Source organism: Trichormus variabilis 0441, assembly GCF_009856605.1.
GTDB lineage: Bacteria > Cyanobacteriota > Cyanobacteriia > Cyanobacteriales > Nostocaceae > Trichormus > Trichormus variabilis.
The window spans coordinates 3,568,772-3,626,442 of the sequence record NZ_CP047242.1; the positions used below are offsets into that span (position 1 = coordinate 3,568,772).

Below are 57,671 nucleotides of genomic sequence, written 5' to 3' on the forward strand. Positions count from 1 at the left end.
AATTTTCCCGTGAAGATGCCGTTGCTATTATTCGTTACTTGACCCAAACATCTCAATACGAAGTCAAGGATGATTTAATTAATGAACTAGTGCAGGATTTAGCAGGAGAAACCGAAGAAGTCCACCCAATTGAATTACAAATAGTAGGCGCGCAGCTACAAGCAGAAAATATCACGAATCTCGAAAAATACAAACTTTGTGGAGGTACGAAAAAACTTATAGAACGCTGGCTAGAGGAAGTTATTCGAGATTGTGGTCAAGAACATGAAGATTTTAGCTGGAAACTATTATATGAATTAACTGACGAAAAAGGCACACGTCCCCTCAAAACTAAATCTGATTTAATGCTGGCTTTAGAAAAATATCTTGATAATCAGTCAGATTTTGATTCACGCTGGGAGTTGATTTTAGAGATTTTGGTTGGTTCAGGTTTAATATTGTGCTGGCGAGAAGAGTTAGGCGAACGCTACCAGTTAGTCCATGATTATTTAGTTGAACCAATTCGCCAAAGAAATGATTATGGCATCATTGCCGAATTAGAAAAAATCAAATCGGAAAAAACTCAAGCAGAGGTAGCCCGAAAATTATCTCAAGAGCAGCTAAATTCAGTTTTGCGGCGTAGATTGCGAGAAGCACGAGCAGCAGGGGTACTGCTGGCAGTTATGGGCGGCACGATCGCTTCTTTGTGGTGGCAAGCCGATATGCAGAAAAGAACCGCAGAGCTACAAACCATCCGTGCTGAAACCAGCGAGACCAATTTGCAAATTAGTGCGATCGCCGCATCTAGCGAAGCTCTATTTTCCTCCAACCAAGAATTTGATGCTTTATTAGAAAGTTTGAGAGCCTGGCAAAAACTTAAACAAGCCAAGGAGGTGCGACCAGAAACCCGAATGCGCGTGGTTACAGCCTTACAACAGGCAGTTTATGGAGTTACGGAGTTAAATCGCTTAGAGGGGCATAGTGATATTGTTTGGGGTGTAGCTTTTAGTCCTGATGGTCAATTATTAGCTTCCGGTAGCACAGACAGAACAATCAAACTTTGGCGACCTGACGGGACACTACTCCAAACCCTTGAAGGTCATACTAGCGCGGTTACCAGTGTCAGTTTTAGTCCTGATGGTCAGACTATAGCTTCAACTAGTCTCGACCAAACAGTACGAATTTGGCGGAAAAACCCAACAACTGGTGAATTCGCCCCAGAGCCGGCCCAAAGCCTCAGAAAACACAAAGATTGGGTTTATAGCGCCAATTTTAGCCCTGATGGAGAATTGTTAGCTACTGCCAGCAGGGATAGAACTATTAAAATTTGGGATCGGGATGGTAACTTAATCAAAACTCTTAAGGGTCATCAAGGCTCTGTCAACTGGGTCAGTTTCAGTCCAGACAGTCAATTTATTGCTTCAGCTAGTGAGGATAAGACCGTCAAAATTTGGCGCAGAGACGGTAGCTTGGTGAAAACTTTATCTGCACATCAGGAAGGTGTAACTGTCGTCACTTTTAGCCCTGATGGTAAGCTACTAGCTTCAGCCGACCGAGACAATGTTATTCAACTATGGCAATGGGATAGTAGTAATCACAATAACCCAGAAGTTGATATCTATAAAACCTTAAAGCAACATACCAGCACGGTATGGAGTCTCAGTTTCAGTTCTGACAGTAAACAGTTAGCCTCAGCCAGTGATGACAATACTATCAACCTCTGGAGTCATACAGGCAACTTAATTAAGACTTTTAAGGGACACAGTGACGCTGTTGTCAGTGTAGCTTTCAGTCCAGATACTAAAATTCTGGCCTCTGGAAGTTATGACAAGAGCGTGAAATTGTGGAGTTTAGAAGCGCCTAGACTACCGATTCTGCGGGGACATGAGGATCGAGTTTTGAGTGTTGCTTGGAGTCCTGATGGTCAGGTATTGGCTTCTAGTAGTCGCGATCGCACTGTAAAACTATGGCGAAGACAGTTGAATAAGGGCAGACTTGATGCTCATCTTTACAAAACCTTAGTGGGTCACACCCAGATGGTTCATAGCGTCAGTATTGACCCCAAAGGTGAAATTTTAGCTTCTGCTAGTGAAGACAAAACCGTTAAACTTTGGCGACTGGATGGAACTCTCCTGAAAACTCTCTCTGGTCATAGTGATAGCGTAGTCAGTGTTAGTTTCAGCCCTGATGGTCATTTATTAGCATCAGCTAGTAGAGATCACACAATTAAACTGTGGAATCGTGATGGAAGTTTGCTCAAAACTTTAGTGGGGCATGAAGCGCGAGTCAATAGCGTCAGTTTTAGCCCTGATGGAGAGGTTTTAGCTTCTGCTAGTGACGATAAAACAATCAAGCTTTGGCGGCCAGATGGGAGTTTAATCAAAACCTTTGACCCTCACGATAGCTGGGTATTAGGTGTCAGTTTTAGCCCGACTGAAAAATTATTGGCTTCTGCTGGTTGGGACAACACAGTCAGACTATGGCGACAAGATGGGACTTTGTTACAAACCTTATTAAGAGGATTTAGCGATAGCGTTAATGCTGTGAGTTTTAGTCCCACTGGTGAAATACTTGCTGCTGCTAATTGGGATAGTACAGTCAAATTGTGGAGCCGTGAGGGCAAATTGATTAAAACCCTCAACGGACACGAAGCTCCTGTGTTGAGCGTCAGTTTTAGCCCCGACGGACAAACGTTAGCTTCAGCTAGCGATGACAACACAATTATTTTATGGAACTTACACCTTGATGACCTGCTGACTCGTGGTTGTGGCTGGGTCAATAATTATCTGAAGCACAACAACAATGTGGATGAGCGCGATCGCTTGCTTTGTGATGATGTCAGCGATCGTATCTAAGAACTAATACGTAATTAAATCGACTATCCATACCAAAATCGACGAAACGCTCAGTTTGTAGTGATTTTGAATTTTGTGGCGCTTGCATTAGCTGTAGGGTATCTAAATTCCACCTTGCAGTATCAGCTCCAAGAGCGATCGTCACTTAACAAATCATCACTACTTACCTGTTGCTTGTTTTCTTCCGTTTCTACTTCTAGTAAGTTGCTTAAAAAAGCTTGTAATCTCATACGTTCAATATAAGGCCAACCCCCTTCAGATTCAATGTCTTTCAACATAGCGTAGAGATGCTGGCGATTATTGGGTAAACTCTCTTGGAATGTTCCATCACGAATCTCTCTGTGTAATTGTTCTAACTGGCGCAACAATTTTAGAAGAGCTGTAGTATTTCCTTGACAACTTTTAGCCGCATCTTGAACTACATCCGTAATATTTTGTAACTTATCTGAAAATTGGCTTGATTCCGTAATGCTGTTGTTGCTCATGCAACCCTCTCTGTTTAAATTAAGTCTACCCAAATTTACCGAATATAGTCGTCTTTCATCTCCTAAGACCAACTTACAAATATATTCGTATAATTTTTTCTCAGTAACTCATCCCCATCACCCTTTATCCCCAGAAGGACATACCTTCCCAATCTCCATAACTTTGATACTAAAGTGGCGCAGTAACGGTTCACACAGACTCATAAGAAGCCTTATGGGATCAACGCCAGTTACTCAAGACTAGAAGTGCTTTGATTTTGAGTTAAAAAAAATCGTATGATCTGGCTGATTTCCCTAATAAAGCAAGCGGCTGTATTTAGTGGTAACACATACATAATACAGAACGACTTGGGCAACCCTGCCAATCCCTGTGGTGTTGGCACAGCGCGAAGCCAAATCCAACTTTCGCGTTATTTGAGGTAAGTAGTGATGCCAATTTGCCGCAAAATGTACTTATCACTATGCCCAAACCATTTATATATCGATTTTTGACATTGAGGTTGATCATGAGGTATCGCGCTTTAATTGTTGCATTCTTGGCTGTGTGCTTGGGGCTACTAACTGCTTGTAGTGACGCTCCAGCTTCTAGTACCAGAGATATACTGACTTACGAACAAATTCGAGGCACTGGCCTGGCTAACAAATGTCCCCAACTTACAGAAACAAGCCGTGGCTCAATTCCCTTGGATTCCAGCAAGTCCTACGTCATCAAAGAACTTTGCTTGGAACCAACCAATTTCTTTGTTAAAGAAGAACCTGCTAATAAACGCCAAGCAGCAGAATTTGTAGCTGGCAAATTGTTAACCAGATACACTTCCACTATTGACCAGGTGTCAGGTGATCTTAAGTTCAACGATGATAGCAGCTTGACCTTTGTGGAAAAAGATGGTCTTGACTTCCAAGCCATTACGGTACAATTACCTGGTGGTGAGCGAGTACCCTTCCTGTTCACCATTAAAAATTTAGTTGCTCAAACACAACCTGGTTTAAGCAGTCTAAATACTTCCACAGACTTTGAAGGTACATTCAAAGTACCTTCTTATCGTGGTGCTGCATTCTTAGATCCTAAAGGTCGAGGTGTTGTTAGTGGCTATGATAATGCCGTAGCTCTTCCAGCCCAAGCCGATGATGAAGACCTTACCCGTACTAACGTTAAGCGTGCGGAAATTCTCAACGGCAAAATTTCTCTACAAATAGCTAAAGTTGATAGCTCTAGTGGTGAAATTGCTGGTACTTTTGAGAGCGAACAGCCCTCGGATACTGATTTAGGCGCTGATGAACCCAAGGAAGTGAAGATTCGGGGTATATTTTACGCTCGTGTTGAGTAAACCCAAACGTGCCTAAATTTTCTTGATTACCAAAGCTGTCTGCCACTGAAAACATTCTTGGCCTATGATCAAATTCCCTATTGAACGTTAACCCATACCCACTAATCTTGCTGAGGTGCGTGGTCTAACTACTCGCTTAAATAACGCAATTTTCGGGTTGATAGAATCCCGTGAGGGCAGGGAGTGGGGAAAAATGTAGTTCAATCAGTGGTAAAAAGCTGTTAATACCTTCAGAAGAAATGATACAAAGGGGCTTCTAGCCCTTTTTTTATTAGGTTGGTCAACATTGCTCAACTCCAAACTTCTATTCACGCAAGAAGTCTAATGTTATGTCAATTCAGTTCTATCATTTGGCAAGTTTGCACGATAGTGAGTTTTTTATAAAAAAATAATAAACTCTCTTAATTTTATTTCAGTATTAATTACTTTTTTAAGTGTTGCACTGATTAAACTCAAATGTTATACAAAAATCCTTATAAGTAGCTCAATTGACGATTTTTTAATTCCTTATTCTAAAGCTTATATAAAGTTTTAACCAAGTAATAGTAAATACACTGAGAATTTCAGTCTTCGTGTTACTCAAAATATATGAAAATTTCAGCCTGAATACTTATTAAGAAAGTTAAGTAAAATTTCGGTTTCAATTTTAACTCAAAATTCTATATTTTGTCTGTATGTAGCTCTGATAAAGCTCCAGAAAATACAAAGAGAAATAAAGACACGATGCAATTCTCGTTAATTTAAATTCTGTTTGATTTTCGGTCTCTTGACATTTTGATAACACCAACTGTGAATTAATCAAAATTTTCACAGAGCAAATAATTTAATATTTGCGTTGATAGCGCTTAATCGCAGCCTTATTTAAAAGCGATTACTCAAATAATTATTTACTTAATAAATGCGGTGCTATGCCTACAACAGCTACCAACGAATTGAAATACGAAATTTGGCAGTTGTTACGAGAATATCAGCAATCTCGGTCAGAAACTGTTCGTAATCAACTAGTAAAACTGAATCTTGGATTAGTGAGGAAAGAAGCTCACTACTGGATGAATCAATGCCGTGAAAACTATGATGATTTAGTTCAGGTTGGTTGTTTGGGTTTAATCAGAGCGATTGAAAGATTTGAAATTGCCAAAGGCCACGCTTTTAGCTCCTTTGCTATTCCTTATATTCGTGGCGAAATTCAGCACTACCTCCGTGATAAAGGTGTAACAGTAAGAATTCCTCGTCGCTACTTGGCTATACAACAGCGAGCGATTGGGGTTTCGCGTTCTTTGCGGGAACAATACAACCGCCAACCAACTGACTCAGAATTAGCAACAGCACTGGATATTTCTCCAGATGAGTGGCAGGAAATCAAATTAGCATGGGTAAATCGCGCTCCTTTGAGTTTAGATGTACCAGTTCAAGATGGTGAAGAAGGAGCAACTAGCCTGGGAGAATTGGTTCCTGATCATCATTACCGCAGTTTTCAGTTGGCGCAAGAAGACCAAATTCGCTTACAACAAGCATTGTTCCAGTTAGAGCAACGCACTCGTGAAGTTTTAGAGTGTGTGTTTTTACAAGACTTGACGCAGAAACAGGTGGCAGAACACTTAGGAATTAGTGTCGTCACAGTTTCCAGGAGAGTCAAAAAAGGGTTGGACTTGTTAAAGCATCTTATGTGTGTGGCAGACGATTAAAGTTCCATTAAGTCATCAGCATTTATTCGGAATTATTAGTGTCAAAAACAACTCTTTAAATCCCAAAAAATTAGGTTATAAAGGAAACGACAACAATGCCTGAAATACAAACAGGCATTTTGCCTTTTATCAATAACAGTTTCCTATAGCGTTTGAGAACGGCTAATGGGCAGAAAATCTAAAATTTTACTTGCAAGTATTGTAACCGTGGCGATCGCCGGATGTGCCTCGGAAGACACACCACCAATTGCTAATCCTAGTCCCCCCCCAACTGCTGCGCCTGTAGCGAAAGCGCCAGTTAAGGCTGAATCCTTTAATAATCCGGTTGTGTCTCCTAATGCCTCTGTAAAGGTTGCCTCTGGGTCTCCTAATCTAATTCAATTGACCAATGGTACTGAACGGGCAAATTTAGTTTCTAAAGGACGGATTGACCCCTTTGCTCAAATTATCGGACAGCCAATTGCCGAAATGCCAGCAAATACACCTGCTAAAATAGTTCCCTCTTTACCACCTCTACCCCCTGGTACTACGCCAAAAAGGGTAAATGTGAAAAACAATGCAAATTCAACTACAAACAAGAAAACACTGATAGCAAAATCACGCCCTAATTTAATGCCGGTTCTGCCTAAAGTTTTACCTCAAGTCGTCCCCAATCCGACTTTAGTTTCAGTATTACCACCACCGGCACAACCTGATTTAGCTAAAGCAGTTGTGGTTACTGGTGTAGTGATAGTGGGTAGAGAACCCCAAGCCATAATTAAAATACCTAACGAAATCGCCAGTCGTTACGTGCAAGCAGGACAAAGACTAGCAAATGGTCTGTTGGTGAAACGAATTGAAATGAATGCAGGTTCCAATCCGATCGTAATTCTGGAACAATATGGTATTGAAGTTGCCAGAATGGTGGGTGAAGCGCCTGTTGGAACTACACCAGGAAGCACAAACCCTACTGGTAGTCCGGTTTCAGTTGTAACACCTACTACTAATCTTCCTGCTGTTGGAGCCTCATAAAGATGGAGACTAAAGAGAAAGTCGAATTTGCTGGTTTACCGTTGGCTGTCTATCGAGAGATAGCAGTTCATCTACGTCAAGTTGAAGGGGTAGAAGTCAGTTTAATTCCCCAATCATCTCAACAGTTTGATTATTATCAAAGTCAAATTGATGGCTTGTGTATCTCTTGGAAAGCAAACGCTAATGCTGAGAGTCGGCAACGGGTACAGCAAATTTTGACATACTATAAAAATCGTTATAGTCTATGTTGACTTGGCTTTATGAGTCATAGTGACAACTCTGGATTTTTCATCTTAGATGTTTGACTAAGGTTTTGTTAGCCTTTGATGATCTTTGTGGAAGATGATCTGCATATTCTGTTTCCCCCGGTAGTCCTCTGTTTGAGTTGCTGTTGGGGGCTTTAGTTATGCGCTTCAATCAGTCTGTTTAATTTTCTGGGATTTACATTTCTTTAAAAGTAGCCTCGCATTGCTCAGTTATAATAAACACATAACTGTGCATAGATTTTGCTCAAGTTACCATGTATGAAAATTGCCGTACCTCAGTAACCTGGAAATTATTTTTTCCATAGAAGTTAATGTCAGTAGACGTAACTAGCCTATACTTTTTACGGTTTAATATACTTATATAAATTAAATTAATAAAAACTGTATTTTTCAAGTATCTATGCGGCTCTGATATGTTATCTGATAGGCTGCCCTGCTTGTGACAATTACACCAATTCCCCCTGGACAACCGCTTAGTTCTACACAAAAAATCGGTTTAAATCTGGTGTCCGTTTTCGGTAATGGACGAGATGTTGTCTTGGCGATTGATATGACGGAAAGCGTGGGTTTGAATGATGAAGGTCGTATTCGCCTACGGCAAATAGTGGAAGATAGCCTCAAGCCTGGAGATTCTGTATACGTTGTTCCTTTTGCTAGGGATGTAGTCTTAGGTGAAGGGATATCTGGTGTCAATCAGTTGGGAACACCCATAAATTTTAGTAGTAAAAGTAAAGCGGATATAGACAAAGTATTAAATAAAATACCTTTTGTCTCTGATCCCAATCGCTATGGTACAGATATTCAAAAAGCAGAATTAATTATTTATCAAGGCATTGCTCAAGTTAATCAGGATCGTCTGCAAAAGCAGCAACCAATTAAACCACAGTCAGTAGTTTGGATTAGTGATGCGCCTTTGTTTACCCAACCAGGTATTACTTCACAAGTATGGGTGGAGACTCCTGCTGACAGTCCTTTTCGGAGCGCAAAATCGCCAGAAAGTCAACAGCGACAGGCTTGGATAAAAGCTTTACCATTACAGGCGCGATCGCGGTCAATTATTACTCAGGACAATAAAGAATATAAACTCACTGTTGTCGATATTCCTCCCACTGTACAGGAATTTTGCACACCAGCACCAGGGGGAGAGGAAACTTGTCTAGTTAATCCTTATTTAACTAGACAATTATGGCTACCTGGATTAATTGCACTGTTAATATTCTTTAGTTTATTGGTAACGGCTAGGAAGTTTTATCGATTACAGAAAAAATGGGAATTAATAGTAGATTTTGAAGCTACAGCCAAACCAGAAGACCAAAAATGCCGATTACCTAATAACAAACGTATTGCTATTGGTGAATATGACTCGACTTGTGTAGATTCTATTGATTGTCCAGGTGTAGAAGTTAGAGCATATTTAGAGCGTAAAGGTGAAAAGCTTTATTTAGTACCAACTAACTCAGCACCAATTTATTATCAAGGTCGAGAAATTACATCACGGACTTTAATATCTAGTTCCCGGTTTCGTTTAAATTGCCCAGACTTCCGCCAAGGTGAATACGAAATAAATATTAAACTTAATAAATAGGATTAGGGGTTGCATTAAATGAATCAAGTAAGTGCAAATGAACTGCAATATCGTGGGATTAACCGCACAATTTGTATTGGCTTAGGTGGTACTGGACGAGATGTTTTGATGCGAATTAGACGGTTAATTGTTGACCGTTATGGAGATTTAAGCAATCTGCCAATTGTAAGTTTTGTTCATCTAGATACTGATAAAGCTGCAACACAAGTGACTGGCATTCGTACAGGAAGTACTTATCATGGTGTTGATCTCAGCTTTCGAGAAGCCGAAAAAGTTAGCGCCACTATGTCCGCCAAGGAAGTAACGATGTTTGTGGAAGGACTAGAAAGGCGCTCAGAATATACTCGTTACGGCCCCTACGACCATATTGCTAGATGGTTTCCTCCCCAACTGTTGCGAAATATTAAAGCTGTGGAGGAAGGTGCAAAAGGAATTAGACCTGTAGGGAGACTAGCTTTTTTTCATAATTATCAAAAGATAAAAATAGCGATTGAAACCGCAGAAAGACTTAGTAGGGGACATGATGCTTTATTGCTGAGAAAGGGGTTAAGAGTTGAACCAGGATTGAATATTTTTGTGATTGGTTCTCTGTGTGGTGGTACAGGGAGCGGTATGTTTTTGGATGTTGCTTATAGTCTTAGACATCTTTATGGTGAACAAGGCGCTCAGATTGTCAGCTATTTAGTGATTAGTCCAGAATTATATGGTAATACCCCTAATATGAGTGCTAATACTTATGCTGCTTTGAAAGAGTTAAATTACTACAGTACTCCAGGGACAAAATTTGCAGCCTGTTATGATATTGAAAATCTAGAATTTCTACAAGAAAAGCGTCCGCCTTTTGACTACACTTATTTAGTTTCTCATCAGACAGGAGGCGAATATCAAATTCTTGATCAAGGTAAGTTATGTAATGTGATCGCTCACAAGATAGCTCTAGATTTTTCCGGTGAGTTAGCACCTGTAATTAAAGGACATAGAGATAATTTTCTCCAACATATAATTCAGTGGGATAAACATCCACGTCCTAATGGTCAGAGGTATTTAACATTTGGGTTAGCGGCGATTTATTTTCCCCGTGACACTATCGTGGAAATTGCCTTAATAAGGGTTAGTTTAGCATTAGTAAAGTTTTGGTTAAATGGCAAAGGTCAAAGTCCAGATCCTCAGAAACTACTGGATCAATTTCTGATTCAATCTCGTTGGCATAATGACTTAGCCAAAAAAGACGGCTTAACTACGAAAATAGCAGAATCAGTAGAGGATACAAATAAAAACTTTAGTAGCAATATTAGTACCTGGAGAAGTAAATTAGAGCGATCAATTTCTGAATGTCAGAATAAAGATGATCGTAACGGTATTCGTCAACAGTTACCAAGGGAGTTTCGAGAGCAATTTCGGAAAGTGCAGCCGGGGGAAACAGAAAATGTCCGAGGTATTTGGCTGACAAAATTGCTCCAGTCTTCTCCAAATATCACCAAGGAACTAAAGACTAATATTGACGATTATTTAATTCAGTTACTCACGCCAAGTGAGCCTATTTTCTCTATTAAAAGCAGTCGTGATTGGCTAGATGCTTTACAACATGAACTACATAACTATCAATTCAATCTGCAAGAAGCAATTACCGATTTTGGTGGGATGAAACGCGCGGAGGATATTGATAAAAAATGGCGAGATGCCGAGCAAATGATTGAAGATATTGAGCATAAAATTGGTATTCCCATAATTAATACTAAGAATAGCCAAGTGCAAGCTGAAGTTAAAAGGGTAGTGCAAGAAGTCTGCAAACTCATTAAACATAACTTTGATTTTACCGTCTTTCAAGAGGCTCTAAAAATAGTCAATGAATTACAAAAACACGTTCAGGAAAGAGGGAATCAAGTTACTGCTTTTAGTAGAGTCATTGAAAATTTGCAAACTTTCTATGAGAAGCAAGATAGTGATTTAAGACAGTTAAACTTTGATGAAATGAGTGGAGAAGCCATATTTGATAGTGAAGATATTGATCGCTGTTATCAAACTATGTTGCCAGAAGATGATCTTCGCAGACAATTGGTATTAGCTAGCTCGGAAATTACGGAACCTGCTGGAAGGGGACAATCTTTGGCAAGTTTTATAGATAGAGAAAGAACTACGCCAGAACAGCTACAAACAGAAATTGACCTAAAGGTTGACAGTTTATTTGCTTCTCGCGTTACTAATATTGTCAACTCTGTGATTAAGCGTTTCATGCAAAAATATCCTTTAGCAGCGCGTTCGACTCGGTTAGCGCAAGTTATGCAAGAAGCTGAACCTCTGCTGAGGCTGAATTTAAGTGACCCTTATTTCCGTGAAGACCCGGCGAAAAGTAGTAAATTAATTGGGTTTAAGGATAAGGATGAATTGGAGGTACGACAGTTTAAAACTGTATTAGCACAAGATTTAGGTATTGAATCAAGTGTGATAAAAGCGACACAATCTGAAGATGAGATTTTAATTGTCAATGAGTATGCTGGTTTTCCTCTCAGGCTAATTAGTAGTCTGGAGAGGATGAGAAACCCCTATCTACGTGAACAAAATTCTGCCACATCTTTTCTGCATAACGATTACCAAGTAGCATTTCCAGATATTATCCCCCCAGATGCGATCGCAATGGAAAAACTGGAAGATGTCTTCTATCCTTGTTTGGCCTTTAGGTTACTCAAGGAAAACCAAGAAAATCAACAATTAGAATTTCAATATTATGATTCCTTGCGTGATAGTTACAATACTGCTACTTTGAGTCCAGAGTGGAGTCAAGCCTTGGAAGAATTAGCTAACCGCAACGACATGACTGAGGCTTTGCTACAGCTTTTAGAGCGAGAAATTTCTGTAATTTCTGGACAACCAGAACTTTGGGAAAATCAGTATTTACCAAAACTAAGGCAATTTGTGCAGGCAGTAGATGATTTATCAGAAGATAGTCCCAATTATCCCTACAAACTCGCAGTAGTAGGAACATCCGCCAGCACAGATCCTACAGTTAAAGAAGGAATTATTCATCGCTTTCGGAGAAAAATGAATGAGCGATTTAGCATATCTCAAAGTCGCGCTTTTGCACCAAATAATAATACATCAATGCAAACAGCTATTGCTGGTGAAATAGTCGTGGATATGCCTGTTGATACTACTGATAATAGAGTCAGGCGGCGCTTAGAATTAGAGCGGTTGAAACAAGATTTAGATGAAGATTTTATTACTCAAGATGAATATGAGCGTGAAAAACAAAGGATTTTTGCTCAATATCCCCTTTAGAGTCATTTATAGATGGGTATCAATTAATATATTCCTATAGCAATTTCTACCTGAGCAAAAACAGCCAAAAAATCATCTGAGATAGAAGAGGATATACACAGATAATTTTTCCTATCAGCAGAGTAGGAGAGGCTGTAAATATGTCTTGACAAACTTACAATTACTTTCATGCCACCCATACCACATTACTTAACTTTTATCACCGTTATTTTAGTTGTCATACCATCAGTAATTACTATTTTTTTACGGTTCAAACTTTATCAACATCTAGTATCTTTAGAAGAGAAAGTCAGAAGGTTAATTAATAGACAGTCACGAGGACAACAGCCAAAAATATTAGAAGAATTAGAATCTAGGTTTCAGCAGGCTAGTAATAACTTAGATCAGGTTAATACTGTAGCATTGATAGACCAAGTTTATAGTCGAGAAAAGATTAATGGATTTACCTGTGAACAAATTGACTATTGGTGTCGAATTCTTCCTAATTTACTTTTAGCCTTTGGGTTGCTTGGTACTTTCTTTGGAATTACAAGTAATTTAGCAGAAATTAGTCAAACGATAAATCAAAATAATTCTAATAATGTCAATGACTTAGTTTCCGCATTGAACAAGCCATTAGAAGGTATGAGTATTGCTTTCGTGACTAGTTTAACAGGACTTTTGTTTAGTAGTATATTAACAGTATTTAACTGGCTAAAAAATACGGGCTTTGCTAAATATAGACTTATTAGTAGTCTTGAAGATTATCTAGATAATATTTATCAACCAGAAATCCAAGGTGATACTCGTCTCGATAAAATAGTCAATCGAATGGTATCCCAGCAAGATGAGTTTTTAACACGATTTGGTTCTACGGTTCGGGATGCAGTGGAACAATCGCTTGGTAATGTAGCTAAACAAATTGCTCAAGGAAATAAAGAAGCCTCTGATTTAGCCAAGCAAGTATATGAAAGCTTTTATCAAGCAGCTGGTACTATATCTACTGCCGCCAGTGAATTTGATCATTCAATTCAAGAATTGAACGCAAAATCGCAAATATTTAAACAATCTGCGGAAATTTTTGAAAGAAGCCAGTTTCCTCAGCAGTTGTCAGCAGCTACAGCAGATTTGAGTAGCATACAGTTAAAATTTTCGCAGTCGGCTACAAGTCTGGCGGATACGGTTAAATCTTTTGCAACAGTACTGAGTGAAGTTCAAAGTTGTAACCAGGAATTAATCAAAATAGGACTAGATATTCAGAAAGTTAATCAAACATCTTTACAAGTATTTGATTTGCATCAATCTAATCAAGATGCGTTGACAGAGATAATACCACAATTGAAGCAAGGAACTACTAGCTTCTCTAGAGCGATTAATAAGCTGGGGAAATTAGAGGAAAGAATTGTGGATAAAGCAGATAGTTTTAACACCGTGGAAGTTACTTTACGGGAATTATTATTATCTGTAAATCAATATACAGAAAAAGCAAATTCCGGTTTATCGAATGTATCTAAAAAGTTAGAGGACAATAATCTATCGGTTAATAACTTAGTTAGTAATGTTGAAGAATTGATCAAGCAAATAACTTTTGATTTGAATACATTAATTAATGAAATACATTCGTTACAGAATAGTAATAATGCTTTATTTGTGAAACATGAAAAAGTAGGCGATCACCTGATAGAAGCAATGAACAAATTGAATAATATCAATAATAATACCTTTGTTTATAAAGATGTAAATTTAAGTAATGACCATTCTTGAAATGTGATTCATAAAATTAGTTCGTTCCGGTAAATAAAACTCTTATGGCTCGTACTTCAAGGCATAAAGAATATAGTGAAGAACTGAACGTTTGGCAGGCTTTTACCGATTTAATGTCTAATGCCTTTCTCATGGCAATTCTGTTTTTATTGTTAAATATCGTCACATCGTCTTTATCACAACAAAAACAGAATAATGATGCACCACCAATCATTCTGATTAAAGATGAAGGTGCTTATCGATTTGCCTCAGGTAGTGCAGAAATTCCCCCTAAAATGTTAGTCTACATTTTGAGGCGAATAGTACCAGAAATAGAGGCTAGAACCAAGCAATATAATATTAATGTTGTTGAAATAATTGGTCATACTGATGGACAACCTAATGGTAATGTGGTGAGTAACTTAGACCAAAATTTAGAAAAAGTAGTTAACGGCGAATTACCTATAGTTAATCTTCGTGCTGGTTCTAACGCCGACTTGGGATTGATGCGGGCTTTGGCGGTAGTTAAAGTGCTACGTGATGTTCAGAGAAAGCAGGGCAAATTGTCAAAGCTATCGTTTCGAGGGTATTCTGCGGCACAAATGATTTTACCAAGTGGTGAAGTTGCGGCGATCGCTCGTCAAGATGATCAAACACGGCGACGCATTGAAATTCGCTTCACTCGACTGGGTAAGGTGCGAGAAGTCAAGTAAATATCAGCTTTATAACTTGACACTTAAGAATTGCGCTCTTAAATAAAATTATTATTCAGCCGGAGTTCTTTACAGTTTTTGAATCGAAACATTATATTACATTCATGAAATTACAGATTGCTGAGGTAAACTTGCAAGAAAAATAACGCAAACTACTACTCAGCTGCTCTTCAGTCTGGGCATCACTCACAATGGAACACTGGCAATTTCTGATTCAGAAGCAAGGCGATCGCTCTTGGCACGCCTTGGAATCGCCAAACACAGAAATCTTAGAGGGTCGGTATAGAGTTTTAGCTCGTTCTAGCCTTCCCAATCAAGATGTGGAAGTACGCGTAACTTACTTCTCTCCCCAGGAAGTGCCGCCAAAGCGGCGGATTCAAAAACGATTGCGCCGCACCAATTCCGAAGGGTTAATGGCGGTAATTCCTTTTACATACCTCAAACCGGGTATTTGGGAATTGCGCTGCTCTGGCGACTTGATATCAGATATTCTTGGTAAATCTTGGCAATATGGTGTTCATCTGCAAGTAAATTCTCAGGACGCAGATGAGGTAGAGCAAAAATTAGAGATAGAAAATACCTTAGAAATCGATTCATTTCATCAGCCAGACTCCGCATCTGATGAAAATTTGACATCAAATTCTGTTCCACAACTAACAATTACTAACGAGAGTTACTTTCTCAGTACTGGTTTGTCCCTAGACCAAGAAAGTACAGCAATTGATGAGCCTGTAAGTCCAGTTTGGGTTAAAGGCGAAACGGCAGAGCAAATTTTACAAAATTTAATTGACTTAGCGTTACCCACTTCTGAACTTTTATTAGAAGAAACAAAGATCGACGATTCGCCAACGTCGGAACCATCCCTACCCCTATTGCTGACACTGGATCGAGAAACATACATTACTCGATGGGGACATTTATTAACTATTCATGGGAATGTAGCGTTACAAAAAAATCTAGAACAGGCAGATAAGACAGTTAATACAGAAAATCTCCAGGCTTTGGAACTCCGCATTGAGTTGCGATCGCCTCTAAGCTCAGGAATATTAACTCAATTGCGTCAATCTCTAGGAGAAAAATCATTACCCATCACTATCCGTTCAGTAATAGATATTCCTGCTGACTGTGAATCTAAGCTAATTTTGGCAGATATCAAATTGTATGGGGTGATGAGCTACGCTATGCCGGAGGCTAAGGCTAATCCCGGAGAAGTGACCTTACTGGCTAGTCATTCTTTCACAATTACGGCAGATGTCGCTGATTTGCTGGCGGTTAAAAATGTGGTTAAGGCTAGCCCAGTAGATGAGCAAAATGACATCATGTCGGGAATATCCACGGCTGAACCCCCTACAAGTTTGGATTTGGAACTGTTTAACTTAGTTAAAACCTCATCTCCAAGAAAATTACAGCCAATTATTCCCTCTGTAAACACGCCTTTACCGGGGCAAATTGATCCACAATCATTGAATAAATCAGCCGACTTCCGCTTACTACAATTACCAAAATTACCCGATAATCCCACTGATGGCATCGTTCCAGCTGATTTAGTGACAGAAGTGACCTTAGAACTTCCTTCCTTGGAACAGGATGACACAACTGTCCCCCAAGCTCCTGCTCCCATCAACTTGGATCAATTGCTCATCAAAGCCCGTCCCTCACGAGTTTTGGGCAGTACTTTACCTTACTTAAAGCGCTTACCCACCGAGCCTAGCAGCAGTGAAGTAAAAACAAGCCAAATTGCTGAAGAATTAATCGCATCCGTTGTAGAGGAATTACCACAGGTTGATAACTCAATTACTGAGCCGGAAAGTAATTTAGAAGATGTGCTGAGTGATATAGAAGTTAATGATGAAGTTGTGGCAGAGCTAGAGTCTCAACCAATGACAGAAGTCATTGAGACTTTAGAAGCTGACATATCGGTAACAGAATCAACGGCAGAGCCTCTAACAGAGTTCATTGATGAAAATGTATCAGCAATATCCATTGCTCCATCACTCCCCTATTCATCGCCTTTAATTCGCAAGTGGATGGAGCGTCAAGGATACTCCTTTCCTGAAGATGATTTCCCGCAGGAGCAGACCCCACCCGAAGAACCGGCTATCATTTCCCTGAATCCTGAAGAAACTCCAGAGTTTGAAGATACATCTCTCCTAGATGTGCCAGCAGAGGCAGTAGAAACAGATTTAATCACACTAGAGGAAACAGAAAATCAGATGTCTGTGGAGATAGAAAATATCTCTCCAGAATCATCGGTGTTACAAGTCGAATTACCGTCTACAGAACCCACTTACACAGCATCAAGTTGGTTAGCTCAAGAATTTGTCGTAGACGACAGCGACAGTGAGCCGGAATTGCAGACAAACAAGCATCAATTACCAAAAACCGAGCAGCAAGAAATCGCAAATACAATCGACTCTCCCCAAGAAATTCTGGAACCCTTACCGATTCCCCAACTGTATGTACCAGATGGGGAACTGATTGCAGGTACTTTGGTGAGGATGCGAGTAGAGTTGCCACAAGTATCCCCACAAGTTGTAGTCAAATTGTGGATGGAAGACTGTCAAACTCGCTGGTTGTTGGATGGGCCTCATCTACTAAAAGAGTTGTTACAGAACTCCTCAGGTAATCTGGAAGTGATGACTCAACTTAATATTCCCTTTGGCTGTATGGAGATGCGGATAGAGGCGATCGCTCTTAATACAGCTACGCAGCAGGAGAGTCACAAGGTCACAATAGTGAAGACTGTAATTCCTCCAGATTTGCCCAATATGAGCCTAAATGACTTACTTGGCATGTAAATACCATCTGCATGGGGCTGTGTTAAAAATCTTGAGAATTTAAAAAAATTGACTGAATTTGCAGTAAGCTCGTCTTGAATTGTAGTGTGATTTAAGAGGAAAACTTACTATGGCAACTGCATTTTTGCCTTCTATCTTGGCTGACGCTTCTTTCTTGTCCTCTATCTTCGTTCCCGTAATCGGTTGGGTTGTACCAATTGCCACCTTCTCGTTTCTATTTTTATATATTGAAGGCGAAGACGTTGCTTAATCCAGGCATATGTAACGGGTAATATGTAATTTGATACTAACTTAAGTTGTTAGTAATCAATTCAGGAACTGGTAATGGGTAATGGGTAATGGGTAGTGAGCAATAATTTATTTTTAGTTACTTGTTACCAAATTTTACCTATTGCCTGTTATCAAATGTTCAACTAATTGTTTTTAAGTTCACAAAACAGAATACCGCCTATCTTTTGGAGACAGGCGGTTTTTTAATGCTGTTTTCTAAACAAAATTTAGAAAACTCAGACTAAATTATATTGAAGAACCAAGTCCAGCGTAGGCTCCATAGAAGAAGATACCTACAACTGTAATTACACCTAAACCTGCGATCGTAGCGACGACCCACAGGGGAATTCTCCCACTTCCAGCAGACACAGCTTTCTCCTCCCTTAACAACAAATCAACACAGGTTGAATAAATGAAAATTCAAAACAAGAGTTCCAGTTAGTTAAAGAAGTAACTGGAGAATAGAATACCTAGAACGAAAACTAGTAATAGTCCCAGGTAAAGAGAAGTCCGGTTAAGTTCTACCGGTTGATTATTAGGATTGGGCGTTCTTTCCATGATTCACTCCTAGTGTGGAACTAGCGTTGAATAAACTGCATTGAGGCGATCGCGCCCAAAAAGAATACGGTAGGCACTGCCAGTGTGTGAACTGCAAGCCATCTGACCGTAAAAATAGGATAGGTAACTGGTTGATTGATGTTGTTCCCGCTAGTCATGATTTCAAACTACTTTTGGATAAGTTGTTCAACTTGTTTTTTCGCTTCAAAACGATTGTTCACAATTGGCAGTTCTTGCCGTGCTTGTGTGTAATACTCATCAGGACGAGGAGTGCCAAACACATCATAAGCCAGCCCGGTGCTGACAAATAACCAACCAGCAATAAATAACGCTGGGATGGTGATGCTGTGAATTACCCAGTAACGAATACTGGTGACGATATCGGAAAACGGACGTTCTCCAGTAGTCCCTGACATTTAGATTCCCACCTTCACAAAGATTGTTATTGAGTTTATTATCCTACAAAGTTAAGAAAGAGTTACAAGTTGCAACTTTCTTCTCATAAAAGTTAGGAAAACTACCTAAGCAGCTGGTTCTGTTGTGGCAGTTTTTGCTGCCTCTGGTTGATATTTTAGTAAAACACCGCGATCGCCGATCACAAATCCCTGATCCGGCTTGAGAAAGACAACCTTGTAAAAATTAGCTGCCACTTCTTCTACATCCCGGTCTTTTTCCCAGGTTTTGCCGCCATCAGTACTTACCAATAAGTTACCACTACCGCCACCAATCCAAACTTCGTTTGGTGTGCGGTAGGCCATATCCAATAAACCCCAACTAGTCGCCAGTTCAGGAGTTTGGGCATCTAACCACTCATCCGGTTTAGTCGGGTCGCTAAATTGTACCTGACCACCCCTAGCGAGTAACCACAGCCCATCCTGTGAAAATCCCATATTTTCTACACGGCGAGAACTATTACGGTTGTGGGGAACCCAAGCATTTTGTCCTGGTTCCCAAGTAGAGTAAAAGCTACCCTTTGCAGAAACAGCAACATACTTACCATCCTCAGAACGTTCTAAGTTCCGCACTACCCCTACAGCAGCTTCTACTTGGGCTTTCCAATTTTTGCCGCCGTCAGTAGTTTTATAGATAGCACCTACATCTGTAGCCATCTCAGCTATGTCTGTTCCCAAAGCTTGGATAGCGATGGGATTACCAGGGAGTTTCTCACTCAAGGGAATACGTGACCAAGAACGACCTTCATCCGTGGTGTGTAATAGCAAAGAAGGTTCACCGGCAATCCAGCCTTCTTTGCCAGCGAAACTTACTGAGTCAAAACGGTATCTATCATCATCCAGAGCCAAATTCAGGGGCTGCCAATTGTTACCACCATCATTGGTTTCTAGCAGAGTGGCATTACTACCTACTAAAAAACCATGCTGAGGATTTTCTGTAAAAGCAATATCCAGTAATTTGGCCTCTGTTGGCAAAGAAACCACTGCCCAAGGGTTGTAGCTGGTAGAGGGAACCTTACTACAACCAATACACAAGAGTAAGACCACCAGCAAAGCAAATATTTTTTGCCAACTTTTCACAATAACCATCGATTTCTTGATTTGTTTCTAAATTTGTGTAAGGTTTCTCTAGAAGGTTTACCTTAAGCAGATTGAAAGACTAATGAGTAATCAGTACTGAGTCATGAGTGCTGAGTAAAAAATACTAATTTTTATACCCCTACACCCCTAAACCCTTGTCTCCAGCATTACTGCAAGCCGTAAAGACTGATAAAGAACAAGAATCCCAATGCTAAAGCACCGAAAATGAGGATATTTTTTTGTGCTGGTGTGAGCTTATTGACACCTAAACCATAACCGAGATTTTCTCTGAAACCGGAGGCTGTACCCGCCGGGCCGATGTTACTGAAAGCTGCCTTTTTCGCTGTACAAACTGGACAGCGCCAATTGATTGGCAGTTCGGCAAATGGTGTCTCTGGCGCAATATCATGCTTACTGTCACCTTTCTCAGGTTCGTAAACATAACCGCAGGAGCGACACTCAAAGCGGTCTAACACTGTATTTTCAACAGCTTGTTCGCTCATGGTGAAAGTCTCACAGAAAAGAAATATTAAATATACGTTAAAAATTATGACATACCCGTTAGACTTTTCTATCAATCATAGAAATGAATCAAATACCTGAAATGCGTTTGTTGCGAAGATTTCAGAAAAGATAAAAAGATATAATGTGAAATAAAGTAACAGCCTTATTTACACCATAAGCGGTAGATATTCATTGTGTTTGTCCTTAGCGGTTACGAGTACCTTCTAGGCTTTCTCATTATCTGTAGCCTAGTTCCTGCATTAGCGCTTTCCGCGTCCAAGCTCCTACGACCAACTGGTAACAGCCTGGAACGCCGCACCACTTATGAATCTGGGATGGAACCAATCGGGGGAGCCTGGATTCAGTTCAATATCCGCTACTATATGTTTGCCCTGGTCTTTGTCGTCTTTGATGTGGAGACTGTGTTCTTATATCCTTGGGCAGTTGCTTTTCACCGTCTGGGGCTATTGGCATTCATTGAAGCGCTGATTTTTATTGCAATTCTTGTAGTCGCCCTAGTTTACGCATGGCGTAAAGGAGCATTGGAATGGTCTTGAATTCTGATTTAACTACTCAGGACAAAGAGCGCATCATCAACCCCATTGAACGTCCTACAGTCACTCAAGACCTTTCGGAAAACGTTATTTTAACCACGGTTGATGACCTCTACAACTGGGCTAGGCTTTCGAGTCTGTGGCCGTTGTTATTTGGTACTGCTTGCTGCTTTATTGAGTTTGCAGCCCTAATTGGTTCCCGTTTTGACTTTGACCGCTTCGGGTTAATTCCCCGTTCCAGTCCCCGTCAAGCCGATTTGATTATTACAGCTGGAACAATCACCATGAAGATGGCTCCTCAATTGGTGCGTCTTTATGAACAAATGCCCGAACCTAAGTATGTAATTGCGATGGGCGCTTGTACAATTACGGGCGGGATGTTCAGTGTCGATTCACCTACAGCTGTGCGTGGAGTTGACAAGTTAATTCCCGTGGATGTCTACTTACCTGGTTGTCCTCCCCGTCCTGAAGCAATTATCGACGCAATTATTAAGCTGCGGAAGAAGATTGCTAACGATTCCATGCAGGAACGGAGTCTGATTCGCCAAACCCACCGTTTCTACAGCACGACTCATAACTTGAAGCCAGTGGCAGAAATCTTAACTGGTAAGTATATGCAGTCTGAGACTCGCTTCAACCCACCAAAAGAATTGACAGAAGCGATCGGTCTTCCTGTTCCCCCAGCGCTGCTGACATCACAAACACAGAAGGAGGAACAAAAACGTGGCTGATGAAGAATTAAAACCAGTACCCGCAGCAGCAGAGGCTATAGTTCCATCTGGGCCGACTTCTCAGTGGCTAACGGAAAATGGCTTTGCTCATGAATCCTTGGCGGCTGACAAAAATGGTGTAGAGATAATTAAAGTGGAACCAGATTTTCTGCTTCCCATCGCTACAGCCCTGTATGCTTACGGGTTTAATTATCTTCAGTTTCAAGGCGGTATTGATCTCGGCCCAGGACAGGATTTAGTCAGTGTGTATCACTTGGTGAAAGTGAGTGACAACGCTGATAAGCCTGAAGAAGTCAGAGTGAAGGTGTTTTTACCACGGGAAAATCCTGTAGTACCTTCGGTTTACTGGATTTGGAAAACCGCAGACTGGCAAGAACGCGAATCTTACGATATGTTCGGTATTATCTACGAAGGACACCCCAATTTGAAACGCATTTTGATGCCAGAAGATTGGGTAGGTTGGCCTTTGCGGAAGGATTACATCTCGCCTGATTTCTACGAGTTACAGGACGCTTATTAGGCTGAGTACTAAGTGTCAGCTTGTGAGAATTTTCATATCTCATCTTTAACCCCTTTCCGGCGGCGGAGAGGGGTAATGTTTTTTAAACGCAAAGTGGCGCGGAGGTTGGCGCAGAGTTTCGCAGAGAATAGTTCTATTTTTGCGAGGATGGGTGATGATATAAGTTGACACTATTGAAATGTCGGCTGTTCATCATGTCAGCCTGCTAGGAGACAATCATCACTCAGTCGCCGAAAGCCTCAACAACTTGGTATTACTCTACTATTCCCAAGGAAAGTATAACCAATCTGAACCCCTATATCTCCAAGCTTTGGATATTTTGGAGCGAAGTTTAGGAGCGAACCATCCTCATACTGTGACTTGTCGTAAAAATTTAGCAAATTTAGGCAATTCTCTCCAACAAGAACAGTAAGCTTTAAGTTTTTAACTTCATCAATCAAGCTTTTATCTCCAAATTTCATGTTTCAAATAAAAACATTCCTATTTCAAGTGAGAATGTTCTTGTTCTGAGATGGAATGATAGGGTTATGAAGGCGATCGCTCACCCTTTTTACTCAAAGTTTCCTGTTCTGAGATGAAATGGTGGAGTTGTGGAGGCGATCGCTCACTCTTTTTACTCAAAGTTTCTTGTTTTGATGTGGAATGATGGGGTTGTCAGAACAAAATTACGAATTATATCCAGGTGCAAACAGACAAGATATTCTACAGCTTATTTCAAGCTTTCACCAGCATATTTTTTGCAATTATTGGGGAAGCAGATATTAATCCCAGTACCTATGAGTTTGTCTCGGTGGAACTGAAAGAAACTGCTTTTCGTATTGATGGGGTATTTAAACCTGTAAATGAAACTACAGAAGAACCCCTATATTTTGTTGAAGTTCAGTTTCAACTAGATCCTAAATTTTATAGGCGCTTCTTTGCCGAAATCTTTCTTTATCTCCGTCAAAACCCATCTGTTAACTTTTGGCGTGCTGTTGTCATTTATCCCCAACGCATCATAGAACCGGATGATCAACAACCTTATCGCTCGATTTTGGATAGTTCCCAAATACAACGCATTTATTTAGATGAGTTAGGAACGGCTAACGAAAACTCTCTACAATTAGCGATCATGCAACTAATTATTGCCAGTGAAGCAATAGCCATTGACCAAGGTAGACAACTGATTATACAGGCAAGGCAAGAACTGACAGATGAAGCCAACAAAAAACAAATTGTAGAATTAATAGAAACTATCCTGTTGTACAAATTCACCAACTTAAGCCGAGAGGAGGTAGCAGCTATGTTGGGTATAGATGACGAATTCAAAAAAACTCGAATGTATCAGTCTATTAAGGAAGATGGACTAGAAGAAGGTAGACAAGAAGGTAGGCAACAGGGCATACAAGAAGGTAGACAAGAAGGTAGGTTACAAGCCAAGTTAGAGGCTATTCCCCGTTTGTTAGCGTTGGGGTTGAGTGTAGAACAGATAGCAAGTGCTTTAGATTTAAGTATTGAGCAAGTTCAGCAAGTAACAGGGAATTAGTTGATTTTTGCTGAGTACCCGATGATAGGTGTGTCACATTCCGATCACATTTGCTTGTAACCCTAGCGGTGTAGGCTTCCTATGGCTATTTACTGGCTTTAAAAAATTATGAACGGATTAAAAGGCAAAAACACTCTGATCACGGGTGCTAGTTCTGGTATTGGGCAGGCGATCGCTATCCGTCTTGCTCAAGAAGGTTGTAATATTGCCATTAATTACCGCAAAAGTCCCTCAGGTGCTGAAGAAACTGAGGAAATGGCTTTGCAAAAGGCTTGTAAAAATGTAGAAAACTGCGGTGTTAAGTCTTTACTAGTACAGGGTGATGTCTCTAAGGAATCAGATGTGATAGAGATGGTAAACACTGTAGTTGAGAAGTTTGGTAGTCTCGATATTCTGATTAACAACGCCGGGATTCAAACTGAATGTCCATCCCACGAAATCACAGCAGAAGATTTTGATCGAGTAATTGGAGTTAACCTGCGGGGTTCTTACTTGTGCGCGCGTGAAACCATTAAACACCTGCTGACTCAAAATCGTAGAGGGGTAATTATTAATATTTCTAGTGTCCACGAAATTATCCCTCGACCAATGTATGTCAGCTATTCCATCAGTAAAGGTGGAATGGAAAATATGACCAAAACTCTAGCTTTGGAATACGCTCATCGGGGTATTCGTGTCAATTCTGTAGCGCCTGGAGCGACAATTACACCTATCAATGAAGCTTGGACTGATGACCCGGAAAAGAAAGCAGTTGTAGAAAGTCATATTCCAATGGGGCGTGCTGGTACTTCCGAGGAAATGGCGGCAGCAGTAGCATTTTTAGCATCGGATGAAGCAGCATACATCACGGGACAAACTCTCTTTGTAGACGCTGGTCTGACGCTTTACGCTGACTTTAGAGAACCTTGGTCAGCTTGATTTCCAAGTATAAAACTTCAGAAAATATGAGTCTTATCAGGCTGTATCGCACCTCAATATTAGTAGTGAGTGTCTGCATTCTACTAGCTAGCAACTCTGCTTTAGCTGCTGAAAGAGTAGTACTGAAGTATAATGTTTTCCGTGAAACCATTGCTGTAGAAGAATTATCGACCTTTGCTCAAACTGGCGCACTTTCAAGTTCACTACGAATTAATTTAGCTTTAGCTCGACAAGACCCTAAAGTAATTCGTCAATATTTAACAACACCAGTCAAAGTCAGCCCTGTACTTTTAGATCGGGTGTTAAACAGTCCTGTAGGTAACATTATTCTTGATGAGCTAAGTCAAGTTATTCATACACCATCCCGCAGTGCTGATAGACAAGCTTTGCGTTCCGCTTTGTCACTTTCCGCTAGTGGCGATGGACAAATGACTTTGATAGAAATAATCCAAAATTATCCTACGCCCAACGTAGAAGTTGACGGAGAGCGTTTGGGAAATGCTTACCGTCAACTTCGTAGCTTACAAGCTAGGTTAGAGAATTTATTCGGTTTTTAATAAGCTAAAGTTTCTAAAGTTTCCCGCAAATAACGTTGTACTTGCTGTTCTAAACGCAATTCTTTCAGTTGAATATTACTTTCTAGCTGCCAACGCTGGAAACCAGAACTAGCGGCGATCGCATATTGGAGATTGCTCCAAATATCAGGATCACGAGAAAATTGATAATTACTGGTAGCTGTAATCTTAGCCATAGTCCCTCATTCCTCAGTTTTAACTTCGACAGGCAACTGGGGCAAGATTTTATTAACCCGCACCCCTAAAATTGTGAAATCCTGGTTAATCTTCTCTAAAGGTAATGGTTCTATCGCTGCAAATTCTGTGTCATTTGTGACCAAAACCCGCGCTACGCTCACGGGAATTTGCAGAAACAAATTACTTGCCAAAAAGGTTAAAGCCGCAAGTGCTAACCCCAAGATGCGCCATTGGGGTAATTGACTTGTCATGTTAACAACTAAAGGCGCAGCTTGATATAGCTGCCACAATACAAAAATAGATAAAATTGCTGACAATAGAGCCAGCACACGATTTAACTTGGTATTAATTAAACAAAGGATTTTTCTTTGCTGCTCAGTCAGATTCTCTGGCTTGAGGGCAATTCCCAAAATGGCAAATATATAAAAAGGTCGGCGCAACTGCATCCACAAAAGTGGAATAACTCCAGCAGCAGCCACTAACAAAAGTTCCATCCAGACTGGCAAAAGCGGCTCACCAACAGAAAGGAACAATAAGCACAACAGCAAAAAAATTGGTAGTGTCGCCAATCCAGCGACGTGAATCCACAATATTGGTTCAGAGCGAAATGAGCGCATAAAAGAGTCCTGAGTTTTGAGTTTTGAGTGCTGAGTGTTGAATTTTAAGTTTGGATACCAGCAAGAAAGTCAGGTTCAAATCTCTCCCAGGCTTGTTTCTGACTGGTATGAGTTGTGAGTTGTCGCAGTTAAAAACTGTTTTCAACTCTTTACTCTTAAATTACTTACCACTCAGCACTCGTTACTCAGCACTATCTTGTTAGTGCTAGGGTACGGCGTTTTGTGACCATTTGATAGGATTCGATGATGTCGCCTTCAGCCCAATCATGGAATTTATCAACACCGATACCACATTCGTAACCGGCGTTGACCTCGCGCGCGTCGTCTTTCATCCGTTTGAGGGAGTCAAGCACGCCTTCATAGATCACCTTACCGGCACGACGTACCCGCACTTTGCAGTTGCGGACTAGTTTGCCAGATTGGACATAACAACCAGCAACAGCACCGCGACCAACTGGGAAGACAGCGCGGACTTCGGTTTGACCCAGGGGTTCTTCAACCAACTCTGGTTCTAACAGACCTTCCAATGCGCCTTGGATATCTTCGATCAGTTTGTAGATGATGTTGTATTCTCGTACGTCTACACCTGCTTCATCAGCCGCTTGTCTGGCTCCACTGGCAAAGGTGGTGTTGAAGCCGATAATTACAGCTCCACTGGCTGCTGCTAAGTCGATATCTGTTTCGGTGATTTCGCCAGCCGCAGTTAACAGCATCCGAATCTGTACTTCGTTTTGGGGGATTTGTTTGAGTGATCCCACAATCGCTTCTACAGAACCTTGTACGTCACCCTTCAAGATGAGGTTGAGTTCTTTCAACTCGCCTTCTTGAGCTTGAGCGGATAGGGTTGTGAGGGTGACACGTCCTTGTAGTAGACGAGAGAGACGTTGCTTGTCGGCACGATCTGATGCCAGCGCTCTGGCTTCTTTTTCGTTGTCGAATACCTCAAACTCGTCACCTGCGGCGGGTACGTCACTTAAACCGAGTACCTCAACTGCAAATGAAGGCCCAGCTATATCAACTCTTCTGCCGCGATCATCAACCATTGCCCGGACTTTACCAAATGCTGAACCAGCAAGCAGTATATCTCCTACATGGAGTGTACCGTTCTGAATCAACAGGGTAGCAACTGCGCCCTTGGCTTTATCCAGGTGGGCTTCAATAACGGTTCCTCTGGCGTTCCGGTCTGGGTTGGCAGAAAGTTCACCAACTTCTGCTACTAAGAGAATCATCTCTAGGAGAGTATCCAGGTTTTCACCCTTGATGGCGCTGACAGGAACCATAATGGTTTCACCACCCCACTCTTCTGGGGTCAAGCCATACTGGGTGAGTTCTTGTTTCACCCGGTCTGGTTGTGCGCCTTCTTTATCAATCTTGTTGATAGCAACAACAATTGGTACTCCGGCTGCTTGAGCGTGGCTAATTGCCTCGACTGTTTGGGGACGTACACCATCGTCTGCGGCTACCACTAAGACAGCGATATCTGTTACCCTAGCGCCTCTTGCTCGCATGGCTGTAAAGGCTTCGTGACCGGGGGTATCTAAGAAGACAATCTGCTGTTCTTTACCGTCATGGACGATATCAACGTGGTATGCACCTATATGCTGGGTGATCCCGCCTGCTTCACCGGCTGCTACTTTGGTTTTGCGAATCGAGTCGAGAAGGGTAGTCTTACCGTGGTCTACGTGACCCATGATTGTCACTACTGGCGGACGACGCAGGAGATGTTCCAAGTCGCCAACTTCAATCATTTCCGTGACTTTACGGGCTTCTGCTTCTGGTTCAGCAGTTTCGACTTCTATCTCTAACTCTTTACCCACCAAGGTAATTGTCGGGATATCCAGATTTTGGGTGATACTCACTGCCATGCCTTTCATGAACAGGATTTTCACAATTTCTGTGTCAGCAACTGCCAGAAGGTCGGCTAACTCTTGCACTGTCATTGGCCCGGTGACCGCAACTTTCTCTGGCCGCTCACGTTTAACTTCTGTTTCCTGGCGGCGGTTTTGGTCACGGTTGTTATGGCTAGACCTCTTACCACGAGTTGTGGGACTACTAATTGGTGCTGCTGTCGCTGCTGTCGCTGCTCTGGCTGCTTTGGGTTTGGGGGGACGAGCGATGGAAAGACTAACTTGGACGGTTGCGGGTATTTCTAATCCCTCTTCATCTAGTAAGTCTTCGTCTTCAAAATCATCTTCTACCAATGGCTTGACGCGTTTGCCTTTAACGCCAGCCTTGCCAGCTTTTTCTTTGATTTCGTCAATGATTTCTTCTTCTTGCCACTTCTTGCCACCTTTGGCGAGACGGGGTGGTGTCGGGCGTTTCAAATCTAGCAGGTCTGGGGCGATCGCAGCTGTATCGCCTACCTCTCCTCTACCACCGGGAACTCCTCTAGGTGGAGTGGCAACTGGTGCGGCATCTACTGACGGGCGCACTGGTCTTTGAGGACGTATGCCGTCACCTGATGGAGCGCCTGGTCTATTGACACGTTGCTCTGGTTTGACGGGGCCTTGGGCAGGGCGAGCCTGTTTTTGTACTGGAGCCGATGAGGTTTCTCCTTGTGCAGGTTTGGCGACTCTTGGTTTAGCTTGGTCGCGCTCATCTTCACGCCGTGGGCGATCGCGTTTGAGAATTGGTTTTTCGCCTGGCGCACCTGTTATTTCAGATAGATCCAGTTTTTCTGCTGTAGGTCTACTAGGAGGCGCTACCAGTTGGGGTTTTGGTTGTCTCTCTGGTTTACCTGGTCTGGGCTGAGCTGATTTTTCTGGCTTCTCTACTGCGATTTTCGCCGGAGCTTGTGATTGAGCTTCCGGTTCTGCTTCTGGTGCAGCAGGTTTTTGCGGGGTCTCAGATAGATTCCGTGGTACAGGTCGAGATGGTGCCGTCGGCTTCATGGGCGAGACTGGTGTAGCGAAGGGCCGTGGAGGTGCTGGAGAATTGGCTTCAGAAGAAGCAATCTGGTTATTAGCAACTGACGCTTCTGGAGCGTTGGAGGTAGTGTTTCTCAATATTTTGGGTTTACGAATTTCCAAAATTTGTTGTTGTTTTTGTGGGGGCGCAGGTCGGTTGCGCGAGCCAGCAGGTGCTGAATTTGGTTTATGACTGGTTGTGTTTAATTCTTTTTTAGATGTTCCATTTGTAGCTGCAAGCTTTTCCGCAGCTGCCCGGATACTTTCTGCCTCTGATTCTGAGATTGTACTGCTATGGCTTTTGACCGCAATATTGAGCTGGTCGCAAATTGCTAGTAGCTCTTTGTTATCCAAATTCAATTCCTTTGATAATTCGTAGATTCTAACTTTGCCGTTGTTCATCCACTCTTCCCCTTTAATTTACAGTTTTTTTGCGGATGGTTGCCTGGAAGTGCGACATCTCCATCCTTTGATTACTGTTTTAGGTTGCCCTTGGTGATTTTGCCGGTGCCTCCAATCAGGAAAGAGAGATGTTTCGGGTTAATGCTGGCATCTCCACCAAAATTGATGGTTAGCGAACATCCTTAAAAATTTGTTAAATAAGGCATTTTTATGATGTTCATTGATGCCGAACTGCGCCTGAGCGCTACCAGGTTGCCATTTTGTCGTTTTTTGTTTTGCTGTTTCTGAGCCTTCCACAACACAATGAGAGTGATTTTGTTGGGAGTAATGCTTCGCTCCTCTTAAATATTTTGTCAGAGCCGCTTGCTAACTACACCCATTTACTATTTTGGCACTAACCCCAAAAATTGCAGAGGGTGTGGTCATAGCTCAAGTGTTTTGGCTGTCACCACAGATTCCCCTGAGGAATTACCACCATGAATGTTTTTTAGCCTAATTTTGATTTTGGGGATCGTTTTGGGCTAGATTTTGCCACAATTTTTGGTACAGTGTGTCTGGTACCGATGCTTGTAGCGATCGCCCTAATCGATTTTTTTTCTGAGCTGCTTGTAGGCAACTCATCTGCGGACAAATGTAGGCTGAACGCCCCATGCCCTCATTCAATTGTACCTTTCCCGAAGGAAAGACACGGACAATCCGCCAAAAGTCTTGTTTTAGTCCTACTTTACGGCAACTAATACAACGTCGGTAGTTGGGTTGCATCTGTCTTCTGTAACTTTAACAGAACTATTGATGGTGACAACCAAGTTAGACTAGCCAACTCTGATTGATCTTGATGTTGCCTGATTTTTAGTAATAATTAAGACTAATACTATGGTCTATCTTACCAGAAATCCTTAAGGCTAAGAAATTACTCTTCATCGTTGGGGTCAAAAGACTCGTCTTCTAATTCTCCTTCTTGATTTTCTTCATAGTCTAGCTCCTCTGATTCGATGTCATCTTCCTCTAGTTGATATTTTGCACGCGCCGCCACAAATTTAGCATCTTCGGCTGCTTGGTCATACTTGGCTTTATCTTTTATGTCTATTTTCCAGCCAGTCAATCGGGCAGCTAATCGCACGTTTTGTCCTTCTTTGCCGATAGCCAAACTCAGTTGGTCTTCCGCAACTAATACGTGAGTTTGTCTAGTTTCTGGGTCCATGAGGCGCACTTCATCGACTCGCGCCGGACTGAGGGCATTAGCAATGTATGTTGCTGGGTCTGGAGACCAGCGAATCACGTCAATTTTTTCGCCGCGTAATTCGTTGACTACTACCTGAATGCGTGATCCCCTAGCACCAATACAAGCCCCTACGGGGTCTACATCACGATCCAGGGTATCTACTGCTATTTTAGTCCTTGGGCCTACATAGCGGGAAGGGGGGTTTGCCTCCCTGGCTACGGCAACTATCCGTACCACTTCGTCTTCAATTTCTGGTACTTCGTTGGCAAATAGATAAACTACTAAACCTGCATCAGCACGGGAGACTAATAACTGTGGGCCGCGTTGCTGACCTTGGGAAACCTTTTTGAGATAAACCTTAAATGTGGCATTTGCCCGATAATTGTCGTTGGGCAATTGTTCGCGTTTGGGCAATTCGGCTTCTACTTCTGGTTGTCCAAAGGTACTGCTAACTGCCAGAATGACTGATTGGCGCTCAAATCGCAAAACTCTGGCTTGGAGAACTGTGCTTTCTAGGTCTTGGAACTCTTCTTGCACCATCTGGCGCTGTTGATCCCGCAGTTTTTGCGCCAGTACTTGCTTGGTTTGCATGGCAGCCATGCGCCCAAATTCACCTTGGTCTGGGGTGACATCTAGTACCACTGAGTCTCCCAATTGGGCTTCGGGAGCTACTTGCTGTACTTCATCTAAGGAGATTTGATGGTCAGAATTATTAACTTCTTCAACAATGGATTTTGTGGAAAGAACGCGAAATCCTTCCTCGTCAATATCTAGTTCGACTTCAAAGTTATCAAAATAATCTTCATCAAACTGTTTGCGCTCGATGTTTTGAGCGCGACGATAACGCTCATAACCCTTAAGTAAGGCTTCTCTAATAGCAGCTTGAACCGCTAACCGGGGCAAATTCCGTTCACGACTAATACTTTCTATTAAATCTTTTAATCCTGGTAAACTAACCATTGACATAAGCAATCTCCTTTATATGTTGGGGACTGGGGATTGGGTATTGAGTCCTGGGTATAGGGAAAATCAAAAGATAGGGTAACAAGGGAGTGGGAGGAAAATTATCCTTCCTTACCTCCTTCCAGTCCCCAGTTCCCAGTCCCTAATCCCTCGTCTCTCGTCTATTCGCCGTCATGTAGCAACACCCTAGTAATTAGGGAGCGAGGGATTTCAATGACGCGGCCTTTTTGATTTATGTAAACTTTTGTCTCATCCCGGCGAATCAACTGACCAATCCACTCTTGTTGTCCTTCGTGGGGTGGGGAAGTGGAAACAATTACAGGAAACCCTTTAAAAGAGATAAATTCCCGATCAGTTACCAGTTGCCGAGAAATACCAGGACTTGACACTTCCAAGACATAAGCATCTGGAATGATTTCCGTTGCATCTAAGGCAGCTTCTAAAGCACGGCTCATGCGCTCACAATCATCCAGACCAGTATCCTGTTGAGGATTACGGATATCTACACGTAATACTGGTGGTCGTTGGTTGGTGTGAAAAACGATACCAACGACTTCCAATCCCAGTTGTTCTGCCACTGGTATTGCCAAATCTGTAATTGGTGGAACTAAAGGATGAGTCATGTGCAAATACAATAAAAAAAGTGGGCATCAACCCACTTCCTGCGATAGGGATATCTTCCAAGAAGTCTTGTGACGAACCGATGATGGTTCGCCGCTAACATGAGTGTAGCGCATTTCTTTATTAGTCAATAGTCATTGGTCAGAGACGCGATAAATCCCGTCTGTACAATCTTCTGAGACGCGATAGATCGCGTCTGTACAATTTTCTCTCTACTCTTTACTCCTCACAATGGAATTGGGAATTGATTTGAGTTGTCTGGTTTGTTCGATGATTTGGTCGATGTCTTCTTGGGATAATCGCTGGACGTAGTTGAGTTTGACTTCTTCTAAAAAGTCAACTAGTAAGCTTTGAATTTCGGAGAGTACGTGTTTTTGCTGTATTTCGTTGCCTAAGGCTTGGGTGAAGCTATGGGCAAGTTGGCTGGAGAGTTTTGCACCGATGGGATCTTTGATAGCGCTGACTAGGACGTTGTAGAGATTTGTGGTGATTTGGGTGGCTAGTTGTTCGCTGATTTGGGTTTGGGCTTGTCCAACTCCGGGTAAGGATTGTAGGTTCTTGTAGATGGGGACTTGGTGAAAGGCACTGTTGATATTGTGCTGTAATAAGGCGACTAGTTCTGGTTGAATTTTGGGTAAGACTTGATCAACGATAGTTTGGACTAAAAGACCGGCGATCGCTTCCACTTCATTGATATCGTTAATGTCTATGTAGGGACGCAATTTGTCATTTTGCAGCAACCAGCGTGTAATTTCACCCTTTTGAATTGATCCCTGAATCTGGTTAATGACGCGAATGATGACAATTTCTGTGAGTTCTTCGGCGAAATTGGCGACGACTACTTGGTGAATTTGTTTATTTATGGGTTGCAGGTTTAATAAACGGGCATGATCTAGGCGAATCGTTACAGGTATGATTCGCAACCAGCGCCAGAAGGGAATCAATAAGAATAAATCATACCAGCGCCACAAAATAGCATTTAACCAGCTGAACCCTGGATGGCTACTTCTGATATAAATCACGCGTCCTAGTAACTCTAAGCCAAATAAGCAAACAAATGGTAAATCTATCAGCCAAAAATAATTGATGAATTCGTTGTTTTCCCCGATTTGGCGGTAATAATTTGTGGCAATTAAAGGACTGATTTTCTGGTTAAAAAAGGTAATTTCTTGTATCCAGCCTTTTTGGGATAGGTATGGCTGACTCCAAAAGGTAGCAAATGATTGTTTGGCTGAATCATTGCCGATGCGATCGCGCATTCGCTTTTTGATTCTTTCTAAAGTCCCACTTTTGCCTACGGCGGCAAACGGGTTACCTTCAATCATCTCGTTGCTAAGACGACTAATCTCTTGTAATTGAGTTTTTACTTCTGGTGATGTGATACCTGTTTGACTTACTTGTGCTTTTAAAAGGTTGATTTTATTTAAATAATTTTGCGTTTCTCTGTGCTGTTCAATACCCTTAATGGGGTCATAAACTTTAGTTATCTCTGGCACTTTCCGCAAGTAAAAATCCCGCCACGGCACATAACTTAAATCAAATAAAACTAAGAATAAGTTTAATGTGGCGATGGTTGCCATCAATCTTTCAAAGTATAAATTCTGTTTTTTCGGTAATTTTCGATTAGCCATTTTTAGTTTTAGATTATACAAATTACCATAACTAAACCATTCTTAATTCTTATACTTTGCATAGTAATCTAACCAGGATATTTCTTGTGACTGAGGAAAAATTTTTTATTATATGTTAGTTAGATTAAAACTAAAAAGCTTTATCATTCGTCAAAAATTATGAACAATTTAGACAAATACTGTAAAGCAAAGTAAAATTATCCTCTTGTTTACCTCTATCAATTTTCTTGGTTTAACTCAAAGGAGTTTTAAATATGTGGTGTGGGTTTGGAAAATCAAGTGCAATAGTTGCTACCGCTTGCGTAATTAGTACTAGTTTCGTAATTTCAAATACAACTTTTGCGGCTCGTCAGCGTAATTATACGCCACAGGAATTTCGTACAGTTTTACGAGGTTTAGGCTATAATGTCAAGGTCACAAACACGCCCCTCACTGACGCAGAAACTAAAAAAGCTATCAGTGAATTTCAAAAAGGTTACAAACTTACCCCAGTTGATGGAATCGCAGGACCAAAAACCCAAGATTTTGCTGCAAATATCGTTCAAATCTTGCAAGCAAACTTAAATGCAGTCCTGAAAACAAATCCCCCTTTACCCCGTGATCAATTTTACGGTCCTAAAACCGAAGCAGCCATTAAAGAATTTCAGACAAAACATAAGCTAGAAGCAACTGGTATTGCTAATTTAGCTCTCCGTCAAAAGTTAGACGAAGAAGCTAAAAAAGTCATCAGTCAACCGAGTACTGAGCCAACAGCGAAGCCGTCACCATCACCAACATCTAAACCAACAACATCACCGACAGCGAAGCCGTCACCATCACCAACATCTAAACCAACAACATCACCGACAGCGAAGCCGTCACCATCACCAACATCTAAACCAACAACATCACCGACAGCGAAGCCGTCACCATCACCAACATCTAAACCAACAACATCACCAACATCTAAACCGACGGTATCACCTTCACCAACAGCTTCGCCGGCAACTACACCTACAACATCACCCTCACCAACAGCTTCGCCGACAACTACACCTTAATAAGACCAGAAAACCTTTATCAGCTAATGCGCGCCTAAATTGCATAACTACTAATAAGGGCTGTTAACTGTTGGCTGTTAACGGTCAACGGTCAAAAGCCCTCACGATGGATTATGTAGCTTAAAAGCAGAATAGCCTACCCAAACCTCAATTCTTTTGATTTGGTTCTTCGAGGGGTCTACCTTTTGGTATGGGTAATATTGGACGGCGATCATCATAAGGCATGGGAATATACTGAACGCTTGGTCTTCCTCCTTGGGGTTGGGGATATAAATCCATCAGTTCGTAGATAGAATGGGGCAGTCCTACAGTTATGGGCAGCCCCATTTCTGTGGCTTCTTCAACGGTGATGGGGTAGTCATGGGTTACTCGCCCAGTAGTCAAGGCTTCGATAATGGATTCGATATTTTCAGGGTTAACTTTTTGTTTGGGTATATTATCTTTGAGCAGAGTTCGCACGAAGCGTTGTACTTGCTGAATAGCTTTAGCGGCTAGGTCTGCCATGATTAAAGTCTGGTCATCAATCTCCCCGATTGGTTTATCTTTAACAACTTTAAGAATGCTGGCGGCGGGGAAATTACCCAGTTGGGGATCAACCGGGCCTAAGACAGCGTTGGCATCCATAACGATTTCATCGGCAGCTAGGGCAAGCATGGTACCGCCGCTCATGGCATAGTGGGGTACAAATACGGTAACTTTGGCAGAGTGACGAATTAAGGCTCTGGCTATTTGTTCGGTAGCTAGGACTAAACCCCCTGGTGTGTGTAGAATCAGGTCGATGGGTACATCTGGGGGTGTGAGGCGAATTGCCCTAAGTATTTGTTCCGAGTCCTCGATAGTGATGTAGCGTGAGATGGGAATACCCAATAAACTAATGGACTCTTGACGATGTATGAGTAAAATTACGCGGCTTTTACGTTCTTGTTGAAATTCTTGTAAAGCCCGGATGCGGCGATATTCTACTTGGCGTTTTTGCCAGAGTGGTTGCAGAGAAGAAAGAAGAAGAAAAATCCAGAATAAATCACCAATACCGAAGCCCATAGAATTAATTATTCCAAAATAGCGATCGCAATATATTGTGACAAGTTTTAGGCGATCGCAATTCTATCTACAGGTTTATCTGAGAAGCATAGTTTACACTAGCTCATCGGGATTCACTCCTAATTGTCGCAGGCGTTCTGCTAGTTGTTCTGCTTTTCTTTTTGCCTGTTCCGCTTCTTGTTCCGCAATTATCGCTCGTTCTGTAGCTGCAATAGCTTCTTCTGTCGGCTCAGAAATTAATTCCCCTGCTAAGGTGAACCAACGTAGCCACAACCTGTTAATGTCTCGAAACGCTCCTTGCCATACACCCAAACTTAAACCCAACTCTGGCATGAGTACGCGTCCTTCAGTTAAATTTATCGCTTCATAATGACCGCCTACTAATTGAAAAGCTCTCAGTTCATTGGTGTAGCGACTAAACACAATATAGTAAGGGATTCGCAAAATCCGTTCATAAACTTCCCATTTGCTGGGTGGTTTAGCTGTTGGGTTTTGAGTAATGCCTAAATCCTCATCTTCTGTACCTGGAGATAATAATTCCACCACAACGAAAGGATTTGCTGGTTCTTGCCAAGTGACATAACTTAAACGCAAATCTTCGCCTTTATAAAGTTTTTGTACTCCCACAACACCGAACCAATCAGGGCGTTTATACCACAGTGGATGATCAAGATCGTAATAAAGATTGAGGTCAGCCGCACTATAAACTAATTCAGGATTCCAGTTAATTGGTTGAAAGGTTAAGTATAAGAGTAAGGGCTGTAAAAAGTGAAATTCATCTGGCAAGCCTGGCTCCTCTGGATTGTCGCTAGGTAAATCATACATGGTGGGTAGGGTTTCCCACGGAGGAAGGGGCGGATCTGATTGGGGGACGTAGTTAGAGAAAGTAGTCATAGTCAAAAGTCTACTCTTGTAGTTCAATACCTGCTGCTCGTAGTTGTGCTGCTAATCGCTCGGCACGTTGGCGTTCTTGTTCAGCACGGTGACGTTCTTGTTCCACTAACTCCGAACCCCACAGTAGTAATTGTCCGGTTTCATCCCACCAGCGCAACCAATTACCTGCACGATTTTCCCGCGTACCTTACTAGCTCATCGGTTAGCTTGTAATCATCAGGGAGTTTTTCCCAGGTGATTTGGTAGTTGGGGCTGATGATGGCTGTCATATAAAGTAAGGGTGTAGGGGTATGGGGGTATGGGGGTGTAAGGGTGTAGAGGAGATTTTGTTTCCTGTCACCTGTTACCTATTGATCTTCGTCTAGGTTGAAGTCCTCTTCTGTTAGTTCTTGGTGAGGGATGGCGGCGATAATTGCATCTATGACTTTGGCAACTGGGATGATTTCAATGTCAAAGTCGGGAAATTTTTGCCCTTTAGGAACGATCGCTTTCTTGAATCCCAGTTTAGCTGCTTCTTTTAACCGGAGTTCCATCTGGGAAACCGATCGCACTTGTCCACCTAAGCCGACTTCGCCAATCAAGACTGTACCAGGATCAACGATGCGATCGCGGAAACTGGCAACGATGGCAATGGCGATTCCTAAATCTACGGCTGGTTCTTCTACATTCAATCCTCCAGCTGAGGCGACGTAAGAATCTAATTTGGACATAGGAATTCCTACCCGTTTTTCTAACACGGCAAGAATTTGGACTAATCGGTTATAATCTATACCAGTTCCGGCTCGGCGGGGAGAGGGGTAGCTGGTGGGGCTAACTAAAGCTTGTAACTCAACAACTATAGGTCGTGTACCTTCACAAGCTACGACAATGGCTGTACCTGGTGCGGGGTCATCACGGTTACCTAAAAATAACTCACTAGGGTTAGGGACTTCACGTAGTCCGTTTTGCACCATTTCAAAGATGCCGATTTCGTGCGTTGCACCAAAGCGGTTTTTCACTGTGCGTAATAACCGATGGGAAGCAAAGCGATCGCCTTCAAAATAGAGTACTGTATCTACTAAGTGTTCTAAAACTTTCGGCCCGGCGATCGCCCCTTCTTTGGTGACGTGTCCGACAATTAACATGGTAATGTCTTCATGTTTTGCCACTTTCATTAGGGCTGCTGTACATTCCCTGACTTGGGCGACAGAACCAGGCGCAGAGGTCAGGGCTGGAAAAAACACGGTTTGAATACTGTCAATTACCGCCACATTGGGCTTGAGAGAATCCACCTCTCGTAATATCTCTTCTAAATCTGTTTCTGGCAAAACATATAAATCTGCGCCCACACCATCAGCTATAGATACTAGAGGTGTCTGTTCTGATTCCTCCCTTTGATCATCTCCGACAACACTCAGGGTTTTTGCCACACCTAAGCGAGAAGCTCTTAATTTTACTTGTTGCCCAGATTCTTCACCCGTGACATAGAGAATACGATATCTCTGCGCCAATTGATTTGAGACTTGTAGTAATAGGGTAGATTTACCAATACCGGGATCACCACCAATCAAAACCATCGAACCTGGAACCACACCACCACCAAGCACCCGATCCAGTTCTCCATAGCCAGACTCCCAACGAGCGATTTGGCGATCGGTAATTTGGTCAAATGTTAAAGAAGCTCGTGGTTTTGCCGGCTTAACAGGTGCTTTACCATTATTCTGGGATGCGTGCCAACCACTAACTCCTCCCTTAAGTACATCTACGGAAGATTGAATGGTAATCTGTTCTTCTAAGGAATTGTAAGTACCACAAGCTGGACACTTACCAAACCATTGGGGAGATTCTGCTCCACATTCGTTACAAATGTAAAAGGTTTTGGGCTTTGCCATTATTAAATCTTAACTAATATTAAATATCTTAATTTTTCCTTAAGTATTGCTCAAATTGAAAATCTGATTAATAGCAAGAGTTAGAGCATTTTCCAAATCATTTGAAGGAATGATATCTTAATATTATGGTATTAAAAATTAATCATGAAAATTTTAGTTAAGGAGCATTGAGAAACTTGGAAAGTCATAAAGAAAAAATCCTGGTAGTAGACGACGAAGCTAGCATTCGCCGAATTTTAGAAACGCGCCTTTCAATGATTGGCTACGATGTAGTAACAGCAGGGGATGGCGAAGAAGCTTTAGAAACATTCCGCAAATCTGACCCTGATTTAGTGGTTTTGGATGTGATGATGCCAAAGCTGGATGGTTATGGTGTTTGTCAAGAATTACGTAAAGAATCGGATGTCCCTATAATTATGCTAACAGCCTTAGGGGACGTTGCCGATCGCATCACTGGTTTAGAGTTAGGTGCTGATGACTACGTAGTTAAACCGTTTTCCCCCAAAGAACTAGAAGCAAGAATTCGCTCAGTATTACGACGGGTAGATAAAACTGGTGCTTCTGGTATTCCCAGTTCTGGGGTAATTCACGTTGGTAATATCAAAATTGATACCAACAAGCGCCAAGTCTATAAAGGCGATGAGCGTATCCGCTTGACAGGTATGGAATTTAGTTTACTAGAGTTGCTAGTCAGCCGTTCTGGAGAAGCTTTTTCCCGTTCGGAAATTTTACAAGAAGTCTGGGGTTATACTCCAGAACGCCATGTAGACACCCGTGTGGTAGATGTGCATATCTCCCGCTTACGGGCAAAATTAGAAGATGACCCCAGTAACCCAGAATTAATTCTCACAGCACGGGGTACTGGTTATTTGTTTCAACGCATAATTGAGCCAGGAGAAGAATAGAGGAACAAGCGTTAACCGTTGACTGTTAACTGTTGACTGTTGACTATGGACTAATGACTAATGACCAAACCTGATCCCAATCGAGTTTTGCGGCGCTTACCCTTTGTAGTAGGTGGGTTAGGCGCTATACTTTTGCTGATTAACCGTTTATTGACACCAGAATTGACAAACTCTCAAGCCCGTGGTGATGTGCTGGGGGTGATTTTGAGTGCTGTACTAATTTTAACGGGTTTAATTTGGCAGCAGGTACAGCCGCGATCGCCTGATTCTGTAGAACTCATTGGCGATGAAGGTTTTGTTTTATCAGCAGATTTACCAGAAGCCGTGAAAACAGAACTAGCCTGGGCATCTCATTTATTGTTGACTAACACAGTAACGCGATCGCTGGTGGTTTACTATCAAGGCAAAGTTTTGTTACGTCGCGGTATTCTGGGATCAAAGGCAGAAGTCACACCAGGCGCGATTGTGAAGCGAGTTTTGGAAAAACAACAGCCTGTTTATTTAGTGGCTTTAAATGTTTACCCAGGACGAATTGAATTTGATTATTTGCCAGAAAATACCCAAGGTGTAATTTGTCAACCAATTGGTAATGAAGGTGTATTAATTTTAGGGGCCAATGCTCCTAGAAGTTACACTAAACAAGATGAAAACTGGATAGCAGGAATTGCTGATAAGTTAGCAGTGACACTCAAAAATAGTCATGGATAAAGCCAGAAATAATTATGCTGCCAATATTTTAGGACTTACGCATGAAAACGGAAGAGCAAGGGTTTGGAGAATACCCTTACACCCAGTCTCAACAGAAAATCTGGGTGCGTAACTTCTATGTTTAAATCTTGAATTACTCTTAGGTGATTGATTGCTATGGTAATAACACAGCCACCGGCAGAAACAAGAACTTTGCTCAAAAACATTAGTTGGCAGACCTTCAAGGCAATTCTGGCAGATATGGGAAATGAACGAAATTCTAGGTTTGCCTATGACAGAGGAATAGTGGAAATCATGACTCCACTCATGCCGCATGAGAACTTTAATCGCCTGATAGAAGGCTTTATTATCGTGCTGTGTGAAGAATTTAGTTTAGAAGTAAAAAGTACAGGCTCACTTACATTAACACGAGACGATTTAGAAAAAGGCGGAGAGCCAGATAGTAGTTATTATATTCAGAATGAATTTTTAATTAGAGATAAAGAAAATATTGATTTAGCTCACGATCCACCACCAGATTTAGTACTAGAAGTAGATTATTCTAGACCTAAAATTAATAAATTATCTCTTTATGCCTCAATGGCTATTCCTCAGTTTTGGAAATACAACGGAACTGTATTACAAATTTATAGTCTTTCAGGTAATGAGTATATAGAAGTTGAGTTTAGTCCCACTTTTGTGCCAGTTTCTGTAAAAGATATTCCCCGATTTATACAAGAAAGTAAAAAAATAGGTCAGCTTGCAGCAAAAAGCGCTTTTCGCACTTGGGTAAGACAGCAAATCTCTGCGGCTCAACCACCCGTACTTTAACATACCTTACCTGAAAATTATTACAGATTTACGATTTACAAATTATGCAAATTCTCTATTGGCTACTTATTGCCTTAATGCTTGTAGGTGTTGTTGGTGCAGTAGTTCCTGCTATCCCTGGAACCAGTTTAATTTTAATTGCCATTATCATTTGGGGAATTGTGAGTAGTTCTTTTGCCGCGATTAAAATTCCCTTGATTGTGACAGTTATTGTCTTGATTTTGAGTATTGGTGTTGATTTTTTAGCTGGGTACTTGGGTGCAAAACAAGCAGGTGCTAGCAAGTGGGGTCAAATTGGCGCATTTGTAGGTTTGTTGCTAGGATTTTTCGGATTATTACCCGCTTTACCTTTTGGCGGCCCACTGTTGGGGATTTTATTCGGGCCGTTGGTAGGTGCGATTATTGGTGAGTATATTTACCAAAGGGAATTTTGGTTGGCTGTGAAAGCTGGTATTGGTATTGTTGTCGGTACGTTGGTAGGAAATTTAATACAAGGGGTTTTGGCGATCGCTACAGTTGCAGTATTTTTATTTACAACCTGGCCACAAGTATTTGGTAATTAAAATTATCATCAATGTCATTTGATAATCTCTGCAAGCTGTTGTCAGAAAAATATCCCGTTAACTTTGCTAGTTGGGTTCTTGGAACACCTCAAACAACTGTCAAAGTTCTCAATCTTTTCATTGCTGAATTAACAAAGAGCGCATAAGCGTTTTCTGAATTTACTAACAATTCAATTGTCAGGGGCATTTTTTTATTTTGTAATACATGGCTTGAGGTGATACAACCTCATCGATTTACTCCTCAAGTCACCCGCTCTGGATAAGCATTTCTCGAATTCGCCAACAGTGTCAGTCAACGTCTCGTTAACCCACTTGTTTGTTTAGGGGATGGTCATGATGGTGTGTGGAATTTAGTCGAAGAGTTTGGTAAAAAAGAACATTTTGAGCGATTGCAGCTAGGATAAAAATTTCTGGCGCACAGTGGAATGTTGAGAGTGTCAACCACATCCTTTCTGTTTGTTGTGCTGATCTTAATGGTTTACTTGCTATTTGAGTATTTCCACCAAAAGTGGATGCTCCCCTTGAAAGCGTGGTTTTGGGCTTTTATGGTTACTATTTTGGTGAAGTGGCTTTCGCTACTATTCCGTTCAGATGATTATCTAATAAGACCGGCCTAAGTCAGGGTTCTCATAATTATTTGGCCCTAGACTTCAGATGAAGTCTAGGCAAATTTGATGTATGTAAATTTCCACATCGCATAAATCTTTACTATTTTTAGTATTTCCAGGCTCTAAGTGTGGAGTAAAGAGTTTCTCAGAAGGATACGTAAATTTTATTAAAAAAAACCGTAAGAAATGTGTGTAAATATGAACAATTGTTACTGAATTCACTTTAGTTTGTAAAATTCGATTAAATTCTTGGTTGTTCCCCTATAAGCTTTCTAGACATATTTTTATGGATAATGTCTAGTAATTAGCTTTTTCCGGCTTTGTTTTATGAAGAGTGAGGAGTGTTTATGAATTTGACTCGGCTAAGAATATCTGTAGAGGGTTCAATAACAAATAACAGAGTATAGAGATATTACCTACTCATAATTTTTTATTTCACCCTCTTGTACGCGTAATAGCAAATTACTTTTGTTTGCTTACAACGCTATCAAGCTTTTCAATTTTTTGTAGTCAAGAAGGAATCTGCTTGCACAGATTGAAGGAATGAATGCTAAAAATCAAGCATTCACTTCAAAAACTGTTACTAATATAGTTTAGTAGCAACTATGCTGTTTGTAGCGTCACCTTAAACAATCTTCATCTAAGCTACTAAAAATAAATCTTGCCATTTCATTTTTTTACCTGATGAAGATATTAGTGAGTACCACAAACAGTCTAGTCTTACCTGTAAAGACAGATTAGAGAGAATAAGTCTAAACAAAACATTACAAGGTAAACGTGCATTACCTACTTACCAGGTTAGGTGATACAAGTATGAACTTGTTTCTTTGCCAGAATTACAACACCCAAGACACACCATAAGCTAGCCTTAGGAGCAACAGTTTATGGATTGAGGATTACTCCTACTAATTAGACATTGCTGTACTTTCACTGATACTACATTAGTTTTTTAGGTGATTGTTTCTGCTTTAGACTTTCTTTACAAAAACTTCTTCTACCCCTCAAACTTTTGGCTTTAAATCCTTCTTCCTGACTTCGAGTTAAATTTGTCAGCTAGTCAGGAACAGGCTTGTCTATCAGTCACATTATTTCACCTAAAATTGTCATGACTAAAAATCCAGTCAGAAATATTTGCTTGGTCGTGGTTACTGCTTTGACCTTCACCGCAGTGTCTTCAGGGGAAATCGGCAAAGCGCAAATATCAGGCAAAACCTACTACGTAGACCAAGGTACTGGGAGTGATTATAACTCTGGCACAACGCAAACATCTGCATTTAAGACGATAAACAAAGCTAATCAAATAGTAGCGGCTGGTGATACGATCTACGTAAAAAACGGAACCTATCAAGAAAATATTACAGTCAAGAAGTCGGGAACACCAGATAAATGGATATCATTGCAGGCTTATCCAGGACAAACCCCGAAAGTAAGAGGAACTCAAGATGGCAGTATTAGCGTAGAGGGGAGTTACGTCAAAGTTATTGGTTTTGATGTGACTTCAAGCGGAGAAGGGTCTGCTATTAATGTTGGTAGAGGCAACCATCACGTACACATCATTCGCAATATAGTCCATGATTCTGGATGTGGTGGTATTTCTGCTCAAGAAACAGACTATTTAACCATTGAAGAGAACATTTCTTATCGCAATGCCTTCCGGTCTGGGTATATGTGTTCGGGAATTTCTATTTATCAAGCCAAAGCCTTTGATGATGCCCCTGGATTTCACAACATCATTAGGGGGAATATTTCTTACGCTAATGAAAATAAAGTTACCACATCTTGGGGAGGGAGAAGTTTTGTTACCGATGGTAATGGAATTATTATCGACGATTTTAGGCAAACACAAAGCCAGAGATTTAGACCACGGTACACACCTTGGACTTTAATTGAAAACAACATTGTTTTTAACAACGGTGGCAGAGGCATCCATATCTATGAAAGCGACAATGTAGTAGTCAGGAATAATACAGCTTTCAAAAACTTAAGGTCTGGGAATTTAGATGGTCACCTAAATGGTGAACTAACTACGTATTTCTCCAGTAATATCCACTTTTACAATAACATAGCCTATTCCAGTAGTCTAAATAAGAAAACATTTGTGGATGATTATTCATCGAAAAATCGGTGGGACAATAACTTGTCATACATTGGTTCTACTCTGGTTAACGATGGACATTCTGATGTTAAATTGGGTGCAAATAACCGCATCAACGTTAATCCTCTATTTATCAATGCTTCTACTGACCCTAAACTAGCCAACTTCCGACTTAATCTTGGTAGTCCAGCCATTGATTCAGGTACTACACAAAGTGCAGCTAGTGTTGATTTTGACAAGAATGCAAGACCTTTTGGCGTAGGGCCTGACATGGGTGCATTTGAGTTACGCAGATAATTTTTAACAGGACGGCTAATTTAGCTAAAACCGACAGAAGCCCCACGCCTGACCCGATAGGGCAGCGTGGGATGAATGGAGGAGTCGCCAAACCTTTGATTTGGCAACCTATCGATCCCAATACGGTTCGGTTAAGTTCGAGAGCGATTTTTTTCGGGGGAGATGGGCAAGAATTAACTAAGGGGGTTAAATATTAATCATTCCAAAGCCCCTGAAATTTTGTAGATGCAAGTTCGGTGTAACGAACAGTATGCTGAATATTTTTATGCCCCAAATAACTCTGAATTGTTCGGGTATCAACAACTCACCGTTCGCGTAATCGGGGATTGTTAGATTTTACTAGTTTGGCTGACTTACTCTTTTGGTTAGATGCACATTCCGGGAGGGTATGATGCGTGAGTCAGTTATTTATCAAGAAATTCTGGCTGAGGGTGAACAAATAGGTGAACGACGGGAGCGATCGCTCATTCTTCGTCAACTCCAAAAACGAGTAGGAGAATTACCTGAGAATGTGGGCGATCGCCTAGAAACTCTCTCCTTAGAACAATTAGAAAATTTGGGCGAAGCACTGTTAGATTTCACTAATCTGGCTTATTTATTCTTGTGGTTAGAGGCGCATATCGGAAGGGTATGATGCGCGAGTCAGTTATTTATCAAGAAATTCTGGCTGAGGGCGAACAACGAGAGCGATCGCCTGTAGGGAATTTAATTTAAGGAATGTTGGCGATCGCTACAGTTGCAGTTTTCCTTGAGTTCTTAGACATCTGATTTACGATTCTTGCAGCAAACATTTATAAATAAATACTTTACAAATTACTGTATTTTAAAATACCTGGTATTGTGAGTGTAAATAACTCATCTTCTCAATATTTTTACTAGGAGCCTATGATAACTGTTTCTAAACTGACCTTTTTGCAAGGGACAGTTGCCGCGTTAGTGTCTTTACCTGTAGCTGCTGCTAGCATATCAATGTCAGCGAATTCTGCCCAAGCAGCATTTCTACAAGGTGGATTTGTATTAAGCCCTGGTACTAATGTTGGGTTTGGTAGTAGCAGTGTCACACTAACAAAAAATTCCCTAGAATTTTTCCCTCAATCAATAACACCAATTGCTATTCAGCCTCTGATAGGAAGCTTCACGGAATTTAATACAGGTAATATTCGCAATAATATTTCCTTTGGAACGCCTGTTAAGCCTGAAAATTTATTTATTGACCTTGGTTCACTTCCTATCAGTGGTGTGATTTTACCTAACACTGATACTACCTCTTTGACAGATGGAAAGAACACTTTCACTCTCACCAACTCTACATATAAAATGATTCCCGTAGGTAATAATGTTGTGGTTGATGTTTCGCTCAGTGGTTTTTTCACAGGTGATAATCCAAATGCGATCACAAACAGTGTTGGGATCATATCCTTCTCAATTGGCAACACCACAATTACTGATATTGAAGAAATTCTTAACAAAGGTAGTGGTATCTCCGGGTTGACTTTTTCTGGAGCCTTCTTTACTAATGTATGTGGCAGGTGCGGAAAGATTCCTGAACCAGCCACAATTTTGGGTTTGGGATTAGTAGGTGGGGCAATGGCTATCTCTCTCCGTCGCAAAAATGTAGCTTAGTAAACCTGACTTTTCACGGAATGTTGGCAGGTCTCTTTATTTCTGTGCTTAATTATCTAACGTGAGAAGTCATATTATTAGAATTTTTGAAAATTTATACAAATTATTATTAAGTTCATCAATATTAAGTTATTATCAAGCTTTTTTAATAACACTAATTATTTAGTGAGTAGATTTAGCAGTCGGAGTTTTGCCAGTGACTAATACTCGTGTACTAATTGCTGTCATTAACTACTTAAATAATTTAATTTGAAGGGTGTTTGCATATTGCGGGAGTTACAATTTTCGCGTAAGTATTCAAGTCTGAAAAATACCTATCTTAGGAGAGTTGATTTTCCAAAGTGAGTATTTATAATGATTGAAATTTTCAATTATATTGATTGATTAAATCGTTTTCATAGGCTAGCTTGAGGTTTAATTTTATCCGCAGAAATTTTTACGCCAATAGAAATACAAAGAACATCTATACCGACAGTGAAGAGTTTGTAAAGTCACATAGGTGAATATTGCACACTCCGTTGTACTTATGTAATTCTACTATCAGGTAATAAATCAAGTAATCTTCTGTACCTTAACGTATTTTATATATTTACTGTGTAAAGTACGTGATCTAAGTCTTGCCCGTGTTTACTTAATACTCAAGACAATACTGACGTTTACCATCTTTTTTATTAGGAGCCTATGATGGTCATTTCTAAATCCAACTTTTTGAAGGGAGCAGTTGCAGCATTAGCGACTGTACCCGTAGTTGCTGCTGGTGTATTTACCTCTGCTGGTGCTGCTCAAGCTGCTCAGTTGGTTGGTGAATTCTCCTTTTCCAGTGATCCTACCGTTTCCGCGACCCTGACATCAAACTCTGTCTCATTCGTAGCGCCAAAAACATTCACTATCAATCAGAGTTTATCCACTGGTAATTTTACTGGTTTCACAAGTGGCACAATCAATAACATTACCAGCTTTAGTACTAACACAATCGTTAATCCTTTCCTAACTTTATTGGGTGGTGCTCTTAGTGGTAGTACTTTTATTGCAAATACTGCCTCATACGATATCAGACAAGCTGCTCCAAACTTAGTAGCCATCGATATTACGACTATAGGAACATTTAAGAACGCTCTCACGAATGAAGAGTCCGATGGGGAAGGGGTTTTAACTTTACAAACAGGCGGTCGAGGACTGACAGCATTTGATGTTGAAACCCTTCTTACAGGAGGAGGTTCAGTTTCAACCACTTTTTCAGGCTTCTACTTTGGTACTCCAAGAGTTTCTACCCCTGAACCAGCTACCATGCTAGGACTTGGGCTAGTTGGTGTAGGTGTTGCTATGTCTCGTCGTCGCAAGACTGTTGCTTAAATGTTGCTTAAATAATGTCCTAAATTCAAAAAAGTTGCTTTTAAAAATAAAAAGCAACTTTTATATAATTCCCTGATCTAGCTTGAGTAATACAGTCTCAGTTAGATCAAATTTTTTTTAATTTTAACTGCGTGAGTTTCACATACCAAAGTTGGTATTTTTTTAATCAATCTTCCTAAGCAATGATAACTCCATAATTAAAAGCCTTGCTAAACTCATCAAAAGATAAGTCAATGAATCCATCGTCAGCACCAGTCCTAGTCTTGCCATCTTTGCCCCAAGGATTACGTACCACAAATCTTTTCTCACCACTAGTATTGGTGTAAACATTCGTCACAGAGTAAGCATGATTCCCTACAATATAGCTCGTGCTATCACCCATTCTGGCTGCTGTTACAGCTTTCCCATTAGCTAAAGCAGTCTCGATAGTAGAGAAACAATTAATATTGGTGGGATCAGCAGGAGTAAAGTCACGTCCAGTCACAAATTGAAGAGGACGAGAAAGCGCATCTCCATTGCCAATGATATTATAACCAGGCTTGCCTTCTCTCCATTCGCGCCATTGGGCATAAGCTTTTTCTACTAAAGCTACCCAGAGAACACCGCCATTAGTTTTAGCAGCTACACTTGTAGCGATACGACGATCAATTGTTACATATTGTGCTTCACCAGGGTCAAAAATTGTCGTTGAGTAAAAACGCACAGTATAAGTGTTATCACCATTATCTGTAATCATACTATTGATGACGGAACTAGAAGCATTGCCTGCATCATTAGACTGACGACCAAAGGTTGCACCCAAAGCTGCTAAAAATGCACAATCACCTAGTTGTCCTTGGTCAATATCACCAATTCGTGCTTCGTTAGCACTACCAAAAAGATTACCTGTCGCCAGGGTGTAGGTGAGAGTCTTACCATTAAAGACGGGTGTTGGTGCTACTGTGCCTAAGAACCAACGACCAACTAGACTAGATTCAAAATCGCTAGCCGCCATATCTACAGACGCACCATTAGCAACCTGTGTAGATAGCCATTTTACAGGGTCTTGCATACTAAAACGAGTGCTAGCACCTACCAATGTTCTGAGGTCTTTTACTTCATTAGCATCTACCTTAGAATCATCTTGCACATTTCTGAAGATATCCAGCATATCCTGGCGACTTAAGTTACCGTCAGCAGCTAAGTTGCGTGTTAATGTAATGAGTTGTTGGTCGAGAAGATTTTGACTGAACCAATCTTGAACAGTAGCCGATGCTGTTGTGGTTGGTGTGGTCGTGACTGTAAATGTCTGCTTGACTGTATTACTAGCAGCATTAGTCTTGTCGTAAGCTATTCCTTGAAGAGTATATGTGCCAACTGCCAGATTCAAGCTACTTAAAGACAAACTGTAGCTGAAACTTGCCTTATTTGCATTGCTAGAATCGGCAGTAAATTTAGTAGCATCAGCCACATCTATCCAACTTCCGTCTGCTTTTTGAATGCGGAAATCTACTTTAGAAATGTCGCTCACACCGTTTTTGTCCGATACCCAAGCACTGTTGATACTGAGGGTGTCTGTTGGTTTGAGGCTGGTGTTGTTCAGCTTAAAATCTAGTGCTGTTGGGGCAAAATTTTCAAATACCTTGAGTTTGTAATTAGTATTGCCACCTTGTGAATAGACTCTAATGAAATAATTGCCAGCATCTAGAGTTGTGCGGATCGATTCACTACCGCTTCCAGTTCTGTAAGCACCAGTAACAACTTCGCCGCCATCAAACAAGCCATTGCTGTTAGCGTCTCTAATAATCTGTACATCTGCACTGGCACTCAAACCATCAACAACGAGATTCAGGTTACCACGAGCAGACAAACTGAAACTGTAGAAATCATTGATATTTGTTGAATCCACCCTATCTGTAAAAGTCTGAGTCTTTTCAGATAAAGTTATTTTCTTCGCATTAGTTAATGTGAGTCCAGGATTCTCAATCGTCAGACTTAAGCGTACTGTATTACTAGCAGCACCAGTCTTGTCATAAGCTATGCCTTGGAGAGTATAAGTGTCAGCAGCTAAATTCAAGCTGTTGAGAGACAAACTATAGCTGAAACCGGCCTTATTTGTATTGTTAGGATCGACAGTAAATTGAGTAGCATCAGCTACATCTATCCAGCTTCCGTTTGCTCTTTGTATACGGAAATCCACCTTAGAAAGGTCGCTGATACCATTTCTATCTGATACCCAACCACTGTTGATATTAAGTGTATCTGTTGCTTTGAGAGTGCTTTCATTTAGCTTAAACTCTAGTGAAGTTGGGGTAAAGTTTTCAAATACCTTGAGATTGTAGTTAGTATCGCCAGTGTTGGAATAGACTCTGATGAAATACTTACCGGCATCTAGCGTCCTGCGAATTGATTCACTACCAGTTCCAGTCTTGTTAGAAGTGTTGAGAACTTCGCCGCTATCAACTAAACCATTGCTGTTAGTATCTCTGATTAACTGCAAATCTGCATTAGCGCTCAAACCATCAACGGCAATATTAAGACTACTACGAGCGGACAAACTGAAACTATAAAAATCATTAGGATCTGTCGAATCCACACGATCTGCGAAAGTCTGAATATTAGAAGATACAGTGAGCTTTCTAGCAGTAGTTAATGTGTTACCTGCATTATCAAGAGTCATAAGCTATGCCTGGTTATACCTGGTTCAAAAAAAAGTCGCCATGAGTTTCCGTAGGGACACAAAGCATTGCATCCTTACATTTCGTTAAATTGATATGTTGTAAAAACTTTTTGATTTGTTATTTATTTGCTAGTCAAGACTGTTTGGTAAAACACACCCTGATGAATATTTAAAAGTTCAATCCCAACCAATATTAGATAGAGTGCAACTTAATGTTGCTTTCAAATCTTCATATTTAGCTAGGGTGCATTTACCCAATGTGAACTCAATGTAAAATTACAGTACAAACACTGAGTTTAAGAATAAATATGTAATTAAGTTAAAATAAATATTTTTAAGTAAAGAATAATTACTTATTACAGATAAGTAGCTTTTTATGCGTGAAATTTTTGCTGTTTGTAACATAGGGAAACCTTAGCCGAGTCGAGTAGTAGATGGGAACTTAGTTAGCAGCAAAAAAGACTTGGATAAACTATCCAAGTCTTTTTTTTCAATATTCAGGGGAAATATTAAAAAATATTTCAGGGATATGATAACACCAAACGCGGATAATCTCGGTTTTAATGTCTTTTGGACTAATATTTTTCCGAAATAATTAAAAAACCTGTGATTTTCAGAGTTTTTTTGTGTCTACGGCTTAAGGGATTAAGTAATATCACTGATATCCCCTCACCTTCTGTCCTCATTATCCTAGCGGTGGGATAGGGAAAAATAGAGGTTTTACTTCTCCGTCGTCACTAACAGAATGTGAGTTCGACGAACCTAGACTCAACCCCTTCCCCTGATAGGTGTAGTTTTTTACACTACACCCCCAAAACATGGGTTTAGGGTGTAGGGGTATAGGGGTATAAGGGTGTAGGGATTGATGAAACTATTATTCGTTAGTGCGAGAGTTATCACTCATCACTTTCTTAAAAACTATACCTATGAGAACCCCTTCCCTGCAAGGATACTGTTGGCGAATTGATAGAGGGCAAAACCAATCATCACAAAATAGAAAATCAGGAATACTATGAGGCAGTGGGAGCAATTCGAGCAAAGTGAGAAACGCGAGTCTGACTGCGTGGGACATGTTGCCACCAATCCCACATCCGACTGAAGTTGATAGCAGCAGCAGTAATGACATGCTGCAAGAGAGTTTTGGCAAGACCAATGTAGCGACAACGGCGTAATTGGTAGCGACCAGTAGCTTGGGAAATCAAGCCTTCAACGCCAGCACGTTGGTGATAAATTTGTTGAAAAGATTCAGTTTTTTGGCGAATGCGAGCATCATGTAATGCAAGATGTAGTTCCTGTGGTTTGAGGGTCAGAAGACGCGGTAGTTTTTTGGAGCGAGTGCATTTTGAGCGACTTGAACAAAGCGAACAATCGGATTTGTCAAATTGTATTTTGACTACTGGATTGTCATGGCTATCGACAGTTGTACGCCAGGACTTACTTTGTTTACCCATTGGGCAATCAACACGCATCAAATCCCAATGAATAGTGAAGCAATTTTGCTCAAAGCCGGATTGTGCTGTTGCTTGCCAACTAGTTCCGGGGGGAACTTTTCCTACTAAATCAACATGAAAATGGGATTGACTATCGACTAAGTTTTGAGCATTGACATAGCCAGTATCGACAACATGTTCTTGTGGCAAAAGATTGTTCTGGTTTAAACGAGAATGAATTACTGGTGTCATCTCAACATCCGCACTTGTGGCCACGGACGTTTCCACATTGATAATTAAGTTTGGCAGTATGGGGTGACAAATTTCTGTCAGATGCAGATTATAACCAGTCCAGTTGATTTCTCGCTTGCTGGAATTGCGTGCATCAACATCGTAAGGAGATTCAATCTGTAGTCTATTTGGTGGTAAGTTATCTTGTTCTCGCCAATAGACTTGTTGCAATTGAATATAGTATTGTTGCACCCAAACTATACGTAATGTTTCCACTGATGGAATCTGCCACAGCCAATTACAAGTTGAGTCTGCATACAAAGCGGATAGCAAATGATGACCATCCTCACCAATTTTTCGCCTCAATTTCTCACGTTCGGCTTTTGATTTGGGCAAGCGGTATTGCTCAAATCTCAGGGAGTAACGTTCAAACCAATCAACGTCAACTCTCGATTTGAGCCAATCAGGGGCAAAATAAGCCAAGTCATTTAAGGTATGACGTAAAGTTTCTCCCACTAATTCCAAACGATTTAACTGTCGTACTGCGGCTAATACGTGAGTTGAATCAGTTCTGACACGGCCGCGATTTTTGAGCCAACCTAGTTCTTGGAAACGAGCTAGCATTTGGTTGAGTAACTCTCGCTCTCGTCCTGCTTTGATTAATCGCTGACGAAATTCTGAAAGTACTGAATAATCAAACCCTGGGTCATTTAATTCCAACGATAGTGCGTATTTCCAATCAATATGACCCCTCACTGCATCCGCCGCTTGTCTATCCGTTAAACCTTCGATAAATTGCATTACTGTCACTAATGCCAGTTGTCCTGCTGATATTCCACTTTGACCACAATCTGCGCGGTAAAGTTTGACAAAATCCTCATCCTTATATAACACTCCTATTTCATCCCGCATCTTCATATATATGTTCCCTTTGGGAAATGAATTCCGGGCTACTTGCGCTGTTGTTTCAGGAATCTGCGACATATCACGCGGGTGCAGGGTCATAATCTTTGTAGATGCTACGCTCAATATACTTATTCTCTTTTTTCCACTGTTCCAAACTCTTGAGGGGCTTAACCCCTCAATAATTCGCCAACAGTATCCTGCAAGGGAAGAGGCTTATGTCTAAACTTGATCCTTACTAGAAAATAGTCTAGGGCTAAGGTCGCAATAGACTCGTCGATCGCCCATTAAACTGATTGTAGAGATTGTTGAGCTTCCAGAGCGATCGCCTCTACTTCATCATTAACCAAAGTCTCTAAAATAGATTTAGCTTCTGCACCACCCAAACGAGCTAAGGCTTGTGTGACTCGATAACGAATTTGCCAATCGGAACTGCTGGCGTAGGGAACTAACAGAGGGACTGCTTGCAAATCTCCCAACTCACCCAGAGAACTAATAGCAGCAGTTTGGACTAATTCCACCTCTGAAGATAGTGCTTCTTTGAGTAATTCAAACGATCGCGGATCTCCCAATTCTCCCAATGCAGCAATAATGCTAAATTGCACCAACCACTCAGGAGTGTTGTGATATAGCTGTTGTAGGTCTTCAAATGCAGCGTGTAACTTCAACGCACCTAAACAATCTGCGGCGGCTGCTTGTACATCAGCTTCCGGATCACTTAATAAACCACGCAATATATCTAACGATAAATCTAAATCATGAGTGCCGAGGGTATCGAACTGACTTACTGCTGAGTACCTAACACGGGAATTACTGTCAGTAATAGCAATTTGTACTAATTCAAAAGCGATCGCTTTATCAAATTCCCGGATGTGATTTACCGCACGCAAGCGATCGCCCAAATGTTCTGAACTGAGTGCTTCTCTTACAGACTCAGGAGTAATACTCATTTAATTATCCTAATTTACAAAGGGTTTTAAAAAACTTATTAGTCCATAGTCAATAGTCCAAAGTAAAAAACTGTTGACTGTTGACTAACTATTAGCCATTGCTCGGATAATATCACCACGGGTGAGGATGCCAATCACTTGACCCGCATCATCTAGTACTGGTAGACGGTGAACATTGCGATCGTGCATCAATTGAGCAGCTTGTTTCACAGACTTTTCAGGGGAAACGGTAACAGGATTTTTACTCATCACTTCGCCCACAGTCTGTCCTAAAGCCTTATGCAAATCGCGTTCATAAACAGCAGGATTCTGTAAATAGATGACACTATCTAAAAACATGATGTACGCAGGAGGAGTCACACCAGTTTCTTGCCACATCAGATCAGTCTCTGAGATAATGCCCAACAATTTACCGTCATTATCCACAACAGGTAAACCACTGATGCGTCGTTCTGCCAGAATCTTGATAGCTTCTTGTAGCGGCGTTTCTGGCTTGACAACAACTGGGTTGTGACTCATTACATCGGCAACGGTTTTAGGCATTGGTTTACTGACACTCTTTTCCAAAGTCTCTGGGATTATTGTAGAAAATTCAGGTACTCTACTGAATTTGGTTAATAGATTGTTACGGTAATGTTAGTTGTCAGTTGTCAGTTGTCCAACTCTCTTCAATGCAGCAATAATTTCGCTATTCGCCTCAGGAAATGTAAAATCTCCTAGCTCATCTACAGTTACCCAGCGAACTTCATCACATTCTAGAGGCTGAGGAATACCTTTCAGTAAGCGACAATGATGCACTGTCAAAGTAACACGCAAGTGAGTATAAGTGTGATCAATAGTTATGAGAGATTCACCCACTTCAATAAATATCCCTAGCTCTTCATAAATCTCTCGTTGAATACATTGTTCTACGGTTTCCCCTGGTTCGATTTTCCCGCCAGGAAATTCCCACAAACCCCCCATCACGCCCCCTGGACGACGGCGGTCAATTAATATTTGCTGCTGGTCGTTCCAAATGACGGCAACACCGATAATTTTGTGTGGTGGAGTAGTGGTTGTGTTCATATTGTTTGGTGATGGAGAGATTAGGAAGAGGAAGGAGAGTAGGGAGTAGGGGAGACGAGAACTAATGACTGACAACGGACAACCGTCAACTGACAACTGACCAATAACAAAACTCGGCAGATTTATTGGATATCTACCGAGTTTTTACTTATTAAAAATATAACTTAAATACTGTTCATATAATTTGCCTGTTTGTAGTTGACCCTACGAATGAAGTAAGTTCGCGCCAGCTTCTCGTAGGGAACAGGGAATTTATCATCCCTCGTCTATTTAATTAAGCACTGAAGTGCTGACTACAAACTAGACGACCTTATTCGGCTTCGCTGTGCTTACTCTCACTTCCTTGTAAGACTGTTTCAAAGCTCATTCTTTGTTCAGCGTTCCGCAAGAAGTAACCACTAATCATTGCTGAGGCTAGCAGTCGTCCCAAATGTTCTCGGCTGGTAGTGATGGTAACTCCAAAATGTTCTGGAGGTAGGTTGCCCAATAATCCGATGATATTCCGTTCCATTACCTGAAAAACTTCTGGTGATGTGGGTTTAGAAAGTTGGGTAACTGTCTCTGGACTTAATGACTTAACATACTGCCACAGCAGATTAGCTGCTTCTGAGTCGCTATTAAAAAATTCTGAAACTCGGTTAGATTGATTACTCACTTTTTCCTCCTGCAATAATACTGGTGGGTGTGACGATAATGGCTTTAAATATATGATCGATATATGTCTGTTATCTGACTGCTTTAACCATTTGGTGTTCCTGTCAAATAATGTAACAAACTCATTCATACATCAAAGTGGGCGTAACCGTACCATAAGCAGGGGATTTTCTCACCTGTTAGTCCATATTAAAAAGTCAGTAGTCAGATGTAAATCCTGTGTTTACATCTGACTACTGACTACTGTACAGACGCAATTAATCGCGTCTCTGACTAACTAGCTAAATACTCACCCATGTTGGCTTTAGACTTACGCAGTTTGGTGAGCGCTTCCCGTTCGATTTGTCTGACCCGTTCGCGGCTGATGTTAAGTATTTCGCCGATTCTTGCTAGAGTTAGGGCTTGCCCATCGATTAAGCCAAAGCGGAGTGTGATTACTTCTTTCTGCTGGGGCGTTAATTGCTCCATCAGTACCTCTAGGTCGTTGGATAGGGAAGATTGCATGACAAAATCTTCCGGAGAAGCGCCTGGATCTTCCAACATTTCTCCTAGTTCGGTGTCGTAATTGTCTCCTAAGCGTAAATCTAAGGATAAGGGGAGACGAGCTTTTTCTAAATATTCCCTAACTTGTTTGGGTGTGAGTTCTAATTCGTTGGCTAGTTCACCGGCTGTAGGCGCACGTCCCAATCTCTGGGAGAGCTGACGCTGGGCTTTTTTGATTTTGTTCAGCTTCTCGGTGATATGGATGGGTAGGCGGATAGTGCGTGCTTTTTCGGCGATCGCCCGCGTGATGGCTTGACGTATCCACCAATAGGCGTAAGTCGAAAATCTATACCCCTTGGTGGGGTCAAATTTCTCTACACCTCGTTGCATTCCAATACTGCCTTCTTGGATGAGGTCTAATAAATCGACGTTACGTTTAATATATTTTTTGGCAACGGATACAACCAGCCGCAAGTTGGCTTCTACCATTTTGCGTTTGGCAACTTCGCCATCGGCGATCGCCCCCAGCAAATCTGCTGAATTGATATTGGCAGCTTTTGCCCACTCTTCTATGCTTGGTTCACGCCCTAACTGGGTTGCCAATTCCTCTCGCACTTCTTGCAACGTTGTGGAACGCTGTACCTGTTTACCATAACGAATTTCTTCTTCATGACTTAAAAGTGGTACACGTCCTATCTCACGCAGGTAAGTCCGCACGAGGTCTGTGGCTGTTGGAGCGGTCTTCATGGCGCTACTCTTTGGTGATGATGTTTCTGTTGGTAGGGTCATTAACTGAATAGATGCTCTTTGCCGTTGCTACCCAGTTAACCTGGGATGTTGTTGTTTGATCGTTTAGGGTTTATACATCCGATGATGTCGGCTGTTATAGGAGTTTCAATAGGTCTTTAACTGCTAGACGTTACAGAGATTCCGTATTTCGCACAACTATCTTTAGTTAGATAAAAGGTATTGAAAATAACATTTTTAAGTTGAACCTTGTATTAACAATTGTAACATTTATGAGAGGAAATGGTTAATTTAAAGGCTGAAAACTTTATAAATTCAGTAAAATGTAGCTTTTGTTACATAAAATCAAAGATATTTGACGATTTCGCTCATTCATCATTCGATAACACCTTGAGATTAAGATTTGTTTATGGGAATATTTAGCAACAGCAGTTGCTTTCAAAAACTTTCTAGGAGATTGTTCCGCGACTGAGTGGAATAATTGAACTCTTGACACAAGGCTTTTTCAAGACGCAAGAGAGAATCCTGTTGCTAGCGGCCTAGCTTTCTAGAAGTATATTCGATTAGCTTTTCCGCAGAGAGTTACTATTGCCTCATATTTGTTAAAATATCTCAATGAAAACAATAATTATTTTTCTATAATAATTACTTAATTTTCCTTGTAAATACTGCTTAATGCAGATTTCGGATCTTGGGGACTGGGGATTGGGGGAAGTTAGGAATTGGGGCAGGGGGCAGGGAGAAAGTCTTTGATTAAGTACCTAACCCCCCAACCCCCTTCCCTACGAAGGAAGGGGGAGCCGAACTCACCT

General features: G+C 41.2%; 50 protein-coding genes and 2 pseudogenes (1 of these 52 cut by a window edge). 27 read left to right on the forward strand and 25 right to left on the reverse strand.

Annotation, left to right across the window (positions count from 1 at the left end):
* Positions 1-2,834, forward strand: the 3' portion of a protein-coding gene (locus tag GSQ19_RS14480) for a WD40 domain-containing protein (RefSeq protein ID WP_011318643.1). 2,152 nt of this gene lie to the left of the window's left edge; only the last 2,834 of its 4,986 coding nucleotides appear in the window; its start codon lies beyond the left edge, outside the window; the stop codon is at positions 2,832-2,834.
* Positions 2,835-2,956: 122 nt separating this feature from the next.
* On the opposite strand, the gene GSQ19_RS14485 is transcribed toward GSQ19_RS14480, so the two are convergent.
* Complete coding sequence (locus GSQ19_RS14485; protein ID WP_011318644.1) at positions 2,957-3,319, reverse strand: hypothetical protein; 363 nt, start codon at positions 3,317-3,319, stop codon at positions 2,957-2,959.
* A 506-nt stretch (positions 3,320-3,825) separates the two neighbouring features.
* Between GSQ19_RS14485 and psbO the strand changes: the two genes are divergently transcribed.
* The 10 genes from psbO to GSQ19_RS14535 all read left to right on the forward strand — a co-directional run bounded on the left by psbO (position 3,826) and on the right by GSQ19_RS14535 (position 17,953).
* Positions 3,826-4,647, forward strand: a complete 822-nt coding sequence (gene psbO / locus GSQ19_RS14490) for a photosystem II manganese-stabilizing polypeptide (RefSeq protein ID WP_011318645.1) — start codon at positions 3,826-3,828, stop codon at positions 4,645-4,647.
* Positions 4,648-5,555: 908 nt separating this feature from the next.
* Positions 5,556-6,332, forward strand: a complete 777-nt coding sequence (locus GSQ19_RS14495) for an RNA polymerase sigma factor SigF (protein WP_011318646.1) — start codon at positions 5,556-5,558, stop codon at positions 6,330-6,332.
* A 165-nt stretch (positions 6,333-6,497) separates the two neighbouring features.
* Positions 6,498-7,343: a hypothetical protein gene (locus tag GSQ19_RS14500; protein WP_011318647.1), complete on the forward strand. Its 846-nt coding sequence runs from the start codon at positions 6,498-6,500 to the stop codon at positions 7,341-7,343.
* A gap of 2 nt (positions 7,344-7,345) precedes the next feature.
* A complete protein-coding gene (locus GSQ19_RS14505) occupies positions 7,346-7,594 on the forward strand; it encodes a hypothetical protein (protein WP_011318648.1) in 249 nt (82 codons plus the stop codon).
* Between the two features lie 454 nt (positions 7,595-8,048).
* Positions 8,049-9,194 (forward strand): vWA domain-containing protein, encoded by a 1,146-nt coding sequence (locus GSQ19_RS14510; RefSeq protein WP_011318649.1) that lies wholly within the window; start codon positions 8,049-8,051, stop codon positions 9,192-9,194.
* A gap of 18 nt (positions 9,195-9,212) precedes the next feature.
* Positions 9,213-12,470: a tubulin-like doman-containing protein gene (locus GSQ19_RS14515; RefSeq protein ID WP_011318650.1), complete on the forward strand. Its 3,258-nt coding sequence runs from the start codon at positions 9,213-9,215 to the stop codon at positions 12,468-12,470.
* A gap of 168 nt (positions 12,471-12,638) precedes the next feature.
* A complete protein-coding gene (locus GSQ19_RS14520) occupies positions 12,639-14,213 on the forward strand; it encodes an MlaD family protein (RefSeq protein ID WP_011318651.1) in 1,575 nt (524 codons plus the stop codon).
* Between the two features lie 44 nt (positions 14,214-14,257).
* A complete protein-coding gene (locus tag GSQ19_RS14525; protein WP_011318652.1) occupies positions 14,258-14,905 on the forward strand; it encodes an OmpA/MotB family protein in 648 nt (215 codons plus the stop codon).
* Positions 14,906-15,096: 191 nt separating this feature from the next.
* Positions 15,097-17,703 (forward strand): hypothetical protein, encoded by a 2,607-nt coding sequence (locus GSQ19_RS14530; RefSeq protein WP_011318653.1) that lies wholly within the window; start codon positions 15,097-15,099, stop codon positions 17,701-17,703.
* Between the two features lie 109 nt (positions 17,704-17,812).
* Positions 17,813-17,953, forward strand: coding sequence for a photosystem I reaction center subunit VIII (locus tag GSQ19_RS14535; RefSeq protein ID WP_011318654.1), 141 nt, complete (start codon positions 17,813-17,815; stop codon positions 17,951-17,953).
* A 266-nt stretch (positions 17,954-18,219) separates the two neighbouring features.
* Here GSQ19_RS14535 and GSQ19_RS14540 read toward each other — a convergent pair whose 3' ends face one another.
* From GSQ19_RS14540 to GSQ19_RS14565, 6 genes are all read right to left on the reverse strand, one after another.
* Positions 18,220-18,342, reverse strand: a complete 123-nt coding sequence (locus GSQ19_RS14540) for a photosystem II reaction center protein J (protein ID WP_104009905.1) — start codon at positions 18,340-18,342, stop codon at positions 18,220-18,222.
* A gap of 69 nt (positions 18,343-18,411) precedes the next feature.
* Positions 18,412-18,531, reverse strand: coding sequence for a photosystem II reaction center protein PsbL (gene psbL / locus GSQ19_RS14545; RefSeq protein ID WP_010997988.1), 120 nt, complete (start codon positions 18,529-18,531; stop codon positions 18,412-18,414).
* Positions 18,532-18,551: 20 nt separating this feature from the next.
* Positions 18,552-18,689 (reverse strand): cytochrome b559 subunit beta, encoded by a 138-nt coding sequence (psbF, locus tag GSQ19_RS14550; protein ID WP_011318656.1) that lies wholly within the window; start codon positions 18,687-18,689, stop codon positions 18,552-18,554.
* Between the two features lie 9 nt (positions 18,690-18,698).
* Positions 18,699-18,947, reverse strand: a complete 249-nt coding sequence (psbE, locus tag GSQ19_RS14555; RefSeq protein ID WP_010997986.1) for a cytochrome b559 subunit alpha — start codon at positions 18,945-18,947, stop codon at positions 18,699-18,701.
* A 105-nt stretch (positions 18,948-19,052) separates the two neighbouring features.
* On the reverse strand, positions 19,053-20,072 hold the full coding sequence (locus tag GSQ19_RS14560) for a photosynthesis system II assembly factor Ycf48 (RefSeq protein WP_011318657.1): 1,020 nt from the start codon (positions 20,070-20,072) through the stop codon (positions 19,053-19,055).
* A 158-nt stretch (positions 20,073-20,230) separates the two neighbouring features.
* Positions 20,231-20,566: a rubredoxin gene (locus tag GSQ19_RS14565; protein ID WP_011318658.1), complete on the reverse strand. Its 336-nt coding sequence runs from the start codon at positions 20,564-20,566 to the stop codon at positions 20,231-20,233.
* 195 nt (positions 20,567-20,761) lie between these two features.
* Between GSQ19_RS14565 and ndhC the strand changes: the two genes are divergently transcribed.
* The 7 genes from ndhC (at position 20,762) to GSQ19_RS14600 (ending at position 25,372) form a co-directional block, all read left to right on the forward strand.
* Positions 20,762-21,124: a photosynthetic/respiratory NAD(P)H-quinone oxidoreductase subunit C gene (gene ndhC / locus GSQ19_RS14570; RefSeq protein ID WP_010997983.1), complete on the forward strand. Its 363-nt coding sequence runs from the start codon at positions 20,762-20,764 to the stop codon at positions 21,122-21,124.
* A complete protein-coding gene (locus GSQ19_RS14575; protein WP_011318659.1) occupies positions 21,115-21,852 on the forward strand; it encodes an NADH dehydrogenase subunit K in 738 nt (245 codons plus the stop codon). Before ndhC ends, GSQ19_RS14575 begins: the two co-directional genes overlap by 10 nt.
* On the forward strand, positions 21,845-22,372 hold the full coding sequence (locus tag GSQ19_RS14580; protein ID WP_011318660.1) for an NAD(P)H-quinone oxidoreductase subunit J: 528 nt from the start codon (positions 21,845-21,847) through the stop codon (positions 22,370-22,372). Before GSQ19_RS14575 ends, GSQ19_RS14580 begins: the two co-directional genes overlap by 8 nt.
* A gap of 178 nt (positions 22,373-22,550) precedes the next feature.
* Positions 22,551-22,784, forward strand: coding sequence for a tetratricopeptide repeat protein (locus GSQ19_RS14585; protein ID WP_011318661.1), 234 nt, complete (start codon positions 22,551-22,553; stop codon positions 22,782-22,784).
* Positions 22,785-23,054: 270 nt separating this feature from the next.
* The gene (locus GSQ19_RS14590; RefSeq protein WP_011318662.1) at positions 23,055-23,897 is read left to right on the forward strand and encodes an Rpn family recombination-promoting nuclease/putative transposase; all 843 of its coding nucleotides are present in this window, start codon (positions 23,055-23,057) and stop codon (positions 23,895-23,897) included.
* A gap of 108 nt (positions 23,898-24,005) precedes the next feature.
* Entirely contained in the window at positions 24,006-24,815 is an 810-nt protein-coding gene (locus GSQ19_RS14595) for an SDR family oxidoreductase (RefSeq protein ID WP_011318663.1), read from the forward strand.
* A 26-nt stretch (positions 24,816-24,841) separates the two neighbouring features.
* The gene (locus GSQ19_RS14600; RefSeq protein ID WP_011318664.1) at positions 24,842-25,372 is read left to right on the forward strand and encodes an alpha/beta hydrolase; all 531 of its coding nucleotides are present in this window, start codon (positions 24,842-24,844) and stop codon (positions 25,370-25,372) included.
* Here GSQ19_RS14600 and GSQ19_RS14605 read toward each other — a convergent pair.
* The 7 genes from GSQ19_RS14605 to GSQ19_RS14635 form a co-directional block, all read right to left on the reverse strand.
* Positions 25,369-25,566 (reverse strand): hypothetical protein, encoded by a 198-nt coding sequence (locus tag GSQ19_RS14605; RefSeq protein WP_011318665.1) that lies wholly within the window; start codon positions 25,564-25,566, stop codon positions 25,369-25,371. The two genes, GSQ19_RS14600 and GSQ19_RS14605, sit on opposite strands and share 4 nt — an antisense overlap.
* 6 nt (positions 25,567-25,572) lie before the next feature.
* On the reverse strand, positions 25,573-26,184 hold the full coding sequence (locus GSQ19_RS14610; protein ID WP_011318666.1) for a low-complexity tail membrane protein: 612 nt from the start codon (positions 26,182-26,184) through the stop codon (positions 25,573-25,575).
* A gap of 191 nt (positions 26,185-26,375) precedes the next feature.
* Positions 26,376-29,492 (reverse strand): translation initiation factor IF-2, encoded by a 3,117-nt coding sequence (gene infB / locus GSQ19_RS14615; protein ID WP_011318667.1) that lies wholly within the window; start codon positions 29,490-29,492, stop codon positions 26,376-26,378.
* A gap of 492 nt (positions 29,493-29,984) precedes the next feature.
* The gene (locus GSQ19_RS14620) at positions 29,985-30,254 is read right to left on the reverse strand and encodes a YlxR family protein (RefSeq protein ID WP_011318669.1); all 270 of its coding nucleotides are present in this window, start codon (positions 30,252-30,254) and stop codon (positions 29,985-29,987) included.
* Positions 30,255-30,402: 148 nt separating this feature from the next.
* Complete coding sequence (gene nusA, locus GSQ19_RS14625) at positions 30,403-31,680, reverse strand: transcription termination factor NusA (protein ID WP_011318670.1); 1,278 nt, start codon at positions 31,678-31,680, stop codon at positions 30,403-30,405.
* Positions 31,681-31,838: 158 nt separating this feature from the next.
* Positions 31,839-32,300 (reverse strand): ribosome maturation factor RimP, encoded by a 462-nt coding sequence (gene rimP, locus GSQ19_RS14630; protein ID WP_011318671.1) that lies wholly within the window; start codon positions 32,298-32,300, stop codon positions 31,839-31,841.
* 210 nt (positions 32,301-32,510) lie between these two features.
* Positions 32,511-33,929: a hypothetical protein gene (locus tag GSQ19_RS14635; RefSeq protein WP_011318672.1), complete on the reverse strand. Its 1,419-nt coding sequence runs from the start codon at positions 33,927-33,929 to the stop codon at positions 32,511-32,513.
* Positions 33,930-34,183: 254 nt separating this feature from the next.
* Here GSQ19_RS14635 and GSQ19_RS14640 point away from each other — a divergent pair, with 254 nt between their 5' ends.
* Positions 34,184-34,969 carry a peptidoglycan-binding domain-containing protein gene (locus GSQ19_RS14640; RefSeq protein ID WP_011318673.1) on the forward strand — a complete coding sequence of 262 codons (786 nt, stop codon included), beginning with the start codon at positions 34,184-34,186 and terminating at the stop codon, positions 34,967-34,969.
* A gap of 147 nt (positions 34,970-35,116) precedes the next feature.
* On the opposite strand, the gene GSQ19_RS14645 is transcribed toward GSQ19_RS14640, so the two are convergent.
* From GSQ19_RS14645 to radA, 4 genes and pseudogenes are all read right to left on the reverse strand, one after another.
* On the reverse strand, positions 35,117-36,010 hold the full coding sequence (locus GSQ19_RS14645; protein ID WP_011318674.1) for an SDH family Clp fold serine proteinase: 894 nt from the start codon (positions 36,008-36,010) through the stop codon (positions 35,117-35,119).
* Positions 36,011-36,103: 93 nt separating this feature from the next.
* Positions 36,104-36,904 carry a Uma2 family endonuclease gene (locus tag GSQ19_RS14650; RefSeq protein ID WP_011318675.1) on the reverse strand — a complete coding sequence of 267 codons (801 nt, stop codon included), beginning with the start codon at positions 36,902-36,904 and terminating at the stop codon, positions 36,104-36,106.
* Positions 36,905-36,914: 10 nt separating this feature from the next.
* Positions 36,915-37,091, reverse strand: a pseudogene (locus tag GSQ19_RS14655) (Uma2 family endonuclease); the annotation flags it as partial.
* A 160-nt stretch (positions 37,092-37,251) separates the two neighbouring features.
* On the reverse strand, positions 37,252-38,775 hold the full coding sequence (radA, locus tag GSQ19_RS14660; protein ID WP_011318677.1) for a DNA repair protein RadA: 1,524 nt from the start codon (positions 38,773-38,775) through the stop codon (positions 37,252-37,254).
* 176 nt (positions 38,776-38,951) lie between these two features.
* Here radA and rpaB point away from each other — a divergent pair, with 176 nt between their 5' ends.
* The 8 genes and pseudogenes from rpaB (at position 38,952) to GSQ19_RS14705 (ending at position 47,737) form a co-directional block, all read left to right on the forward strand.
* Positions 38,952-39,680, forward strand: a complete 729-nt coding sequence (gene rpaB / locus GSQ19_RS14665) for a response regulator transcription factor RpaB (RefSeq protein ID WP_011318678.1) — start codon at positions 38,952-38,954, stop codon at positions 39,678-39,680.
* Between the two features lie 60 nt (positions 39,681-39,740).
* Positions 39,741-40,388 carry a cofactor assembly of complex C subunit B gene (locus GSQ19_RS14670; protein ID WP_011318679.1) on the forward strand — a complete coding sequence of 216 codons (648 nt, stop codon included), beginning with the start codon at positions 39,741-39,743 and terminating at the stop codon, positions 40,386-40,388.
* Positions 40,389-40,544: 156 nt separating this feature from the next.
* On the forward strand, positions 40,545-41,198 hold the full coding sequence (locus GSQ19_RS14675) for a Uma2 family endonuclease (protein ID WP_011318680.1): 654 nt from the start codon (positions 40,545-40,547) through the stop codon (positions 41,196-41,198).
* Positions 41,199-41,242: 44 nt separating this feature from the next.
* Entirely contained in the window at positions 41,243-41,761 is a 519-nt protein-coding gene (locus GSQ19_RS14680) for a DUF456 domain-containing protein (RefSeq protein WP_011318681.1), read from the forward strand.
* 1,713 nt (positions 41,762-43,474) lie between these two features.
* Complete coding sequence (locus tag GSQ19_RS14690; protein WP_011318682.1) at positions 43,475-44,761, forward strand: right-handed parallel beta-helix repeat-containing protein; 1,287 nt, start codon at positions 43,475-43,477, stop codon at positions 44,759-44,761.
* A gap of 361 nt (positions 44,762-45,122) precedes the next feature.
* A pseudogene (locus tag GSQ19_RS14695) lies at positions 45,123-45,395 on the forward strand (DUF4351 domain-containing protein); the annotation flags it as partial.
* Between the two features lie 251 nt (positions 45,396-45,646).
* On the forward strand, positions 45,647-46,384 hold the full coding sequence (locus GSQ19_RS14700; protein WP_011318684.1) for a PEP-CTERM sorting domain-containing protein: 738 nt from the start codon (positions 45,647-45,649) through the stop codon (positions 46,382-46,384).
* Positions 46,385-47,065: 681 nt separating this feature from the next.
* Positions 47,066-47,737 (forward strand): PEP-CTERM sorting domain-containing protein, encoded by a 672-nt coding sequence (locus tag GSQ19_RS14705; RefSeq protein WP_104009906.1) that lies wholly within the window; start codon positions 47,066-47,068, stop codon positions 47,735-47,737.
* 175 nt (positions 47,738-47,912) lie between these two features.
* Here the strand turns inward: GSQ19_RS14705 and GSQ19_RS14710 are convergent, their stop codons facing one another.
* From GSQ19_RS14710 to GSQ19_RS14740, 7 genes are all read right to left on the reverse strand, one after another.
* Complete coding sequence (locus tag GSQ19_RS14710; RefSeq protein ID WP_011318686.1) at positions 47,913-50,396, reverse strand: pre-peptidase C-terminal domain-containing protein; 2,484 nt, start codon at positions 50,394-50,396, stop codon at positions 47,913-47,915.
* A 1,010-nt stretch (positions 50,397-51,406) separates the two neighbouring features.
* Positions 51,407-53,062: an IS5-like element ISAva5 family transposase gene (locus GSQ19_RS14715; protein ID WP_041455935.1), complete on the reverse strand. Its 1,656-nt coding sequence runs from the start codon at positions 53,060-53,062 to the stop codon at positions 51,407-51,409.
* A gap of 185 nt (positions 53,063-53,247) precedes the next feature.
* Positions 53,248-53,910 (reverse strand): phycobilisome degradation protein NblB, encoded by a 663-nt coding sequence (nblB, locus tag GSQ19_RS14720; protein WP_011318687.1) that lies wholly within the window; start codon positions 53,908-53,910, stop codon positions 53,248-53,250.
* Between the two features lie 84 nt (positions 53,911-53,994).
* Positions 53,995-54,453, reverse strand: coding sequence for a CBS domain-containing protein (locus GSQ19_RS14725; RefSeq protein WP_011318688.1), 459 nt, complete (start codon positions 54,451-54,453; stop codon positions 53,995-53,997).
* A 93-nt stretch (positions 54,454-54,546) separates the two neighbouring features.
* Positions 54,547-54,975, reverse strand: a complete 429-nt coding sequence (gene mutT, locus GSQ19_RS14730) for an 8-oxo-dGTP diphosphatase MutT (protein WP_011318689.1) — start codon at positions 54,973-54,975, stop codon at positions 54,547-54,549.
* A 310-nt stretch (positions 54,976-55,285) separates the two neighbouring features.
* Positions 55,286-55,630: a DUF760 domain-containing protein gene (locus GSQ19_RS14735; protein ID WP_041456147.1), complete on the reverse strand. Its 345-nt coding sequence runs from the start codon at positions 55,628-55,630 to the stop codon at positions 55,286-55,288.
* Between the two features lie 272 nt (positions 55,631-55,902).
* The gene (locus tag GSQ19_RS14740) at positions 55,903-56,859 is read right to left on the reverse strand and encodes an RNA polymerase sigma factor, RpoD/SigA family (RefSeq protein ID WP_041456716.1); all 957 of its coding nucleotides are present in this window, start codon (positions 56,857-56,859) and stop codon (positions 55,903-55,905) included.
* Positions 56,860-57,671: the final 812 nt, after the last annotated feature.

Bases quoted from the DNA above. Each gene is read 5' to 3' on its own strand.
- nblB (WP_011318687.1), bottom strand. From the start codon at position 53,910: ATGAGTATTACTCCTGAGTCTGTAAGAGAAGCACTCAGTTCAGAACAT.
- GSQ19_RS14530 (WP_011318653.1), top strand. From the start codon at position 15,097: ATGGAACACTGGCAATTTCTGATTCAGAAGCAAGGCGATCGCTCTTGG.
- infB (WP_011318667.1), bottom strand. From the start codon at position 29,492: ATGAACAACGGCAAAGTTAGAATCTACGAATTATCAAAGGAATTGAAT.
- GSQ19_RS14725 (WP_011318688.1), bottom strand. From the start codon at position 54,453: ATGCCTAAAACCGTTGCCGATGTAATGAGTCACAACCCAGTTGTTGTC.
- GSQ19_RS14645 (WP_011318674.1), bottom strand. From the start codon at position 36,010: ATGGGCTTCGGTATTGGTGATTTATTCTGGATTTTTCTTCTTCTTTCT.
- GSQ19_RS14515 (WP_011318650.1), top strand. From the start codon at position 9,213: ATGAATCAAGTAAGTGCAAATGAACTGCAATATCGTGGGATTAACCGC.
- GSQ19_RS14500 (WP_011318647.1), top strand. From the start codon at position 6,498: ATGGGCAGAAAATCTAAAATTTTACTTGCAAGTATTGTAACCGTGGCG.
- GSQ19_RS14595 (WP_011318663.1), top strand. From the start codon at position 24,006: ATGAACGGATTAAAAGGCAAAAACACTCTGATCACGGGTGCTAGTTCT.
- GSQ19_RS14710 (WP_011318686.1), bottom strand. From the start codon at position 50,396: ATGACTCTTGATAATGCAGGTAACACATTAACTACTGCTAGAAAGCTC.
- GSQ19_RS14565 (WP_011318658.1), bottom strand. From the start codon at position 20,566: ATGAGCGAACAAGCTGTTGAAAATACAGTGTTAGACCGCTTTGAGTGT.
- radA (WP_011318677.1), bottom strand. From the start codon at position 38,775: ATGGCAAAGCCCAAAACCTTTTACATTTGTAACGAATGTGGAGCAGAA.
- mutT (WP_011318689.1), bottom strand. From the start codon at position 54,975: ATGAACACAACCACTACTCCACCACACAAAATTATCGGTGTTGCCGTC.
- psbO (WP_011318645.1), top strand. From the start codon at position 3,826: ATGAGGTATCGCGCTTTAATTGTTGCATTCTTGGCTGTGTGCTTGGGG.
- GSQ19_RS14620 (WP_011318669.1), bottom strand. From the start codon at position 30,254: ATGCAACCCAACTACCGACGTTGTATTAGTTGCCGTAAAGTAGGACTA.
- GSQ19_RS14525 (WP_011318652.1), top strand. From the start codon at position 14,258: ATGGCTCGTACTTCAAGGCATAAAGAATATAGTGAAGAACTGAACGTT.
- GSQ19_RS14700 (WP_011318684.1), top strand. From the start codon at position 45,647: ATGATAACTGTTTCTAAACTGACCTTTTTGCAAGGGACAGTTGCCGCG.
- GSQ19_RS14575 (WP_011318659.1), top strand. From the start codon at position 21,115: ATGGTCTTGAATTCTGATTTAACTACTCAGGACAAAGAGCGCATCATC.
- GSQ19_RS14485 (WP_011318644.1), bottom strand. From the start codon at position 3,319: ATGAGCAACAACAGCATTACGGAATCAAGCCAATTTTCAGATAAGTTA.
- GSQ19_RS14505 (WP_011318648.1), top strand. From the start codon at position 7,346: ATGGAGACTAAAGAGAAAGTCGAATTTGCTGGTTTACCGTTGGCTGTC.
- nusA (WP_011318670.1), bottom strand. From the start codon at position 31,680: ATGTCAATGGTTAGTTTACCAGGATTAAAAGATTTAATAGAAAGTATT.
- GSQ19_RS14740 (WP_041456716.1), bottom strand. From the start codon at position 56,859: ATGAAGACCGCTCCAACAGCCACAGACCTCGTGCGGACTTACCTGCGT.
- GSQ19_RS14495 (WP_011318646.1), top strand. From the start codon at position 5,556: ATGCCTACAACAGCTACCAACGAATTGAAATACGAAATTTGGCAGTTG.
- GSQ19_RS14520 (WP_011318651.1), top strand. From the start codon at position 12,639: ATGCCACCCATACCACATTACTTAACTTTTATCACCGTTATTTTAGTT.
- psbF (WP_011318656.1), bottom strand. From the start codon at position 18,689: ATGACTAGCGGGAACAACATCAATCAACCAGTTACCTATCCTATTTTT.
- GSQ19_RS14640 (WP_011318673.1), top strand. From the start codon at position 34,184: ATGTGGTGTGGGTTTGGAAAATCAAGTGCAATAGTTGCTACCGCTTGC.
- GSQ19_RS14675 (WP_011318680.1), top strand. From the start codon at position 40,545: ATGGTAATAACACAGCCACCGGCAGAAACAAGAACTTTGCTCAAAAAC.
- GSQ19_RS14635 (WP_011318672.1), bottom strand. From the start codon at position 33,929: ATGGCTAATCGAAAATTACCGAAAAAACAGAATTTATACTTTGAAAGA.
- GSQ19_RS14680 (WP_011318681.1), top strand. From the start codon at position 41,243: ATGCAAATTCTCTATTGGCTACTTATTGCCTTAATGCTTGTAGGTGTT.
- psbL (WP_010997988.1), bottom strand. From the start codon at position 18,531: ATGGAAAGAACGCCCAATCCTAATAATCAACCGGTAGAACTTAACCGG.
- GSQ19_RS14715 (WP_041455935.1), bottom strand. From the start codon at position 53,062: ATGACCCTGCACCCGCGTGATATGTCGCAGATTCCTGAAACAACAGCG.
- GSQ19_RS14670 (WP_011318679.1), top strand. From the start codon at position 39,741: ATGACCAAACCTGATCCCAATCGAGTTTTGCGGCGCTTACCCTTTGTA.
- GSQ19_RS14705 (WP_104009906.1), top strand. From the start codon at position 47,066: ATGATGGTCATTTCTAAATCCAACTTTTTGAAGGGAGCAGTTGCAGCA.
- GSQ19_RS14690 (WP_011318682.1), top strand. From the start codon at position 43,475: ATGACTAAAAATCCAGTCAGAAATATTTGCTTGGTCGTGGTTACTGCT.
- GSQ19_RS14610 (WP_011318666.1), bottom strand. From the start codon at position 26,184: ATGCGCTCATTTCGCTCTGAACCAATATTGTGGATTCACGTCGCTGGA.
- GSQ19_RS14560 (WP_011318657.1), bottom strand. From the start codon at position 20,072: ATGGTTATTGTGAAAAGTTGGCAAAAAATATTTGCTTTGCTGGTGGTC.
- GSQ19_RS14650 (WP_011318675.1), bottom strand. From the start codon at position 36,904: ATGACTACTTTCTCTAACTACGTCCCCCAATCAGATCCGCCCCTTCCT.
- rimP (WP_011318671.1), bottom strand. From the start codon at position 32,300: ATGACTCATCCTTTAGTTCCACCAATTACAGATTTGGCAATACCAGTG.
- GSQ19_RS14585 (WP_011318661.1), top strand. From the start codon at position 22,551: ATGTCGGCTGTTCATCATGTCAGCCTGCTAGGAGACAATCATCACTCA.
- GSQ19_RS14535 (WP_011318654.1), top strand. From the start codon at position 17,813: ATGGCAACTGCATTTTTGCCTTCTATCTTGGCTGACGCTTCTTTCTTG.
- psbE (WP_010997986.1), bottom strand. From the start codon at position 18,947: ATGTCAGGGACTACTGGAGAACGTCCGTTTTCCGATATCGTCACCAGT.
- GSQ19_RS14605 (WP_011318665.1), bottom strand. From the start codon at position 25,566: ATGGCTAAGATTACAGCTACCAGTAATTATCAATTTTCTCGTGATCCT.
- GSQ19_RS14600 (WP_011318664.1), top strand. From the start codon at position 24,842: ATGAGTCTTATCAGGCTGTATCGCACCTCAATATTAGTAGTGAGTGTC.